Raw genomic sequence first — 57671 nt, 5'->3', positions numbered from 1 at the left:
GACCGGGCGGCGACCGTCACCGTCGTCGAACGCGACCGTCTCCCGGACACCGCTTCGCCCCGGCGGGGCCTCCCCCAGGCACGCCACGCCCATCTGCTGTACTCCGGCGGCGCCCGCGCCGTCGAGAGCCTGCTGCCCGGAACCCACGACCGGTGGCTCAGGGCGGGGGCGCGCCGTGTCCCCCTCCCCACCGGGCTGGTCACCTTCACCGCGCAGGGCTGGCTGAGGCGCTGGCCCGAGATGCAGTACATGATCGTCTGCTCCCGTGACCTCCTCGACCACGTCGTGCGCCGGCAGACCCTCGCCCTCCCCGCGGTCTCCCTCGTCGACGGCGCGGAGGCGGTCCGGCTCACGGGCGACGCCCGGCGGGTCACCGGCGCGGTCGTCCGTGACGCGCACGGCACCGAGACCCGTCTCGAAGCCGACCTTGTCGTCGACGCCACCGGCCGCGGGTCCTCCGCCCCGCGGTGGCTGGCCGGTCTCGGGCTGCCGGCGGTTCCCGAGCACGCGGTCGACTCCGGTCTCGCCTATGCCACCCGGATCTTCGAAGCGCCCGCGGGTACCGGGGGATTCCCCGTCATAGGAATCCAGCCCGACCCGCGCCGGCCCGTCCCGGGGCAGTCCGCCACGCTCCTGCCGGTCGAGGACGGCCGCTGGCTGGTCACGCTCTCCGGCACGCGCGGGGGCCAACCACCCAACTCCGCGGACGAGTTCGTGCCCTTCGCCCGGCAGGTGCGCCATCCCCTCGTCGGCGACCTCATCGCCCGCGCACGGCCGCTGACCGACGTCCACGTCACCCACAGCACCGTCAACCGGCGCCGCCTCTACGAGAAGGCGACGGCCTGGCCCGCCGGTTTCGTCGTCCTGGGTGATGCCGTCGCCGCGTACAACCCCCTCTACGGCCAGGGCATGTCCGTCGCCGCACAAGGTGCCGCCCTGCTCCGCGAGACGGTTCGCGCCCGGGGGCTCGCCCCGGACGTCGCCCGCGACGTGCAGCGCGCCATCGGCCGGCTCGTCCAGGGGCCCTGGGACCTGGCCGTCGCGCAGGACATCCTCTACCCCGGCACCACGGGTCGGCGGCCCCCTGCGGCGACCACGCTCCTGCGCGGGTACATGGACCGGCTGATGCTCACCGCGACGGGGCGGGCCGCCACGTGCCGGGCCCTCTTCGACGTCCTGACTCTTTCCGCCCCGGTGACCGGGCTCGTCTCACCGACCGTGGCCATCGGGGTGTTGCGCGGCCCCGGGAGGCCACTGCTGACGGAGCCGCCGCTCGGCGGCTCCGGGCATGCCGCCGGGTAGCCGAACGGGCAGGGCCGCTGCCACCGTCGTCGACGGTGGCAGCGGCCCTGCCCGGACAGAACACCGGCCGTGGCGGCCGGGGCCACTCAGTGGCTGGTGGTGTTGATAAAGCCGATGACCACGGCGCCCCACCAGCAGACCTGGGAGATCATCGCGGTGGCCCCGCCCCAGGCCAGCACGCGCGGCGACGGCTCACCGGCGGACTGCCGGGCCATGTGCTTGTTGAGCATGCCCGCCTGGAGACCGTTGAGGCTCAGGACGAGGACGAACGCCAGCTTGATCGCGGTGAGCGTGGCCGAGGGGTTGGGGTGGAGCAGGGTGCCGCTCAGGACCAGGCCGGCGAGACCGGCCCAGATGGGCAGGTGGAGCTTGCCCGCGCTGCCGAGGGCCTCGCGCAGGGTGGTGCGGCCGGTGATCCACAGCAGTCCGTAGTAGTCGGCGACGAGCACGGCGCCGAAGCCGAGGACGAGGCTGGCGAGGTGCACGAAGAGCGCGACCGTGTGCAGGGACGCGTCCGCCTGGAGGTGGATCGAGACCCACACGGTGGCGGCCCAGCCCGCGCACAGGGCGACGGCGGCGGCGCCGACCGTCCACCAGGTGTCGTAGAGGCCCAGCGGACGGGCGTGGCGGGCGCCGCCGGTGCGGGCCGCCGCCATCGCGATGGGCGGCCGGGACGTTCGGATGACGGACAGAGGCGGCTGTGATGACAGAGCGGACACGTGAATCTCCCAACGCGGACCCTTGGCGAAAGGCACTGCTGGCCTGTCGCCGATCCTGGGCCGTACTGTGACCGGCCCTGTACGGCCGGTACTGAAATCGGTCGCTTCCTCGGCAGTGAGGACCGACACCAAGTGCCAGAGGTCTTCCCGGCCTGGTCTTCGGCCTCGGCGCGGCCGGTCGATCCGGCGCGGCGCTCCACACGGCCGGTCGATCCGGCACGGCGTGTCCACACCAGAACATCCCTTCGATGAATGTGCAAGCCCGTGGGTCACAGTCAATGCCGTCCATTCCGCCCCTCGTGTCCTAGCCTGAGCCCGCAGGACACGGCCTGGGCCACCGGAACGAGGCGGGTGGGGGCATGCGCGTCGCTGTCGTCCTTTTCACAGCCGATCTGCGGTTGCACGACAATCCCGTGCTGGGCGCGGCGCTGCGCGCGGCCGAGCGTGTGGTGCCCCTGTTCGTGATCGATTCCGGTATCGCCGGTGCGGGCTTCGTCACACCGGCGCGCGCGGCCTTCCTCGCGGACTGCCTCGCCGATCTCGACGAGGGGCTGCGCGCGCGGGGCGGCCGGCTGGTCGTCCGGGCCGGGGACGTGGTGCGCGAGACGTGCCGCGTGGCCGCCGAGACCGGTGCGACGGAGGTGCACCTCGCGAGCGGGGCCAGCGGCTATGCCCAGCGGCGCGAGGAGAGGCTGGGCCGGGCGCTGGCGGCGGACGGCCGGGAGCTGCGGGTGCACGACGCGGTGACCACGGCCGTGGCCCCGGGGACACTGGTGCCGTCGGGCAAGGACCACTACGCGGTGTTCACCCCGTACCACCGCCGCTGGTCGGCCGAGCGGCTGCGGCCCGTCTCCCCCGCTCCCCGGCGCGTGGAGCTGCCCCGGGTGCGCTCGCTCCCGCTCCCCGGGGCCGCCGGCCTGGCCCGTGGCACGGCCCCGGCGGGGCTGCCGAAGGGCGGCGAGACCGAGGGCCGGCGCCGGCTGGCGGCCTGGCTGCGCTCGGGCCTCGCGGGCTACGCGCAGGCGCACGACGATCTGGCGGCGGACGCCACGTCCCGGCTCTCCCCTTATCTGCGCTTCGGCTGTCTGTCACCGGTCGAAGTGATCTCCCGGGCCCGCGGGTCCGCCTCGACGGGCGAGCGGCAGGCGGGTACGGGTGCGGGTGCGGGCGCGGAGGCGTTCGTCCGCCAGCTGGCGTGGCGCGACTTCCACCACCAGGTCCTGGCCGCCGTCCCGGCGGCGGCGCACCGCGACTACCGCGACCGGCACGACCGCTGGCGTACGGACCCCGACGAGCTGGCCGCGTGGCGGGCGGGCATGACGGGCTACCCGGTCGTGGACGCGGCCATGCGCCAGCTCGCCCACGAGGGGTGGATGCACAATCGCGCCCGGATGCTGGTGGCCTCCTTCCTGGCCAAGACGCTGTACCACGACTGGCGGGAGGGTGCCGGGCACTTCGAGGGCCTCCTCGTCGACGCGGACGTGGCGGACAACCGGCTGAACTGGCAGTGGGTGGCGGGCACGGGCAACGACACCCGCCCCCACCGCGTCCTCAACCCCCTCGTGCAGGCCAGGCGCTTCGATCCCCGGGGCGAGTACGTGCGCCGCTGGGTCCCGGAGCTGGCCGCGCTGCCGGGGGCCGCCGTCCACACCCCGTGGCGGCTCGACGGCCCCGAGCGGGCGGCGTTGCGCTACCCCGCGCCGGTCGTCGATCTCGCCGCGGGCCTGGCCCGCTTCCGGCGGGCGAGGGGGCTGGACTGACCGGCACCGGGCGCGTCAGCGCAGGTCGAAGGCGTTCGGCCGGCCCGCGCGGTAGCGGGCCTCGTCCTGCCGTTGGAAGGGTTCCAGCTCGGGCGGCCGGTACAGGGTCCACACCCGGCAGCGCGGGGCCGGGGAGCCGTCCGCGTCCAGCAGGGCGTTGACCGCGCGGCGGGCGGACTCGTTGGCGCCCTCCATGGTCGCGAGGTCCATGTCGGTGGCGACGTAGTCGCCGGCGAGGAAGAAGTTGGGGACGGCGGTGCGGCTCGGGGGGCGGTCGTACCAGGTGCCCGTGGGGTGGATGAGGAGCTGTTCGCGGTTGGCCGGGGACGGGCCGCCCAGCCCCGTGACCGCCGGGTCCATGAACCAGGAGTGGACGTCGCCGTCGGACAGCACCTGCCGTCCGGTGTCGTTCAGCCCGGCCTTCAGCTGGGCCCACACCTCGCGGATCACCTCCTGCCGGGTGCACGCGATCGCGGGCTTGCCGTAGAGGATGCCGGGCTTGTCCCATTGCGAGACGCACACGGACAGACAGTCGGCCACCTGGCCGTCGCCGTAGTCCGCGCGGAAGTCGCGGCCGGGCCAGAACTGGGCCTGGCTGATGGTGGTGAGCGCCCACGGGGAGTCCACGTGGTCGACGTGCCCGTGGACGATGGGGGTGCGGGTGCGGAGGTAGAACTGCACGCCGACCATCCAGTCGGTGCGCAGCCGGTCGCAGCGGGCCAGCCGGGGGTCGGCGGCCCGCAGGGCGCTCCCCCAGGTGGCGCGGGCGTGCTCGACGGGCATCGCGCTGAGGTAGTGGTCGGCGCTCGTGGCGCGGGGTACGCCGATCTCGCGGGACCGCAGCCGGAGGTGGCCGACCCGGCCGTCGCGGTACACGACCTCCTCGACCTCGGTGCCGAGTTCGAAGCGGACGCCGAGGCGGCGCAGATGGGCGGCCCAGGGGTTGATCCACGCCTCGTTGGTGGGGGCGTTGAGCACCCGGTCCGGCTCCCCGTCGTTGCCCCGGCCGAGGCCGTTGCAGAGGAAGGCCTGGAGGACTCGGGCGACGGTCCGGGTGCTGGCGATCTCGGCCTTGGTGGCGATGACGTTCCGGGTGATGCCGGTGCCGAGGAGGCGCTGGTAGTCCCGTGACATGCGGGACGCGTCGATGAAGTCCCACCAGGGCACCCGCTCCCACTGCCCGTAGCGGCGCCGGTCGCAGCTGGTGAGGTGGACGAGCACACGGTGGGCGAAGTGGAGGGCCTCGCCGGCCGGCAGCCGCAGGGCCGTGTCCAGCGCGCCCGCGAGGGTGCCGGGCAGGGCGTCGGGGAGCAGTGCGGCGAGGTCGGCCGGGGCGAGGAGGGTACGGAAGGGGATGCGGAGGTCCGGGCGGCCGCCGTCGCGGGCGAAGAGTTCCTCGGTGGCGTTCACGAGGTTGTCGTGGACGCTGTGCCGGCCGTCCGGCAGCGGGATCCTGCGCAGGGTGTCGGGGAGGTTGCGGTAGAAGCCGGGGAAGAAGCGGAAGCCGTGCTCTCCGGGGAGCGGGCGCCGTCCGTCCCGGGCGGTGCCGGGGACGTCCATGCTGCGGGCCTTGCCGCCGAGCGCGGTGTTGCGTTCGTACACGGTGACGCGGTAGCCGCGTTCGGCGAGCTCCTGCGCGGCGCTGAGCCCGGCGACGCCACCGCCGAGCACCGCCACGGTACGGCCCGTTCCGTCGCGGCCCGTTCCGCCGTGCCGGGCGGCGGCCCCGGCGCGTCCGGCGGCCGCCAGGGCGGCCGCGCCGCCGGCGCCGCCCGTCGTCGCCAGGAACTCCCGCCGGGTGCGTCCGCTCCCCTGCCGTCTCCCCATGCCCGGGTCAACGACCGGGCGGCGCCCGGGGCACCGGGCGGGCGGGGGGCGCGTGCCCCCCGCGTGAAGGAGCGAAGGGCGGCGCGAGGGATCAGACGGACAAGCGGAAATGCAGGCTGCCGAAGGCGACCTGGTCGCCGGGGTGGACGCGTACGGTGCCGGCTATGCGCAGCCCGTTGACGTACGTTCCGTTGCGCGAGCCCAGGTCGGACAGGCGCCAGTGGTTGTCCACGTAGCGCAGCTCGGCGTGCCGGCGGGAGACCGTGTCGTGGTCGAAGCGCAGGTCGGACAGGGGTGAGCGGCCGATGCCGAGCGCGGCCCCGCCCGGCTCCGGGAGCCGGAGTCCGGGCAGCCGGGCGCCGCGCCAGGCGCCGCGCAGCCGGCCCGTGAACCCCGCCAGGCGGGTGACCGTGCGGACGAGGAAGTCCGAGAAGCGGCCGTGGGTGCGCAGGTCGGCCATGGCGAGGTCGATCTCGGCGCGGTGGCGGGCGGTCAGGACGATGTTCATCCGGCGCATGAAGGTGTCGTGGGAGAGCCTGCCGTCGCCGGCACCGTCCCTCAGCAGGACCAGGGCCTGGTTCCGTTCGGCCTCGGAGGGCCGGGTGAGGCGCGTACGGAAGTCAGGTGAGGTCATAAGGGTGATTCTCGGTCCGGCAGGCGCTCCCTGTCCATATCTCACGCCCCCGGGAGGCGGCGGGCGCCCCACCGGGCCCATCGGGGTGTCATCGGTCAGGCCGTGGCCGTGAGTTCCCCGATGCGTTCGGGGAAGTCGGGCTGGGGCAGGGGCAGATCGACCTCCTCGACGAATCCGAGGGCGTCGGGGACGTAGGCGATGACGGCGCTCGCGGCGGGCGAGAAGCACTCCCCGTCGCGGAGGCTGTCGAGCATCTGGAGGGCGGCGTTGAGGTCGCCCCGGTCGATGTCCTCCGGGGTCTGCGGGATGAGCGCCTCCAGCCCGGCCTGACGGCGCCACAGCTCCGCTTCCCTGCGTTCGCCGAAGGCCATGTGGTGGAGGTAGAGGCAGCAGGCGGCGCCGGCGGCGTCCGCGCCGGCGGCGAACTGCCACCAGAACCGCGCGCTGTCCTCCCGGTCGGCGAGCTGGAGCACACAGCCGAGGACCAGGGCGCCGTCGGGCTCCAGCATCCGGTGGGCGAGGAAGGCCCCGAGCTTGTGGAGGTCCTGGGCGACGACCGTCTCGCACAGGCTCCGCAGCCGCCGCCGGAAGGCCCGGTGCGGCAGCGAGTTGCGCTCGGCGGCCCGTACGGCGGCCGTGCGGGCGGGCTCCATCTGGTCGTCGAAGTAGAGCGCTCCGTGCCACATCCGCTCCGCCAGGCGGGCCCGCAGCCGGGCCTCGGCCTGATCGGTGTCGGCGATCGTGTAGGGCCGGGGTTCGAGGCGGGCTTTGGCCAGGGCGTGGTCGAGGGACCCGATCACCGGTGCTCCTCTTCTCTCTCCAGTCCGAGGGCGTCGTGGAGACGGTGTCTCGCGAAACGGGCGGTGGACCGTACCCCGCCCTGGGTGATGCCCATGATGTCGGCGGTCTCGCGGATGCTGTAACCGAGGCAGTAGTGCAGGACGATGACGTCGTGCTGACGCTCGGGCAGGGCGCAGATGGCCTTGTAGACCGACAGGCTCTCCTCCAGCTCGCCGATCGGGTCGACGGCGTGCCGCAGCGCGGAGGTCTCGAAGGCGGCGGTGTCGATGACGGTGGGGCGCCGGCCCCGGGCGCGGGCGCAGTCGATCGTGCGGTGCCGGACGACGGACCAGGCGTAGGCGTTGGGCGACTCGGTCCTCAGGACCTCGCTCCAGGTGAAGCAGAGGTCCTCGAAGGCCTGGTCCACCGCCTCCTCGGCGTCGTGGCGATTGCCGAGGTAGAGCTCGGCCCACTGCATGTAGCGGGGGCGGTAGAGCTGGTGGAACGCACGATAATCGGCAGGCAGTTCGGTCATGGGAAACGTACCCGCATGGCGGGAGAGCGTCACCGTTTCCCTCCCCGCCGCCGGCCCGTCGCCCCGTCGCCTGCATCGTGTGGGATCACGGAAGTACTGGTCCCTCCGGTTGTGGATGGTCATGGGCCGGGCGGGGCCTGTCCGGACCCCCGTGTCACCGCACCCCGGAGGGACCTCGTCGCTTCGCCCCTCCGCAAGTAATGGCGTTCACGGACGGGCGTTTGTGCATCGAGCGATCGTAAAGTCTTATGGAAGGCGATCTTCCGGTTGCGCTCCACCACTCCCGGTCTCGTTCCACCACTCCGCGCGCCACCCCGCGCCCCCCTCTGCCGTCCTCTGCCGCCCTCTGTCGGCCGGCGGTGCGCCACTGCACGATGGGACGCGTGGTGCACACCGGGCACCACGCGTTGCCGGGCCGAGGACCTGAGGGGGTCTCATGCGGCGGATCGCCATCGTAGGAGCGGGACAAGCGGGATTACAGCTGGCGTTGGGGCTCCAGGCGCACGCGTACGACGTCACGCTCGTGTCCGCCCGCACGGCCGGGGAGATCCGGGACGGACATGTGCTGTCCACCCAGGCGATGTTCGGTCCCGCACAGACGATCGAGCGGGAGGCCGGGCTGAACCTGTGGGACGCCCAGGTCCCCGCCGTCCGAGCGATGCGGGCCACCTTGATCGACCCGCCGGGAACCGCCTCGGTCGCCATCACCGGCAGGCTGCGGCATCCCCAGCGGTCGGTGGACCAGCGGGTCAAACTCTCCGGCTGGCTGGAGCTGTTCGAGCAGCGGGGCGGCCGCGTCGAATACCGCTCGGTGGACCGGGCCGGGCTCGGTGGGCTGGCCCGCCGGCACGAGCTGACGATCGTCGCGGCCGGGCGCGCCGAGCTCTCCGGCATCTTCCCGCGCGACCCCGCCCGCTCCCCCTTCGACCGCCCCCAGCGCACCCTGGCCTGCCTCTATCTGCGCGGCGTGGCGTCTCCCCCGGACCCGGCGGAGACACATGTGCGCATCCCGATGGTCCCCGGCGTCGGCGAGGTCCTCCTCCAGCCGGCTCTGACGACGAGCGGTCCCTGCACCATCCTGCTGTGGGAGGCCGTGCCCGGCGGCCCGTTCGACTGCTGGCAGGACCGCCCCTCGCCGCACGACAACCTCGAGCGCTCCCTGGCCCTGCTGCGCGAATTCGCCCCCTGGGAGCACGATTTGTGCGAGAAGGCCGAGCCGACGGACGCGAACGCCACCCTCTACGGCGCGGTCGACCCCGTCGTCCGCCGGCCCGTCGCCCGGCTCGACGACGGCGTGTCCGTCCTGGGCATGGGCGACACCGTCGTCGTCAACGACCCGGTCACCGGGCAGGGCGCCAACAGCGCCGCCCGCTGCGCCGACGTCTACCGGCGCGCGATCCTCGCGCGCGGCGAACGGCCCTTCGACGACTCCTGGATGCACGAGACCTTCGAGGAGTTCTGGGCCTACGCCCGCCACGCGACGGCCTTCACGACCGCGATGCTCGGCCCGCTGCCCCCGCACATGGCACGGGTGCTGGGGACGGCGGCCGTGCGCGAGGAGGTCGCCGACCGCTTCGCCGAGGTGTACGCGGACCCGTCCGGGGCGCGGTGGTTCCTCGACCCGGCGGAGGCCGACGCCTATCTGGAGGCGATCGGCGCACGGCCCTGAGACCGGTCGCGGAACGGCCGTGCGCCCCCGCCCACCGGCCCGTGAGGACCGGTGGGCGGGGGGCGCCGGCCGCCGCCGTACGGGAAGTACGGGACGGACGGGAATCAGCTCCCGGCCGCCGCCGGGGCCGGGAGGCGGTGGTTGCGGCTGATGTTCTTCTCCAGCAGGGCCAGGCACTCGGCGACGCCCACGCTCGACGGCGTGGTCTCGGGCAGCCGTCCGTCGTCCTCCTTGAGCCGCCGCAGCGCCTCGTCCATCGCGGTCTGGGCGGCGAACAGGCACGGCGTGCTGTAGATCGCCACGTCCACGCCCAGCTCGGTCAGTTCGGACCGGCTCAGGCGCGGGGACTTGCCGCCCGCGATCTGGTTGAACAGCAGGGGCTTGGTGCCGATGACACCGCGCACCTTGCGGATCCACTCGACGCTGCGCACTCCGTCGACCAGGATCACATCGGCGTCGCTGGCGGCCAGTGCCTCGGCGCGGCGCAGGATCTCGTCCTCCTCCGTGGCGTCGGTCCGGGCGACGACGACGAGGTCGCGCCGGGCGGACAGGACGAGTTCGAGCTTCTCCAGGTACTCGGCCAGGGGCAGGATCTGCTTGCCGTCGACGTGGCCGCAGCGGCGCGGGCGCTTCTGGTCCTCCAGGATCACGCCCGAGGCGCCGATGGCCTCCAGGTGCTGCACGGTGTGGCAGGCGGTCTCGGGGTCGACGTAGCCGTCGTCGATGTCGACGAGCAGATGGTGGGCGGGGAACGCCAGGCGCATCCGCTGGACGAAGGCGACGATGTCCGGCCAGGCGATGAAACCTATGTCCGGCAGGCCGTAGTGCGAGGCGGCGAAGCCGAACCCGGAGACGAACATGCCGTCGTAGTGCTGTGCGGCGACGGAGGCGGAGAACATGTCGAAGACACCGATGAGCGGTGTGGTGCCGTTCTCGGCGATGGCGGCACGTAGCCGGTTCGGGTGATTCACGGTACCCTCCGGGGAAAAGGACGCGCCGACGCGTGCTCGTGACCGCTGCCCGCTACAGCTCGCGGTCGCGGCGTCGGCGTCACGGAACGAAGAGTGAAGAGTGGGGAAGCCCCGGGAGTGACGCGCGGTCAGGCGCGGTACGCCCCCGGGGTTTTCTGCGTCTGCGGAACTGGTGCGTCGGCGCTGCGCCGCGCTGCCACGACAGGACGTTAGTCAAGGTTTGGTCATGGCACAATATTGCCGAGGTAAAACAGACCGCGATGCGGCGCTTTCGCGCCGCCCCGTCCCTCCCGCCACCTCGGCCGCCATGGGCCGCCTTCACCCCTCGTAGGCGTCCTTCAGCCCCTGGATATCGATTTTCTTCATGCCCAGCATCGCCCCCATGACCCGCTGGGACTTGACCGGATCGGGATCGCCCAGCAGTTCGGGAAGGGCCCTCGGTACGATCTGCCACGACACGCCGTACTTGTCCTTGAGCCAGCCGCAGGGGCCCTCCTCCCCACCGCCGTCGGTGAGCTCGGCCCACAGCTCGTCCACCTCCTCCTGCGACGCGCAGTCCACGCTCAGCGAGATCGCCTCGTTGAACGTGAACTGCGGCCCGCCGTTGAGCGCGAGGAACCGCTGCCCCGCGAGCTCGAACTCGACGGTCATCACCATCCCGGCCGGCCGCGGACCGGCCTCCCCGTAGCGCCTGATCTCCACGATCCGGGAGCCGGGGACGACGGACGTGTAGAACGTGGCCGCCTCCTCCGCCCGGTCGTCGAACCACAGACACGGGGTGATCTTCTGCATGGTGCTCTCCCTCTCCACAAGATCCGGACGAACGTGGCGTCCACGCCACCCGGATCCATACCCGCGGCGGTAGTTTCTCTCCGGGCCTCTCCACGGAGGGGTGAGCCGCAGACGCTGGGGGGCAGCCTTGGTCCACCTCGATCTCACCGCCACGCCCGGAGCCCGGTCCAAACTCTCACGGGGTCTCGCGCTGCTGGCCTGTTTCCGCGCGGACGAGACGGAGCTGACCCTCTCCGAACTGGCCCGCCGTACGCACCTGCCGAAGCCGACCGTCCACCGGCTGATCAAGGAGCTGGTCGACTGGGGACTACTCGAGCGCGGCCGGGGCGGCGTCCGGCTGGGACACGACCTGTTCCTGCTCGGCTCGCGCGCGCCCTGGCAGCGAAGACTGCGGGAAGTGGCATCCCCCTTCCTCGAACGGCTGCACGACGTGACACGTCACAGCACCTACCTGTCCGTCCTCGACGGCACGAACGTCGTCCATCTGGAGGGCATCCGCTCGCCCGCGCCGCCGGCCGACGGCCCGTGGCGCGCCGAGCAGGGCGAGATCTGCGCCGGGGCCGCGGGCAGGGCGATGCTGGCCCACACCCCTGCCCTGCGGGAGGAGCTGTCGGAGGTCGCCCGGCAGGGGTACGCCGTGGCCAGGGGGAGGCTGCGGTCGGTGGCCGTGGCGGTGCCGGTGCTGCACCCCACGGGCCACGCCCTGGCGGGCATCACCGTGGTCGGCCCGCTGGACCGGGTGCGCCTGATGACCACGGTGCGCCACGCCCAGGGTGCCGCGGCCGCGACCGTGGCTCAGCTGGGGGCCGTCGAGGCCCGCTGACGGGCGGCTCCCGCTCGTCCTCCCGCTGGAGCAGGAACTGCCGTACGGCCGTGGTGGCGTAGCAGCCGGAGGGCAGGAAGAACGACAGCCGGCAGCGCCACCGGCCCGGGTGGAGCTCGTCGGGGGCGACACCGTCGATCCTGAGCTGGGTCTGTACGACGGTCGGCCGTGGGGCCCGGTCGTGCCGGATGGTCCCGGCGGCCCAGCGGTAGCGGTCGTACTCCAGGACGGGGCACCGGGCGAGGACGGCGACGGCGGCCTCGGCGGTGGTAGGGAAGGTGTACGGGATGCCGTCGTCCTCCTCGTCGACGGTCCGCCCGTTCGCCGCCCGCTCCACCACCTCGCGCAGCCGGCCGTTCCACTGGTACGAGGCGTACGAGCAGCGGTAGAAGACGGGGACGCTGGGGTCGAGGCCGGCCAGGAAACGGGCGGGGCTGCCGCGGTGACCTTGCGCCAGGCGCCCTTCGGGGGAGCCGGAGCGGCGCAGCAGGGCGAAGGCCCTGGCGTCGTCGCCGCGCAGCAGCGCCTCGCCCAGCAGGTGGGTCTCCTTGGGGCCGCCGGGCACGCCGAAGCGCTGGGTGTCGTAGTAGTTGACGAAGAAGAGGGTGTGCCGGGCGGGGCCCTCCCGCAGGGTCCCGGCGGCCTCGGGGGTGAGCGCGCGGGCCACGACGCGGAAGCAGTTGCCGTCGAGGTCCCCGGTGCGCAGGGGCTCGGGGCCGTATCCGTGGGCGGTCAGGCGCAGCCAGCGGTGGTCGTCGCCGACGCTCGCGCTGAAGGCGCGCAGCCGGCCGTCGGAGACCGGGCCGCGCAGCGACAGGTACTGCTCGGTGACGCCGTCGTCGTCCTTGAGGCCGGCGGCCGCGACGGCGTCCGGGGGGACGCCCAGGTGGGCGGCGAGGGCGCTCATGGCCTCGTGGGTGGTGAAGCCGCGTTTGCGCAGCAGCAGGTACTGGTAGTCGCGCTCGGCGGCCCTGCCGGTGGGCAGCCCCAGGCACTCGGTGACGGTGAAGTCCTCCGGGACCGCCTTCAGTACGCAGCATCGCATCCGGGCTCCCCTCCCTGGCTCCGTGGTCCGGGCTTCCGTCGCGGGCCTCTCGGCCGTGCGGTTGTCCGTGACCCTAGGCACCCGGGCGGCGGGACCGGGGAAGTGTTCCGCTCGCTGGAACGCCGGGGTGGCACCGGGGAGGTGGAACAGGAAGGTGGACCGGGCCGGGCGGCGCCGACGGAGCCGCCCGGCCCCGGGGATCAGTGTCCCGCGGGCTCGTCGAGCGAGCTCAGGTCGTGGGTGTAGATGCCGACCGCGTGCGCGATGACGCCGATGTTGAGGTCGAAGGCCTTGCGGTCGATGTTGGCGAGGGTGTCGCCGGCGCCGTGGTAGTTGGGGTCGTAGGCGGCGCCCGCCGTGCCGCCGAACCGGGCGGCCTGCTCCTTGGTCTTGAGGCCCTCGGCGCCAGTGAAGGTGCCGCCCGCCGGGATGCCCTTGTCGATGAACGGGCCGTAGTCGGAGCGGCCGTCGAAGTCGGTGCCCTCGTGCGGGGCGCCCTTGCGGTCGAGGTAGCCGTTGATCAGCTTCTCGATCTGCGCCGAGCCCTTGGGACCGGGGCCCGAGCCCGTGTGGTCGGAGTCGTCGCCGTCGTAGACGAACTCCACCGGGTTCGGCGAGGCGATCATGTCGAAGTTGAGGTAGAGCGCGATCTGCTTGCGCTGCTTCTCGCTCAGCGAGGCGACGTAGTGGTCGGAGCCGAGGAGGCCGAGCTCCTCACCGGACCACCAGGCGAACCGCACCTTGTTGGTGGGCTGCTGGCCGTGGCCGCGGGTCTGCTGGGCGAGCTTGAGGGCGACCTCGAGCAGGCCGGCGGAGCCGGAGCCGTTGTCGTTGATGCCGGGCCCGGCGGGCACGGAGTCGAGGTGGCTGCCGAGCGTCACCACGTGGTCGGCGCTGCCGCCCTTGGTCTCGGCGATCACATTGCGGGTGGGGCGCTTGATCGCCTCGGTGGCGACGTCGAGGCGGACCTTGGTCTCACCCTTGGCGATCTGCGCGGCCAGCGCCTCGCCGTCGGCGAGGGAGACGCCCGCGGCCGGGATGTGGGCCTTGTCCGGGGTCTCGACGGTGCCCCGGACCGGCTCGGTGCCGGAGTGGTTGTAGAGGATCAGGCCGGCGGCGCCCGCCTTGGCGGCGATCTCCTCCTTCTGCTGGAGGGCGCAGCTGCCGCGCTTGACCAGCGCGATCTTCCCCTTGAAGTCCTGGCCGGCGTAGTCGTCCAGGTCGCAGCCCGGGGTCGCGTCGACGCGGACGGCGGCGAGCGGGGCGACGAGGCCGCCGTCGGGCGTGGCCTTGCTGAACTTGTAGGCGAAGGTGCGGATCTCGCGCGGTTCGGGCGAGACGACGCTCAGCTTCTCGCGCAGCGCCTTGGACTCGTAGAAGTCGAAGTCCTGGTACGAGACGTCGTAACCGGCCTTCTTGAGCAGGCGGTAGACGTACTCGGTGGACGCCACATGGCCGGGCGTGCCGGCGGCGCGGTTGCCCCCGTTGGCGTCGGCGATCTTCTGGAGGGCCTGGAGGTGGCGGTAGGCGCTCTTCCCCGAGGAGTTCTTGACGAGCTTGCGGGCGAGCCGTTCGGCCTTCTCGTGCTGCCCGGCGGGCCGCGCCTCGGCGGGCGCCGCCACGGCGAGCAGGGCGGGGGTGGCGACGACGGTGGTGACGAGAGCGGATATCGCTCTTCGGCGGAGCTGTGCGCGCACGGAGGTCCTTTCGGTGCGGGCGGTCCCGATGGCGGGCGCCCGGTCTTGGGTCGGTCGCGATCGACGACTGATCACAACCGACCGGACGGTATCGAGTCAACGCCGGCCAGGGGAAGGGTCCCGGGTGGTTGACACAAGATCGCCACATGCCGGTCATGCCCGACCCGGGCGGTGCCGGTACGTCCCCGTATGTGCGAGGCTGGGAGGGCAGCACGGCGCATCGCAGAGGGATGAGGGACCGGTACATGCTCCAGCACAGAACCGTGGGCGATCTGATGACCCGCTCGGTCGTCCGGGTCCAGCGCGGCACGCTGTTCACCGAGATCGTGCACGTGCTGCAGGAGCACGACATCACCGCCGTCCCGGTGGTGGACGCCGAGGACCGGCCGGTGGGGGTGGTCTCCGAGGCGGATCTCCTCGCGAAGGCCTCGCGGCGGCCGGATCCCCATGACGGGCCCGGCGCCCGGGCGAACGCGCCGGGCACCGGCAACGGGACGGGCAGCGGCAACGGGACGGGCGCGAAGCACGAGGCGACCACCGCGGAGGGGCTGATGACCAGTCCGGCCGTGTGCGCCCGGCCGGACTGGAGCGTGGTGGAGGCCGCCCGCACCATGGAGGAGCACCGCGTCAAGCGGCTGCCGGTGGTGGACGACACGGGCCGGCTGGTGGGCCTGGTCAGCCGGGGCGATCTGCTGCGGGTCTTCCTCCGCACCGACCGGGCCATCCGCGAGGAGATCATCGAGGACGTCCTCGTCCGTACGCTGCGTCAGCCGCCGTCAGCCGTGGGCGTCGAGGTGAACCACGGTCAGGTGCGGCTCAGCGGCTCGGTGCGGCGCAGCAGTCTGGTGCCGGTCCTCGTCCAGCTCTGCCAGAGCGTCGACGGCGTGGTGAGCGTGGATCACCAGCTGGCGGCGGAGACCGACGACACGGGGGACGAGCCCAGCGGGTCGTGATGGATCCGCGCGGCCGGCACCCCGAGCCCGCGCAGCGCGCGCACGGCGGCCTCGACCATCCCGGGCGGTCCGCTGACGTAGGCGAGGCGGTCCGCCCATTCGCCGTGGCGCGCCACGGCCTCGGCGACCACGGACCGGCCGCCGGGCGAGGGCGCGTCGCCGAGGGCGAGCAGCACGGTCAGCCAGGGGCGGCGGCGTTCGAGGTCGGCGAGCCACTCGGCGTCGTAGAGGTCGCCGCGGTCCCGGGCGGCGAGGAGGAGGTGGACCCGCCGGTTGCCGGTGCGGCGGCCGGCCAGCTCGTCGAGCAGGGCCTTGACGGGGGCGAGGCCGCTGCCGCCGGCCACCAGCAGCAGATCGCGGGAGAGTTCCTCGCCGAGGGTCATCGTGCCGGTGGCGGGGCCGAGCCGCAGGGTGTCGCCGACGCGCGTCCGGTCCACCAGGGCCTCGCTCACCCCGTCCGGGCCGGTGCGCCGCACATGGAACTCGACGATGTTGTCGCCGCGCGGGGCGCAGGCCATCGAGTACTGCCGCCAGGCGTGCGGCAGTAAGGGCGACTCCAGCGCGCCGTACTGGCCCGCGCGGTAGGGGTAGGGCTCGTGGGTGCGCACCCGCAGCACCGCCAGGTCCGGGCGGCGCAGGTCGTGGCGGACCACCGTGGCGTGCCAGTAGGGCGGTTCGGTGAGCGCGGCGTCCGCCCCGGCGACCATGGCGTCGACGGCGGAGCGCAGCATGCGCAGCCAGGCCCGCTCCAGCTCCACGCTCCAGCGCCGGCCCGCGCGCAGCCGCAGCGCCTCGCGCAGGGCGTCCTCGAACGTCGCGTAGTGGGCGCGGCGGACGCCGAGTTTGCGGTGGTCGCGGCCCAGCCGGGTGAAGGTGGCGACGACCTCCTCGGGCCGGTCCAGATGGTCCGTCAAGTACTGGAAGGCCTGGGCGAGATGGGCGCGCTGGAACGCCATCGACTCGGGGAACATCGAGCGCAGATAGGGGTGGCGGCGGAACATCACCTCGTACAGGGGCGTGATGAGCTCCTCGAACGGGGTGACCAGGTCCAGGTGACCGAGGATCAGCCGCCGGTCGGCCTCGTCGCAGTACGGCGTGGCCGGCGCGGGTCCGGGACTGTCGGCCCGGGCGGGTGTCCCGCCGGGCGCGAGCAGTTGCCGCCGCAACCGCATCGCGTCGTGCCGGGCCAGCAGCGCGTAATAGTCGTTGCCCTTGGGGGTGTTCACGGGCTGGGTCTCCTGTACTCCGTCGTTCCGAGCGCAAAGCAGTATGGCAGTGCGGGAACGCACCCGATCGGCCCGGGATGACAGGGCCGTTCGGCCCTTCCGGGGGCCCCGAGGGCGGGGTAGGGGCTAGGGCCGGCCTTCGCCGAGGGCGGCTCTGTGCTCGCGCCAGCGGGCCAGGACCTGCTGGAACTCCTTCTGCAGGAATTCGATGAACTCGGCGGTCTCCGCCACCCGTGACCCGGCCGGGCTGCCGGGCCCCAGGGTCTTCGCGCCGTCGCGCAGGACGCCCTCCCAGCGGATCAGCAGCTGGTCGCGGCGGGTGAGGGCCTGGAACCAGACGTCGGCGTTGAGCCGGTAGCGGTCGCGCCGGGTGCCCGGCTCCCGCTCGCGGGCGATCATGTCGACCTGGGTGAGATAGCGGACGGCGCCCGAGACCGCCGCCGGGCTGATCCGCAGGGAGTCGGCGAGCTCCGCCGAGGTCAGCACCCCCGAGTCGGAGGCCAGGAGCGCCGCGAAGACCCGGGAGGCCATGCGCGGCATGCCCGCGTCGGTGAGCTCGGCGGCGAAGCGCTCGACGAAGCGGGAGACCGCTTCCTCGTCGCGCTCCCGGTCGTGGCCGCCCGCTCCGGTCGTCTCGGTCATCGTCCCGCCCTCTCTCCGGTGATCCCACAGGTCAATTTACACTCTTTCCAACCTTCACAATTTTCTGAAAGAAGCGTACGTTCGGAGGTATGACGAAGGCGATCCACGTGTCCGGCCTGACGAAGTCCTTCGGCCGGACCCGTGCGCTGAACGGCCTCGATCTCACCGTCGAGACCGGCGAGACGCACGGATTCCTCGGCCCCAACGGCGCGGGGAAGTCCACCACCATCCGCGTCCTCCTCGGACTGCTGCGCGCCGACGGCGGCTCCGCGCGCATGCTCGGCAAGGACCCCTGGCACGACGCCGTGGAGCTCCACCGCCGCGTGGCGTACGTCCCCGGTGACGTCACCCTCTGGCGCAACCTCTCCGGCGGCGAGGTCATCGACCTGCTCGTCCGGCTGCGCGGCGGCGCCGACCGGGCCCGCCGCGACGGGCTGCTGGAGCGCTTCGACCTCGACCCGACGAAGAAGGGACGCGCCTACTCCAAGGGCAACCGCCAGAAGGTCGCACTGGTGGCCGCCTTCGCCTCCGACGTCGACCTGCTCGTCCTCGACGAGCCGACCTCCGGCCTCGACCCGCTGATGGAAGAGGTCTTCCGCGCCTGCGTGGCCGAGGAGCGCGAGCGCGGCCGCACCGTCCTGCTCTCCAGCCACGTCCTCAGCGAGGTCGAGGCCCTGTGCGACCGGGTCAGCATCATCCGCGAGGGGACGACCGTGGAGACCGGCTCCCTCGCCGACCTGCGCCACCTCACCCGGACCTCCGTGACCGCCGAGCTCACGGGCGCGCCCGACGGGCTGGCACGCCTGCCCGGCGTCCACGACCTCACCGTCCGCGAGCTCCACGGCGGCCGGGGGCAGCAGGTGCGGCTCCAGGTGGACACCGGCAAACTCGGGCCAGTACTACGGCAGTTGGGCGAGTCCGGCGTCCGCAGCCTGACCAGCACCCCGCCCACCCTGGAGGAGCTCTTCCTGCGCCACTACCAGCAGGACGCCGCCGCCGGACCCGCCCGGACGGTGACCTCGTGAGCGCCCCCGCGGCCGCGCCCCGGCCGAGCTCACCCCGGTCGGCCTCGCCCCGGTCGGCCTCGCCCCGGTCGGCCTCGCCCCGGCTGGCCGGCACGGGCACGCTGGTCCGTCTCGCGCTGCGCCGCGACCGGGTGCTGCTGCCGGTGTGGGCCGTGGCCCTGGCCCTGGCCGTCGTCGGCGTCGCGAGCGCCTTCCAGTCGCTGTACACCACGGCCGCCGACCGGGCCGGCGTGGCCCGCTCCACCAACGCCAATGCCTCGGTCCGCGCGCTGTACGGGCCGGTGTTCGGCGACTCCACCGGCTCTCTGGTCGCCTGGCGGATGGCCGTTCTCGGTGGCGTCCTCGCCGGGATCATGAGCCTGGTGATCGTGGTCCGGCACACCCGCGAGGAGGAGGAGACCGGCCGTCAGGAACTGCTGTCCGCCGCGGTCGTCGGCCGCCGGGCCCCGCTGACCGCCGCGCTGCTGACGGCCCTGGCCGCCAACGGTCTGGTCGCCGTCCTCGTCGCCGCAGGGCTGGCCCGCGCCGGGCTGCCGGCCGGCGGCTCGGCCGCCCTGGGCCTGGCCGTCGCCGGTACGGGGCTGTGCTTCGCGGGCGTCGCCGCCGTCACGGCCCAGCTCACCGACACCGCCCGGGCGGCGCGGAGCCTCGCGGGCGCGACCGTGGGCCTCGCCTTCCTGCTGCGCGCGGCCGGTGACGCGGCGAGCGCCGACGCCTCCTCGCCGCTGGTCTGGGTCTCCCCCGTCGGCTGGGCCGAGCAGACCCGGGCCTTCGCGGGCGAGCGCTGGTGGGTCCTCCTCCTGCCGTACGCGGCGGCGGCCCTCGCCACCGCTGCCGCCCACGCCCTGGCCGGGCGCCGCGACATCGGCGCGGGCCTGCTGGCCGGACGCCCGGGCGCCGCGACGGCACCGCGGTACCTCACGGGCGCCGCCGGCCTGGCGTGGCGCCTCCAGCGCGGCACGCTGCTGGCCTGGACGGCGGGCTACGCCGTCGCGGGCGCCGTCTTCGGCTCCCTGGTCGACGGCGTCTCCGACCTCGTCGCCGACAACGAGAGCACCCGCGAGATCGTCGAGCGGATGGGCGGCCACCAGGGCCTCGCCGACTCCTTCCTGGCCGCCCTGACCGGGCTGCTCGGCATGGTCGCCGCGCTCTACGCGGTGGGCTGTGTGCTGCGGCTGCGCGCGGAGGAGACGAGCGGTCGCGCCGAGCCCGTGCTGGCCGGGGCGACCGGGCGGCTCCGGTGGGCGGCCGGGCACCTGGCCTTCGCCGGCCTGGGCACGGCGGTCGTCCTGCTCGCCGGCGGCCTGGGCATGGGCCTCGCGTACGGCGTCACGGCCGGGGACGTCGGGGGCCGGCTTCCGGCGGTGCTCGGCGCGGCGCTCGCGCAGCTTCCGGCGGCGTGGGTACTGGCCTCGGTGGCCGTGCTGCTCTTCGGGGTGCTGCCCCGGGGGGCGGTGGCGGCGTGGGGGATCGCCGGGGGGTGTCTGGCCATCGGGTGGCTGGGGCCGACGCTGCGGCTGCCGGGGTGGGTGATGGATCTTTCGCCGTTCGGGCACTTGCCGAAGTTGCCGGGGGCGGGGGTTTCGGCGGGGCCGTTTGTCTGGCTGGTGGGGCTTGCCGCGGTGCTCACGGGGGTGGGGGTGGCGGGGATCCGGCGGCGGGACGTGGGGTGAGGGTGCCCCGGTCCCGCCCTTTCACCGTTTCCGAGGGGGCTGCGCCCCCTCGCACCCCCTTGTCCTCAAGCGCCGGACGGGCTGCTGTGCTGTGTCCTCAAGCGCCGGACGGGCTGAATTCAGCCCCTTACTGCTCCGGCGTCAGCTGCGGTTCCAGCGGTGACTGCGGGTCCGGGCCGAAGAGGACCGCCTTCGCGACCGGCGGGGCGAAGAGGGACGTCACCGGGGCGGTCAGTGAGAGCACCCGGCGGAAGGCCTCGCCCACGACGAGGTCGCCGGTGGCCCGCCGCTGGACGCGCGCGAGGTACCAGTCCCCGGGGCGGTCGACCGCCCGGCCCCGCGGGAGGTTGCCGGTCGCGCCGGGCACGTTCTTGTCCGCGCCGGAGGAGATGTCCCACGCCTGCCGGGCCGCCTCGACGAGGGCCCGCTGCACACGGCCGGTCGTGGGGGTGCGGCGCGGGTCGGTGAGGGCGTCGCGGAGGGCGACGGCGCAGAGCGCGGCGACGGACATGCCCTGGCCGTAGACGGGGTTGAAGGCGCACAGGGCCTCGCCCGTCGCGAGGAAGCCGGCCGGGCGGCGGCCCGGGCCGTCGTAGCGGCGGCGGACGTTGGCGGTCTTGCGGAAGCCGTGGATCGGGGTGATGGGCTCCGCCTTGAGCAGCCAGTCGTGGAGGACGGGGTGCGGGAGCTCGGCCGCGAAGGCGAGGAAGCCGTCGTCGTCGGTGGGCGGTTCGTTGCCCCGCAGGCCGGAGAGGATGACGGACCAGCGGCCGCCGTCCAGGGGCATCAGGATCCCGCCGTAGCGCTGACCGGGGTTGGGGATGATGTAGACGCCCCGGAAACCGGGGTCCTCCTGGCCCGCGGGGGTGCGGTAGAAGCGGGTGGCGTAGGCGAGGCCGGTCTCCAGGACCTCCTCGTGGGGCGGCTCCGCGCCCAGGGCGGCCAGCCAGGAGGGGGCGCGGGAGGAGCGGCCGGAGGCGTCGACGACGATGTCGGCCTCCAGGGCGGTGCCCGCCGTGGCGGCGGGCAGGCCCCGCTCGCGCAGGCGGACGCCGCGTACCCGCGTGGCGTCACCGAGCAGGCCGGTGACCTCGGCGCCCTCGACGGTCTCGATACGGGAGCCCTCCCCGAGGACGCGGCGGCGCACGACCCAGTCGGTCAGGGGCCGGGAGCCGGTGAGGACATGGGTGGTGGGGCGGGTCCGGCGGTACCAGTAGCCGGCCTGCCACTGCACGATGTCGGTGGGCAGCGCCAATCGCGGCGAGCCCTCGTCGAGGAGCTCGCCCACGATGCCGGGCAGCAGCTTCTCCAGGGCGTTCTGGCCGCTCTCCAGCATGACGTGGGTGTGCTTGTCCTGGGGGACTCCGGAGCGGTTGTCCGGGCCCTCCGGGAAGCGGTCGCGCTCGACGAGCGTCACCTTGTCGGCGTGGGCGGTGAGCACGTGCGCCGCGAGGAGGCCCGCGAGCCCGCCGCCGATGACGACGGCGTGCCGCCGGGCCCGGTCCTCGTCCTCACTCGCGCGTGGTCCGCCCTCGACGCCCTCTGCTGTCACGTCGCCACCCCATTCGTTCCGTCGTCCGAACCGGAAAATGCTGCGATCACCGTACCGGCAGGGCCCGTTGGGTGTGACCCGGAGCGATCCACCGCGCCTCAGTGACTTGAGGGGCTTTGGTTCGTTTTCGTGGTGTACGTCGTTCCGGTATCGAGAGAGGCTCTCATGCGTCTGCGCCACACCGTCACCCCGCTGCTGGCCGCCCTGTCGTTCGCCGTGGTCGCACCGGCGGAGGCGTCGGCGGCGCCCCCGAGCGCCGAGCAGCTGCCCGAGACGCTGTCGTTCCAGGCGGCGGCCGACCTCCCCAATCCGGGGGCGCTCGTCAAGAAGGAGCAGGCCGCCGCCATGGACCAGGTCCGGGAGGGCGGCCCGCGGTCCGAGCCGCAGGCGGCGCCCCAGGCCGCGCCGCAGGCCGCGCCGCAGGCGCAGCCCCAGGCAGCTCCGGCCGAGGGCGCGCCGGGTGGCAACGCGGGCAACGCGCTCGCGGGCCCGCTTCAGCCGCTCGTGGGGCCGCTGCAGCAGCAGTTGACGCATCTTCCGGTGGTGGGGCAGCTCCTCGCCGGGCCCGGCGGAGGGCACTGAGCCGCCCGCCGGAGGGCCTTGCGCCGCTCAGCCCGGCCAGGCATCCCCGAAGGCGTGCCGGGCCGCGCGGCGCCAGCGGTTGGCCGGAAGGCCGGGCCGTAGCGCCGCGTACGCCCCGCAGTACTTGGTGAAGACCGCTGGGCGTACGCCGCTGTCGTGCAACAGCCGGTCCGCCTCCGTCAGATGACCGGCCGTCTTGGTCTCCACCAGGACGAGGCCGGGTGCGCAGCGCACGCTCCGTCCCGCCCGCAGGTCGTCGCAGACCAGTCCGACGTCGCAGGTGATGCGCTCTCCGTCGGCCACGAAGGTGGTGCGGACGTAGTCCGTGCTGAGGGACGGTCGCAGCTCCGGGGGCGAGTCGATGCCGTAGGCGTCGCGGAGGGTGTCCGCGAGGAAGGCCCGGTAGGGCGCGTCCAGCGGGGTGTCCTCGCCGGTGAGGGGCCGGCGGTGCTTGACGGTGTCGCCCCGCCCGCCCTTGAGCTTGATCTCGAACTGCCGCTCGCCGCTGTCCTGGTAGACGCGTTCGCGGATCTTGAAGCGGAGGCGGCGGCCCTGCCGGTGGTCGTGGAAGGAGCGGAGCTCCGGGGTGTCGTAGTACACCGAGTGGTACCGGAAGGCGCGGCGTCCGTCGATGGTGAGGGCCCGGAAGGGGCCGCCGGGGCGCCGGGGGTCGGTGAGCCTTCGGGCCATCGCCAGGAAGGCGTCGGCGGGCACGAGGTAGCTGCGGTCGAAGCGGGCCATCAGCTCGGCGCGCGCGTTGACCTCGGCCAGGGAGATCGGCCCGGCGGCGCCGGCCGCCTCGCCGACGGCCCGGACGGCCGCGGGGACCGGTGGTGCGGGCGTGGTGGTCACACGGTCTCCCACGCGGGCGCGGCGCGGTGCGCGGTCCGGGGCCGTTCGGCCTGGTGGGCGCCGCCCGGGGCGGGTTCGCGGTAGCGGACGTCGACGACCATCAGGTCGCGGACGTAGTCCACTTCCATGACCGTCCAGTGGAAGGGTTCGCCGAGTCTGCGGGCGAGGTCGGCACGGAGGGCGGCGGGGTCGGCGTGCACGGCGTCGAGGGTGACGACCGTGCGGCGGGAGCGGGCGAACAGCCGGGGGTGGTCGGCGGCGTAGACGACGAGGAGCAGGACGGCGCTGAGGCCGGCGGCCGCGGTGAACGGGAGGTGCGGCAGTCCGCACAGCAGGCCGAGGACCAGCGTGGTGAAGTAGTAGGCGACTTCCTCGTGCTGGACGGCGTCGGAGCGGAGCCTGATGATCGAGAGCACTCCGAAGAGCCCGAAGCCGAGCGCCGCCCCGCCGTTGCCGCCCACCTGGGCGAGGGCGGCGACGACGGTGAACAGGGCGACGTTCAGGGCGAGATAGGCCGGCACGAGGTCGCGGCGGCGGTGCCGGGGGTAGTAGATCGCGAACGTCAGCAGGCATATGGCGGCGAGGTCGAGCCCGAGGTGGGCGACGAGGTGCCGTGACGAGTCCATGGGTCGGCTCTCCTGGGATGTCGGGAGGAGGAGCTCAGACCCTAGGGAAACGGAGAGTGAACACGCAGCGGCTTTCCGGTGAACCATGCGCTTCCTTGACGGAAACGGACGATGAGTGTCCGGAACGCCATCGCTCCTGTCGCGTTACGCACCCTTGCCGCCGCACCCGGCTCACTTGACGAAGTCCTCCACCACCTTGGGGGGCCAGGTGCCGACCTTGAGCACGCCCATGGAGTAGGCGCGCGAGACCAGCGCGGCCCGGTTGGGCACCTTCAACTTCCGCAGCAGGCAGGTCACGTGGTACTCGACGCCCTGCCGGCTGAGGTAGAGACGGGACGCCAGCGGGATGGTGGACACCCCGGCGGCTATGCCCTCCAGGATGCGCGCGTCCATCTCGGACAGGATCTTCTTGCGGCCGGCCACCACCCGGGCGCCCTCGGCGCTCCGGGTCGCGGGCATCATCACCAGGATCGCGGTGGTGTCGGGGAGCCCGCCGCGCACCGAGACCGCCGTCAGGGGCACGGTGAAGGCGGATTCGTCGGCGCCCACGGCGATGACCGGGGTGACGAAGCGCTGGTGCTTGCCCTCGATCAGGTGCGAGAACTGGCGCATCAGCGGCTGCCGGACGCTGGGGTGGACCACGTCGCGGAAGCTTCTGCCGCACAGCTCCTCCGAGGAGCCGTCGAACTGCCGGAAGAACTCCTGGTTCGCCTGCTGGATGGTCAGGGACGTGTCGAGGCTCGCCATGCAGAGCCCCGACTGGTCGGACTGCGTACGGGCATCCGGGTACCCCGCCGGGGTCTCCGGGCCGTCCTGGGAGGTGACCCGAGCCGATTCGACCGAAGCGAGAACAGAATTCAACAAGAGATGGAACCCTTTCATGGCACTTCACACATGCGGAATCGCTATGCAATCGCGTGGTAACGCGGAATCCAGACCCTCGTCCCGAGGCCCGGCAGCCGAACTGGGCGAACTGATTGAAAGACTAGATACCCGCCGGTCGGCGGTCAACGACAGCCCTGCCGCTCGCCCTAAACCTGCGGTCGGCCGCGGGAAAGGTACGGTCCGCCCTTCGGTCTTCGGTGGGGCGAATTCCCCACCGCCGGACCACCGCCCCACCACCACATGTGACCTGGGCTTTCCTTGGTGGTTGACATCCCGTCACCCAGCTGCTCCACCATGCGCGTACGGCGCGCCCGGACATCCGGGCACGCCGTACCGACGGTTTATTGGAAGCCGCGCACAACAAGCGCGGACAAACGATTCAGCCGGTCATCCCCAATGCCGGTCCCCATTGCCCGGACGCCAACTCGGCGCGTCCCGTGATCCCCAATTTTCGATAGGAATTCGTAAGGTGTTTCTCGACGGCCCGGGAACTCACCCCCAGCTCCCGTGCGATGTGCTGGTTGGTGAGGCCGCGGCCGACGAGCGCGGCCACCCGGCGCTCGGCGGGGGTGAGCACCGCCGCCGGCACCCCCGGGGCTCCGAGCTCCTCGCGCCCGGCCTGTTTCACCAGCCGGGGTACGCCACAGGCCACGGCGAGCTCCCCGGCCTCGCGCAGCGCCGCCTCCGCCAGGGGCCCACCGCCGGGCCGTCTGCCCAGATCCTGCAGCGCGCGGGCGAGTTCCAGCCGGTTGGCCGAACCACGGAGCACCGCGACCGCCTCGGTCAACAGTGCCTCGCCCCGACCGCCCCCGTACAGCTTGCCCTTCAGCCGCAGGGCGCGGCCGAGCACGGCGGGCGCACCCCACTTCTCGGCCCGCGCGTGCTCCTCGTCGGCGAGGACGCGCGCCGCGCCGGAGTCGCCGAGCCGTTGGTGGAGGCTGACGGCCCAGGGCCGCCACGGGAACAGCGCCGAGCTGTCCCAGCCCGACGCCGCCAGCCGCCGGCCGCAGGACAGGACGGTCTCCAGGGCGTCCGCCCAGTCGCCGCGCCCCGCCTGCAGCGAAGCCTCCAGCAGCCTGAGCATGGACGTGGTGACCAGCCCAGGCGCCCGGCACCGGCCGCCCAGGGCCAGTACCCGCTCGCTGAACGCCGGGTCGCGTACCTCCAGCGCGACGGCGGCGAGCACCACGACGAAGGCCGTGCTCCCCTCGTCGTTCCCCTCGCCCGCCGGCTCCCCCGGCCGGTCGACGACGCGCTCGGCGTACTCGCGCGCCTGCGTCAGCCGCCCCTGGGCCAGGAGGGTCAGGGCCCGTTCCGCGTGGTCGACGGCGCCCGCCGCCAGGCTGTCGGGATTGCGCAGCCGGTGCCCGGCGGACAGCCAGGAGGCGACGGCGTCCACCGAGTCGGCCCCGCAGAGCGCGAGCACCACGAGGGGCAGCGCCGAGTGCGTACGGTCGGGGGCGGCCGGCTCGTGCTCCAGGATCCGGTGGCCCAGGCGGGCCACCTCGGCCGCCGTCAGGGCGCCGGAGACGGACGCCGCGTGGAGCAGGACGGCCGCGAGCTCCCGTTCGCCCGCCGAGCGCAGCGCGGGCTCCTCCCCCATCCCCCGCAGCCGCAGCACCGCCGCGCCCAGCTCCGCCGGGTCCTCCCGGCCCGCGTGGCGCAGCCGCGCCTCCAGGCGCAGGGCCGCCTCGCGGGCCGTGCCCTTCAGCAGCGCGGCGGGGCCCAGCTCCCCGGCCGTACGGCGGAGCAGGGCGATGGCGGGGGCGGGCAGCGCGCCCAGGAAGGCCGGCGGTATCCGCAGGGCGGCCAGGGCCCGTTCGGTCGGATCGGACAGCAGGGAGACGGCCTGGGTGACGTGGCGCTCGCAGGCGGCGGCGTCGGTGTCACGGACGGCCGCGGCGAGGTCGGCCAGCAACCGGGCGCGGTCCGGGCCGGGTTCGGGGCGGTCCTGGAGCGCCCTGCGCAGGGCGCGGGCGGCCGTCTCCGTATCGCCGGTGCGCAGCGCGGTCTCGGCGGCCTCGCGGAGGATCGCGGCCGCCCAGGGCCGGGGGGCGGTGGCGGACTCCATGAGGCGCTCGGCGATCAGGGCGGCGGGGGCGCCGTGCCGGAGGAGCAGGTCCACCGCGGCCTCGTGCCGTGCGCGGCGCTCGTCCGGGGTGGAGGAGGCCGCCACCGCGTCCTGGACCGCGCGGTGGACGAAGCGCGGCTCGCCGGGCCCGGTCAGCAGGCCCAGCCGGTGGAGGTCGTCCAGCGCGCCGTCGGCCTCCCAGGGGTCCAGGCCGGCCAGTTCGGCGGCGAGGCGGGGCCCGGCGTCGCCGCCGAGGGCGGCGAGGGCCCCGGCCAGGTGCCGTACGGGGCGGGACTGCGCGCGCAGGCAGTCGGCGAGCCGTTCGGTCAGCCGCGGCGGCCGCAGCGCGTAGGCCCGGCCGGCGCGGGCGGCGGTCGGCTCGTCGCCGTCGGCCGCCATCCGGTCGAGCAGGGCGGTCAGGAGGAGCGGGTTGCCGCCGGTGGCGTCGTGGCAGGCGGCCGTGAACTCCTCGTCGCCCGGGGTGCCGAAGCGCTCGTGGACCAGCGTCCGGGTGGCGCCGGGCGTCAGGGCGGCGGGGCGCAGTACGCGCGGGGCCGCGTCCAGCAGGTCGAGGACGGCGGGGCGGCGGCCGCCCGGGTCGCCGTCGCGCAGCGTGCCCACGACGGCCGCGCGGAGCCCGTGCGGGCGGGCGGCCAGGTGGGCGAGCCAGCGCAGCGAGGGGGCGTCGGCCCACTGGAGGTCGTCCACGAGGATCAGCAGCGGGGCCCGCTCGCCGACGTCGGCGAGCAGCGAGCGCAGCCCTTCGAGGACCGCCCACTCCTCCGCCGTGTCGCCGGCTGCCTCCATGGCGTGGTCCGTCGCGGTGAGCCGGGGGTCGGCCTGCCGTCGCTCGCTCTCCTCGGGGGGCTCCTGGGTCCGTAGGCTGTCGAACAGCTGGTGTGCCACTCCGAAGGCGAAGTCCTGTTCCATGGGGGCGGCGTGGGCGCGCAGGACGCGTGCGCCCTCCCCGGTGGCCGGGCCGGGCAGCGCCCGCAGCAGCGCGGACCGGCCGATGCCCACCGGGCCGGTCAGCAGCAGACACGACGCCTTTCCTCCGGTGGCGGCGCGCAGGGCGGCCTGGACCGCGGTGAACTCGGTGCCTCGTTCGAGCAGCATGTGTTCAGTTACTCTCCATTCCCCGGACGAGGGCGCGCAGTTCGCCGCGCCCGTTGACGCCGAGCTTCTTGTAGACGCTGCTGAGCCGCAGTTCCACGGTGCGCCGGGAGACCGAGAGCAGCTCGGCGATGGCCCGGTTGGCGTGGCCCTGGCCGGCGAGCGTCGCGGTGTGCGTCTCGGCCTGGGAGAGGGTGGCCCACTCCCGGAGCCGGCGGACGTCGGTCGGGGACGGTGCGGGCCCGTTGTCCCCGGCGAGCCGGCGCACGGTGTCCGCCAGTCTGCTGCTCGGGTGGGCGGTGATGAGCGCGGAGAGGTCGCTCGCCCAGGAGGCGGCGGCGGGTGGCTCGTTGCCCGTGCGCAGTTCGAGGGCTGCGAGGTCGGCGAGCGCCCAGGCGTGGGCCAGGCCGGCGGGTGTGCCGCGCAGGACGTCCACGGCGCGGCACACCTTGGCGGGCCGTTGCTCGCCAATGGGCAGGGCGGCGTTCAGCTCGGCCCAGCCGATGGTGCCGGCGGCTCCCCAGCGGCGGGCCAGCGCCAGCTCCTGTGCGCTCAGGCGCCGGGCCTCGGCGTGCTCGCCCAGCGCCAGGGCGGTGCGGGCCGCGAGGGAACGCCAGGGCAGCAGCGCGGGGTTGACGTACTGCCGGCGCAGCAGGATCCGGCCGGTCTCGCGGAAGAGTGCCATGGCCTCGGGCAGGTCGTCGTCGGCGACGGCGACCAGGGCCCGGGCGAAGAGCAGATACGCCCAGGGGGCGCTGTCCTCGGCGCCGGCGGGGGCCGGTACGAAGGCGCAGGCGCGGGCCCCGTCCCGGTCGCCGTTCTCCAGGGCGACGGCGGTGCGGACGGCCGTCAGGTAGGGCGCGGTGGCGGGGTGCCAGCCGTCGGTCGGCAGGGAGCGCTCGGCGTCGGCCACGTACCGCTCGGCGTCGGAGAGCAGGCCCCGGCGCAGGCTCATCTCGGCGCGGACGGTGAGCACGCGGGCGACGCCGGCCCGCAGCCCGTCGCGGCGGACGTCGGCGAGCAGGGCGACGATGCCGGCGTCGGCACTCTCGTAGTCGTCGGCGAGGTAGAGGGCGCGGCAGGCGGCGAGGCGGGGCAGCAGGGGGGTGTCCCGGCCGGCCGGGGGGACGAGCGCCGCGCGGGCCAGCCGGAGCGTGCCGGCCAGGTCCTCGCCGTCGCGGGCCAGTTGCCAGGCCCGGACGGCGGCCTGGGCCGGGGTGCGGGGGACGCGGGGCAGGGCGGGGACCCGGGGGGTGCCGGGGTCCGTCTCCTCGCGCCAGCCGTGGTGGGCGGCCCAGTACAGGGCGACGAGGTCGTCGTGCTCGGCGCCTTCGGCGTCCGCCAGGGCGTCGGCCAGCGCGTGGCCCACTCCATGGGTGTAGCCGCGCAGGAGACCGTGGTCGACGGCGCGCACGCGCCGGCCGGCGAGGGCGGGGGCCGGGGTGCGGGCGATCGCGCCGAGCCGGCGGTCGGCGGCCTCGGGGGCGGTCAGGGCCTCGGTGGCGGCCAGTTCCAGCTCCAGCCGGGCGCGTTCGGCGGGGTCCAGGGGTTCGGCGAGGGCGCGGCGGAGGCAGGTGGCCGCGTGGGCGTGGTCGTCCCGGCGCACGGCCGCCGTGTGGGCGTGGCGCAGGGCGGGCACGACCCAGTCGCGGCCGGTCGGCGGGGTGTCCAGGAGGAGACCGGCGAGGACCTCGCCGGTGACTCCGGCGCAGTGGGCCAGTTCGGCGGCGCGCTCGTGCAGGGCGGCCCGTTCGCCGACGGGCATCTCCGCGAGGACGCGGGTCCTGGTGGCCGGGTCGACGCCGGGCAGCGGCAGGCCGGGGGTGACGAGCCCGGTCGCCTCCAGGGCGGCCCACAGGGCGGGTTCGTCCTCGGGCCGGGTGCCGGAGAGGCGGCGGAGGGCGGGGAGGTCCAGGACGCCGTCGGCGGCGGCGAGGGCACGCAGGGCGGTGCGTTCGGCGGGGCGGAGGGTGCGCAGGACGCGTGCGACGTGGTCGGCGGCGGCCGCGGCGGCCAGCTCCCGCATCCGGGGGATGTGGGCGGCGACGGGCGGGTGTCCGCGCTGGGCGAGGCGGCGCAGCGCGTCTTCGAGTACCGCGGGGTTGCCCCCGGTGGCCTCGGCGGCGGCCCGCGCGAACCGGTCGTCGACGGGCGTGCCGCCGCCGCAGACGGCGGCCGCCATGGCGGCGGCGCCGTGTTCGTCCACCGGCGGGAGGACGAGCTCGGTGGCACCGCCACCGCCGACCGTCCGGGCGAGGGCGTCGGGGAGCCGGACGCCCATCCGGGCGAGGGCGTCGGGAAGCCGGGGCGGGGTGCCGTGGGTGCTCATGAGCAGCACCAGGGGGGTGGCCTCCTCGGGCCGCTCGGCGAGGGCGGCCAGCAGTCGCGCGGACTCCGGGTCGGCCCGGAGTACGTCCTCGACGACGAGAAGGGTGGGGCGCGCGTAGAGAGCCGCGAGCAGGGCGGCCGGTTCCGCGCCGGGGGGCGACGGCGGCACGTAGTGGCCGTCGCCGGGCGTAGGCGACTGCTCGTACTGGCCGTCGCCAGGAGCCGACGACAACGCGTCCGCGCCAACGCCGGGAACCGGCATCGACTCGTACCGGCCGTCGCCGGGGACCGGCAGCAGCTCATCCTGGCCCTCGCCGAGAGCCGACAACCGCCCGTACCGGCCGTCGCCGGGATCCGACGGCAACACGTCCGCGCCAACGCCGGGAACCGGCATCGACTCGTACCGGCCCCCGCCGGGAGCGGGCGACAGTCGGCCCGCGCCACCGCCAGAAGCCGGCGGCAACCCATCCGGGCCATCGCCAGGGGCCGGCATCAGGTCGTACTGGCCGTCGCCGGGAACCGGCACCCGCTCGTCGCGCCCCTCGGGCGCGGTCCGGCTCGCCAGGAGCGCGGTGGTGAGGGCGTGCGGCACGGTCGCGGCGGCCGCGGTGGCGCGGGCGCTGAGCACTTGGAGGCCGCGCGCCTCGGCGGCGGACGCGGCCCAGCGCAGCAGGGCGTGCTGGCCGTGGCCCGGGGGGCCGGTCACAACGACGACGGCGGAGCTGCCCCGTTCCAGGCGGGTCAGCGCCGCGGTCAGCCGTCCCCGGGCCCGGCCGCAGTGTGCCAGGAGGGGATCAACGTGCGGCACGGGCGGGCCTCCCGTACGCCACCGTGGGCATTCCGGCGGGGGGTTCCGGCGGGCCGTCGGGGGGCAGCGCCGAGGCGAGGGCGGCCCGGTCGCCGACCCCGAGCTTGCGGTACACGCCGGTGAGGTGCATCTCCACGGTCCGCACGGTGACGAACAGCGCCTCGGCTATCTCGCGGTTGCTCGCCCCGGCGCGGGCGAGGGCCGCGACCTTGCGCTCGGTGCGGGTGAGCAGGTCGGTGCGGCACCCGGTGGCCTTGCGCATGCGGCCGCCGGCGGTCACCAGGCCGCCGCGGGCGGCCTCGGCGAGCGCGAGGGCCCCGCACTGCCGGGCCAGGCCGACGGCGGTGCGCAGGTGCTCGCGTGCGGCGGGCTGGTCGCCGGCCGTGAGCAGGGCCCGGCCCAGGTAGTACTCGGCGCGGGCGTGTTCGGCGCGGGCGGGGGAGCCGGCCAGCCACTCCACGGCCTCGGTGTGGAGGACGACGCCTTCGGGCCCGGGGGTGGTCACGGCCCGGGCGTGGGCGGCGAGCCCGAGGGCGCGCGGGGTGCCCCAGGCCCGGGCGGGGCCGGTCCAGCGCTCGGCGAGCTCGCGGGCCTCGCCGGTCCGGCCCAGGGCGGACAGCTGGCGGACGGCGTGCACCCACCAGGGGTGGAAGACGGCGTTGGCGACGCCCGCCGCCGCCAGGGCCTCCCCGCAGGCGAAGAGGAGCGCTACGGCGCCCTCCTGGTCGCCGAGCCCCCGCCGGGCGCGGGCCCGGGCCATCAGGTAGGCGGGCTGCTCCAGCACATGGCCGTCCAGCTGCCGCGGCTCGATCCGGGCGAGGGCCTCCTCGGCCCGCCGGGGCTCGGCGTGGTCGACCAGGGCGGTGGCCAGCACGATATGAGGCATCGTCAGCTCGGCGCACTGGGGCTCCTCCGCCGTCAGGCCCATGGCGGTGCGGGCGTCGGCGAGCGCGTCGGGGATCGCGCCGATACCGTGGAGCACGAGCGAGCGGGCGGTCAGGGCGAGGGTGTACACGCGGGCCTCGCCGTATTCCTGACCCTGGGTCAGGATCTGGTCCAGGGCGGTGAGCGCGTCGTCGACCTCGTCGGCGAGGGCGAGCGGGAAGGCCGCGGCGAAGGCGGCCCAGCCGCCGGGCTCGGCGCCCGGGGAGCGCAGGGCCAGGCGGGCCTGGACCACGGTCCGCTCGGCCGAGCGGCCGTCGAGGGCGGTCAGGATGCTCATCATGGCCGCCTTCTGCCGCTGGGCGGGGGTGTCCCCGTGGGGCAGCGTCATCCGCGCGGCGCGGTCGCGGACGGCGGCGATCGTCTCCCGCCGGACGATCCCGGCGAGCAGCAGGACCGACTCCAGGAGCGCGGCCAGCTCGTGGTCGGCGGGGCCGGTGCGGGGCCCGGACCCGGCGGCGAAGGCGGTCAGGGCCTCGTCGATGACGCGGACGGCGTCGGTGAACCGGCGCAGGGCCACGCAGGTCAGCCCGTACTGGGCGGCGACGGCCGCCTTCGTGCGCGGGTCGGTGGGCAGCGCGAGCGCCTCCTCCAGCAGCGGGACGGCCTCCTCGGGGTTGATCTCGGCGAGCGCCCGGGCCAGTTCGGTGCGGGCGGACAGGTCGTCCGGTTCCGCCCGGAGCACGGCGTGGAGGTAGCGGGCCGCCGTCTTGTGGCCGCCCCGGGCGGCGGCGCGCGCGGCGGCGTCCCGCAGGGCGGAGGCCATCCAGGGCGGTACGGGGCCGGGCAGCCGCAGCACGTGTTCGGCGATCTCCTCGGCGGGGCGGCCGGCGTCGCTCAGCAGCAGGACGGCCCGGGTGCGCAGCGCGGTCAGCTCCGGTTCGGTGAGCGGGGCGAGAACGGCGGCGCGGGTGGCGGCGTCCACGAGGCCGGCGTGGCCGGGGGCGACGAGGCCGGCGCGGCGCAGCGCGGTCAGGGCGTCCTCGACGAGGCCGGTGGGCACGCCGGCGAGGGCGGCGACGCGCTGCGGTTCGTCCTCGCCGAGCACGGCGACGGCCGTGGCGACGTCGCGGACCCAGCCGGGCTGGTGGTCGAGGCGCCGGCGGGTGGTCGTGGCGGTCATGGCGGCGCAGAGTTCGGCGGCGCGGCGCGCGCCGCGCCCGTCGGGCGCGGTGCCCTCGGCGCGCAGGGTGCGCAGGGCGTGGGTGAGGGTGCGGGGGTTGCCACCGGAGGCCGCGGTGAGGTGCCCGGCGAAGGCGGGGCCGACGGGGGTGCCGAGGATCTTCCGGGCGAGCTCGGCGGATTCCGTTTCGGTCAGCGGTCCGAGCGGCAGGACGGTGGTCCGGTGGGGTGCGCCGACGGCGGCCAGGGCGTCCCCGGCGAGGGGTTCCGCTTCGGGGCGGTGGGCGAGGACGACCAGGAGCGGCAGGTGGTGCTCGGCGCGGCGCAGCAGGAAGTCGAGCCAGCGCAGGGAGTGTTCGTCGGCGTGGTGGGCGTCGTCCAGGACGAGGGTGAGCGGACGGTCCGTCATCAGATTGCCGGCGAGGCGGTACAGGCCGTGGAGGACCTGGTGCGCGGGCGGGGCGGTCGTGGCCGCGCGGGGTGTCAGGGCGGGCAGGGCGTGGTGGGCGCCGCCCCGCAGGAGGGGGGAGTGGCCGGCGCCGGTGAGCCCCAGGGGGCCGAACAGGGCGCGTACCGCGCTGTAGGGGGCCGTGGCGGCACCCTCGGGTATGTCGTCGGATATGCCCTCGGGCAGGCCGTCGTAGGCGGCCGGGGCCCGGTGCGCTGCGGGTTCCCGGCCGCAGGCGGCGTAGAGCGTCCGGATGCCGCGTGCGGCCTGGGCGTCGAGGAAGGCGCGCAGCAGGCGGGTCTTGCCGATGCCGGAGGGGCCGCTGAGGAGGACCGCCTGGGCGTGGCCGGTGTGGGCGGAGGCGGCGCGGGCAGCGAGCGCCGCCAGCTCCCCGCCGCGGCCGGTCGGCGACTCGGGTAAGCCGCCGGCGTGCGGGCGGTGCAGCACGGTAGTTCTCCTCACGCCCCTGAGGGGATTCAGCGCTCAGACATCGCATTCCGCTCAAGTCCCGCCAAGGTGGATCTTGCATCACCTCGTCAGGTCTCTTGTCACTCTAGAGCGTTTTGTATGACTAGGGGTTCCACTTGCTCGAACTCCTGGACATTAGAACCTCTTACTGTCTTGACGTGGTAAGGGGTGAAGCCCGGCGCGTCGCGTCCGGGAGGAGTCTAAGGATTTCCCGGCACGTGGCATGAGATCACAGTGCGGGGAGGCCGTCCGGCCAGCCCGGGGCGTCCCGCGCCCCGCCCCTGCGGCCACCACTGAAAGGGATGCCATGGACTCCGCGCGACGGCCGATCCTGTTCGTCAGCCTTCCGGAGAGCGGGCTGCTCAATCCGCTGCTCGTGCTGGCGGGCGAACTCTCCCGGCAGGGCGTGGAGGACCTGTGGTTCGCCACCGACGAACCGCGCCGCGAGGACGTGGCGCGGATCGCCGAGCGCTCCCCGGTGGAGTTCGCCTCGCTCGGCGAGGTGATCCCGGAGCTGTCCGCCGTGACCTGGGACGACGAGGTCTACCGGGAGGTGACCCAGTCCTCCCGCTTCCGGGCGCACCGGGCCGTCATCCGGCAGTCCTACAAGCCGGCCCTCCAGGCGGAGAAGTTCCGCAAGCTGGAGGCCGTGGTCGAGAAGGTGCGGCCGGCGCTGATGGTCGTCGACTGCATGGCGGGCTTCGCCGTCGACCTGGCCATCGCCCGGGACATCCCGTTCGTCCTGAGCGTCCCGTTCCTTCCGAGCAATGTCCTTACCTCGCTCAACCCCTTCGCCAAGGGCCACACCCCCCGGGACTTCCCGGTCCCCCACTCCGGGCTGCCGCGGAAGATGACCCCGGCGCAGCGCCTGAGCAACGAGCTGTTCAAGTACCGGACCCTGGCGATGTTCTTCAACCCGGCCATGGGCAAGGTGCTGCAGGAGGACACGCGGATCCGCAAGGAGCTGCGCATCCCGCCGCCCAACCCGATGACCAGGATCGACAAGGCCGAGCTGGTCCTGTGCAACTCCATCGCCGAGCTGGACTACCCCTTCCCGGTACCGGAGAAGATGCGGCTGGTGGGCGCGATGATGCCGCCCCTGCCGGAGACCCCGGACGACAAGGACGTCCGCGGCTGGCTCGACGAGCAGTCCTCGGTCGTCTACATGGGCTTCGGCACCATCACCCGGCTGACGAAGGACCAGGTCGGCGCGCTGGTGGAGGTGGCCCGCCGGCTGGAGGGCGAGCACCAGGTGCTGTGGAAGCTGCCCAAGGAGCAGCAGCACCTGCTGCCTTCGAAGGAATCGCTTCCGGCCAACCTCCGCATCGAGAGCTGGGTCCCCTCCCAGCTCGACGTCCTCGCCCACCCCAACGTCAAGGTGTTCTTCACCCACGGCGGCGGCAACGGCTTCCACGAGGGCATCTACTTCGGCAAGCCCCTGGTGGTGCGCCCCCTGTGGGTGGACTGCTTCGACCAGGCCGTACGCGGCCAGGACTTCGGCATCAGCCTGACCCTCGACCGGCCCCAGACCGTCGCGGTCGACGACGTCGTCGACAAGCTCACCCGGGTGCTCGGCGACCCCTCGTTCCGCGAGAAGGCGGAGCGGCTGGGCGCCCTCCAGCGCGCGGCGGGCGGTCGTGAGACGGCCGCCGGGCTGGTCCTCGGCCTTCCCGCGCTGGCCTGATCCCGGCCTGACCAGAGAGGAACCCATGTCGTTCAAGTACCCCGTGTCGCGTCCCGCCCTCGACGGCAAGGAGCTCGAGTACGTCACCGCCACCATCGGCGACGGCTGGATATCGTCCCAGAGTCCCGTCATCCAGCGGTTCGAGCAGGCCTTCGCGGACTGGAACGGAATCGCCCACGGCGTGGCCTGCTCCTCCGGGACGGCCGCCCTCACCCTCGCCCTGCGGGCCCTGGGCGTCGGCCCCGGCGACGAGGTGATCGTCCCCGAGTTCACCATGATCGCCTCGGCGTGGGCGGTCACCTACACCGGCGCCACCCCCGTCTTCGTCGACTGCGGGGACGACCTCAACATCGACGTCACCCGCATCGAGGAGAAGATCACCCCCCGGACCAAGGCGATCATGCCGGTGCACATCTACGGCCGGCGCTGCGACATGGACGCGATCATGGACATCGCGTTCCAGTACAACCTGCGGGTCGTCGAGGACTCCGCCGAGGCCCACGGCATCCGCCCGGTGGGCGACATCGCCTGCTACTCCCTCTTCGCCAACAAGATCATCACGGCGGGCGAGGGCGGCGTCTGCCTCACCGACGACCCCAGGCTCGCCGGCCAGCTGGCCCATCTGCGCGCCATGGCCTTCACCCGGGACCACAGCTTCCTCCACAAGAAGCTCGCCTACAACTTCCGGATGACCGGGATGCAGGCCGCCGTCGCCCTCGCCCAGGTCGAGCGGCTGGACGAGATCCTCGCGACCCGCCGGGAGATAGAGAAGCGCTACGACGAGGGCCTCGCCGGCATCCCCGGCATCACCCTGATGCCCTCGCGCGACGTGCTGTGGATGTACGACCTCCGCGCCGAGCGCCGCGAGGAGCTGCGCGCCTTCCTCGCCGAGTCGGGCATCGAGACGCGGCTGTTCTTCAAGCCCATGAGCCGTCAGCCCGGCTACCTCCACCCCGACTGGCCCTCGCTGAAGGCCAACCGGTTCGCGGAGGACGGCTTCTACCTGCCCACCCACACCGGGCTGACCGCCGCCGACCAGGACTTCATCACGGCCCGGGTCCGCGAGTTCCACACCGCCGGGTGACCGGCCCCGCAGGCCCGCCACGAGGGAATGAGTTTCCGACATGACGCACGACGGCCCGATGGTGGTCGACTTCCCGCTGCGCAAGCCCGGTGAGGCCTTCCCGCCTCCCCGGTACACGACCTACCGCGAACAGGAGGGGCTGGTCCTCTCCTACCTGCCCAACGGCAACAAGGTCTGGCTGGTCACCCGGCACGAGGACGTCCGCGCCGTCTTCACCAACCCCAAGATCAGCTCCAACCCGGACCACAAGGGCTTCCCCAACATCAGCGAGACCATGGGCGTGCCCAAGCAGGAGCAGATCCCCGGCTGGTTCGTGGGGATGGACTCCCCCGAGCACGACCGCTTCCGCAAGGCGCTCATCCCCGAGTTCACCGTGCGACGGGTCCGGGCCATGCGCCCCGCGATCGAGGAGACCGTCGACAAGCTCATCGACGAGCTGCTCGCCTCCGGGAACTCCGCGGACCTCGTCGCCGACTTCGCGCTGCCCGTGCCCTCCCTGGTGATCTCCGCCCTCCTCGGCGTGCCCCCGGTGGACCGCGACTTCTTCGAGTCCCGCACCCGCACCCTGGTCGCCATCCGCTCCTCCACCGACCAGCAGCGCGACACCGCCACCAAGGAACTCCTGCGCTACATCAACCGGCTCATCGACATCAAGTCGAAGTGGCCCCAGGACGACCTGGTCAGCAGACTGCTCGCCACCGGCGCCATCGCCCCCCACGAGCTGTCGGGAGTGCTGCTGCTCCTGCTGATCGCCGGCCACGAGACCACGGCCAACAACATCGCGCTGGGCGTGATGACCCTCCTGCAGAACCCCCAGTGGATCGGCGACGACCGGGTGGTCGAGGAGACGCTGCGCTTCCACTCGGTCGCCGACATCGTCTCCCTGCGGGTGGCCGTCGAGGACGTCGAGATCGCCGGGCAGCTCGTCCGGGCCGGCGAGGGCATCATCCCGCTGGTGGCCGCCGCCAACCACGACGAGCAGGCCTTCGCCTGCCCCCACGCCTTCGACCCCTCCCGCACCGACCGCCACCACGTGGCCTTCGGCTACGGCATGCACCAGTGCCTCGGGCAGAACCTGGTGCGCCTGGAGATGGAGATCGCCTACCGCAGGCTCTTCGAGCGCATCCCCACCCTGCGGCTGGCCGTCCCCGTGGAGGAACTGGCCTTCAAACACGACGTCGTACTCTTCGGGCTGCACGAGATGCCCGTCCAGTGGGAGAGCTCCTGATGCGTATCACCGCCGACAACGAGCGCTGCATCGGCGCGGGCCAGTGCGTGCTGACCGCCCCGGCCGTCTTCGACCAGGACGACGACGGCCTGGTCACCGTCCTGGCCGCCGACGGCGCCGGACTGACCGACGCCGTGCGGCGGGCGGGCGACCTCTGCCCGTCACGGGCCATCACCGTGCACGAGGACTGAACGCACCGACGCCCGGCCGCCGTGTGCCCTCCCCACCCCCACCGAGAAAGGACCCGAGCCCTTGAACAGCGCGGACAACGACCTGGCCCTGTGGGCCCGGCGCTACCACCCGGCCACGACCGCCGCCACCCGGCTGGTCTGCTTCCCCCACGCGGGCGGCTCGGCCAGCTTCTTCCACCCCGTCTCGGCCCGGTTCGCCCCCGGCGTCGACGTCGTCGCCCTCCAGTACCCCGGCCGCCAGGACCGCCGCCACGAACCCTGTGTCACCGACATCGCCACCCTCGCCGACCGGATCACCGACCGGCTCCTGGACCTGGACGACAAGCCCACCGTCTACTTCGGCCACAGCATGGGCGCCGTCCTCGCCTTCGAGGTGGCCTGGCGGCTGGAGCAGAAGGGCGCGGCCTCCGCCCCCAAGGCCGTCATCGCCTCCGGCCGCCGGGCCCCCTCCACCTCCCGCCCCGAGACCGTGCACCAGCGCGACGACGACGGCGTCATCGCCGAGCTCAAGCTCCTCAACGGCACGGAGGCCGGGGTCCTCGGCGACGAGGAGATCCTGCGGATGGCCCTGCCCGCGATCCGCGGCGACTACACCGCGATCGAGACCTACCGCTGCCCCGAGGACCGCGTCGTCCGCTGCCCCGTGACCGTCCTCACCGGTGATGCCGACCCTCGCACCTCCCTGGACGAGGCCAAGGCCTGGGAGCGGCACACCGAAGGGGACTTCCGGCTCCAGGTGTTCCCCGGCGGCCATTTCTTCCTCACCGGCAATCACGTGGCCGTGAACGCCGAGATAGCCCGCGAACTCGGGAAACTCTGATGCGCACGCTCCTCGTCGACAACTACGACTCCTTCACCTACAACCTCTTCCACTACCTGTCCGAGGTCAACGGCGAAGAGCCCGAGGTCATCCACAACGACGACCCGGCGTGGCACCCGGCGCGGCTCGGCGACTTCGACAACGTCGTCCTGTCCCCCGGCCCCGGCACCCCCCACCGGCCCGCCGACTTCGGGTTCTGCGCGGAGATCGCCGCCGAGGGCCGGATACCCGTCCTCGGCGTCTGCCTGGGCCACCAGGGCATGGCCCTGGCCCACGGCGCCCGCGTCGGCCGGGCCCCCGAGCCCCGCCACGGCCGGGTCTCCCCCGTCCGGCACGACGGCACCGGCCTCTTCGAGGGGCTCCCCTCCCCACTCGAGGTCGTCCGCTACCACTCGCTCGCCGTCACCGACCTCTCCCCCGACCTCGAACCCACCGCCTGGTCCCCGGACGGCGTGGTCATGGCCCTGCGCCACCGCACCCTCCCGCTGTGGGGCGTGCAGTTCCACCCCGAGTCCATCAGCACCCAGGGCGGCCACCGCCTCCTGGAGAACTTCCGGAAGCTGACGGAAGAGCACCAGCGCGCCACGAACACCCCCCGCGCCGCCACGAGAACCGCGCCGAGAACCACCCCCGCCCCGGCCGGCCACGCCCCCGCCCGGCGGCTGCGCGTGCTCACCGAGAGCCTCCCCACCCGCTGGGACCCCGAGGTCGCCTTCGACCGGCTCTTCCGCACCGGGAACCACCCCTTCTGGCTCGACAGCAGCCGCACCGGCGGCCCCCTCGGCGAACTCTCCGTCATGGGCGACGCCTCCGGCCCCCTCGCCCGCGTCGCCACCGCCGACGTCGCCCGCGGCACCGTCACCGTGACCGCCACGGCGGAACCCGCCCGGATCGTGCCCGGCGACTTCCTGACCTGGCTGGAGGAGGACCTGCGCGCGGCCCACGTCGAAACCCCCGCCCTGCCCTTCGACTTCGCCCTCGGCTGGGTCGGCTACCTCGGCTACGAGCTCAAGGCCGACTGCGACGGGGACGCGGCGCACCGGCCCGCCGAACCCGACGCCGTGATGGTCTTCGCCGACCGCGCCGTCGTCCTCGACCACCGCACGGACACCACCCACCTGCTGGCCCTCGCCGAGGACACCGACGAGGCCCCCGCCCGCGCCTGGCTGCGGACCACCGCCGACCTCCTCGCCCAGGCCGCCGGCCACACCCCCGGCCCCTGCGAGCCGCCCGTGACGCCCGGCACCACCGGGATCCGGCTGCGGCACGACCGCGACACCTACCTCAAGCTCATCGCCGCCTGCCAGGAGGAGATCAAGGCCGGCGAGACCTACGAGGTCTGCCTCACCAACATGATCGAGGCGGAGGCCGACCTCGACCCCTGGCAGGCCTACCGCTTCCTGCGCCGCACCAGCCCCGCCCCCTTCGCCGCCTTCCTGGACTTCGCGGACCTGTCCGTCCTCAGCACCTCCCCTGAGCGCTTCCTGCGCATCGACCGGAACGGGCTGATGGAGTCCAAGCCCATCAAGGGCACCCGGCCGCGCGGCGGCTGCGCCGAGGAGGACGCGGCCCTCGTCGCGGAGCTGGCGTCCTGCGAGAAGGACCGCGCCGAGAACCTGATGATCGTCGACCTGGTCCGGCACGACCTGGGCCGCTGCGCCGAGATCGGCTCCGTCACCGCGGCCCCCGTCTTCCAGGTGGAGTCCTACGCCACCGTCCACCAGTTGGTGAGCACGGTCCGGGCCAGGCTCCGGGAGGACGGCTGCGCGGTCACGGGTGTCCGGTCCGCGTTCCCCGGCGGCTCGATGACGGGCGCGCCGAAGATCCGCACCATGCAGATCATCGACCGGCTGGAGGACGGCCCCCGCGGCGTCTACTCCGGGGCCATCGGCTACTTCTCGCTGACCGGCGCGGCCGACCTGAGCATCGTCATCCGCACCGTGGTGCTCAGCGGCGGCAACCTCCGCTACGGCGTGGGCGGCGCGATCATCGCGCTGTCGGACCCGGAGGCGGAGTTCGAGGAGACCGCGGTGAAGGCCACGCCGCTGCTCGAACTGCTCGGCGCCGAATTCCCCGGGCGCGCGCCCGTGACCCCCATGACCGGCGTGCCGGCCCCGGCCGGTGACCCCGGCGCCCTCATCTGAACCTCCGGGAGTGACGATGCCCGTCCGCACCACCGACTACACCATCGACCCGCCGGCCGGTTCCCCCGGTGCCCTGGGCGGCTTCACCCTCCCGGACGTCTTCCAGGCCGCCGTGAACGCCGCCCCCGACGCGGTGGCCCTCGTCGACGGGGACCGCTCCTGGACCTGGCGGCAGTGGCGCGCCGACGTCGACGCCCTGGCGAGGGGTCTCCAGGAGCTCGGCGTCGCCCCCGGCGACGTGGTCGCGGCGCACCTGCCCAACAGCTGGGAGTTCCCGACCCTCCACCTGGCCGTCGCCGCCGTCGGCGCCGTGCTGCTGCCCGTCCACCAGGGCAACGGCCCCAAGGACGTCCACGCCCTGCTCGGCCGGGTGGAGCCCGCGCTCGCCGTCCTCCCCGCCGCCACCCAGGACGGCGGCGAACACGAACTGACCGTCCGCCACCTCCTGCGGACCGTGCCCTCGCTCGGGACCGTCCTGCTCACCGGGGCGGCCGGCGAAGGGGAGGACGAGCCCGGCACCGCCCGGCTGGACACCCTGCTGGCCACCTGGTCGGGCAGCGCCCCCCACCCCGTGACCGTCACCCCGGACATGCCGTTCGTGCTCGTGCCGTCCTCCGGCACCACCTCCGCCCGGCCCAAGATCTGCCTCCACAGCCACGACGGACTGCTGTCGAACACCGCGGCCGTCACCGCCGAGGCCCCGGAGGCGTTCGCCCGCGCGGTCGTCACGGCCTGCCCGCTCACCCACCTCTTCGGCCTCCAGTCCCTCCACTCGGCGCTGTTCGCCGCCTGCCGGCAGGTGCTGCTGCGCTCCTGGGACCCCGAGCGCTTCCTCGCCCTGGCGCGGGAGGCCGGCCCCAGCGTCGTCTTCGCCGTCCCCGCCCAGCTCCACGACGTCGTCGCCCGGCTCACGGAGACCGGCGAACCGGCCGGCTTCCGGCCCCACGAGGTGCGCACCGCGGGCGCGGCCGTGCCGGGCGCGCTCGTCACGGGCGTACGGGCCGCGCTCGACTGCGCGCTCGTCGTCGTCTGGGGAATGTCCGAACTGGGCACCGGCACCCGCACCGGCGCCGACGACCCCGCCGACGTCGCCACCCGCAGCGTGGGCCGGCCGACGAGCGGCGCCGAGGTCCGCGTCGTCGACGAGGACGGCCGCGACTGCCCCCCGGGCACGGTCGGCGAACTGCGCTACCGCAGCCCCGGGATGTTCCGCGGCTACTACCGCGAGCCGGAGCTCACCCGCGCCGCCGTCACCGACGACGGCTGGCTGCGCACCGGCGACCTGGCCGTCCTCGGCGGCGACGGGCGGGTCGCGTTCCACGGCCGGTCGGCCGAGATCGTCAACGTGGGCGGCCGGAAGTTCAACGCCACGGAGATCCAGGGCCTGCTCGCGGACCTCCCCGGCGTGGGCCCCCTCGCCGTCCTGGCCGTACCGGACGCCCGCCTCGGCGAATACCCCTGCCTGGTCGTCACCGAGAAGGCCGACCCCGTGCCCGGCCTCGCGGAGGTGACGGACTTCCTGCGGCGGCGCGGCGTGGCCGACTACAAGATCCCGCTGGAACTGGTCACGGTGCCGGAGCTCCCGCTCACCCCCGCCGGCAAGCTCCACCGCCGGGCGCTGGAGAAGGCGCTCGCCTCGGGCGAGATCGCCCGCGGCCCGGCCTGTGACGGCACGGGCTGCCGGCCGTGCACCGTCGAGGAGGCCCTGGACCTCGTCCGTACGTGCGTGGCCGGTGTGCTCGCGCACACCCCGGCGGACACCGTCCCGGCCGAGGCGACCTTCCGCGACCTGGGCCTCGACTCGGTCCTCGCCATCCGGCTGCGCAATCTGCTCCAGGAGGCGACGGGGCTGCCCCTGCCCACCACCCTGGCCTTCGACTTCCCCACGCCGCTCGCCGTGGCACGGGCCCTGACCGGCCGCCCCGACGAGGAGGCGGCACGGGAGGCCGTGCCCGCGCGGGTCGCGGGCTCCGGGGAACCCGTCGCCGTCATCGGCATGGCCTGCCGGCTGCCGGGCGGGGCGCACTCCCCCGAGGAGCTGTGGGCCCTCCTCGCCGACGGCACCGACGCGGTCTCCGGCTTCCCCACCGGCCGCGGCTGGGACCTCGACCGGCTCTTCGACGGCGACCCCGAGCACCCGGGCACCTCCTACGCGCGCGAAGGCGGCTTCCTCCACGACGCGGGCCGCTTCGACGCGGGCTTCTTCGGCCTCTCCGACCGGGAGGCCCTGGCCACCGACCCCCAGCAGCGGCTGCTGCTGGAGGTCTCCTGGGAGGCCCTGGAACGGGCGGGCATCGACCCGACGACCCTCAAGGGCACCCGCACGGGCGTCTTCACCGGCGCCATGTACCACGACTACGCCACCGACCGGACGGGCGCGGCGGCCGGGCTGGAAGGGCTGCTGGGCATCGGTACGGCCGCGAGCGCGCTGTCCGGGCGCATCGCGTACACCTATGGCTTCGAGGGCCCGGCCCTGACGGTCGACACGGCCTGCTCGTCCTCGCTCGTCGCCCTCCACCTGGCGTGCCAGTCCCTGCGGTCCGGGGAGTCCTCCCTGGCCCTGGCGGGCGGTGTGGCCGTCATGGCGACACCTGCGTCCTTCGTGGAGTTCTCCCGGCTGCGCGGGCTGTCCCCCGACGGGCGCTGCAAGCCCTTCGCGGACGGCGCCGACGGCACGGCCTGGTCCGAGGGCGCGGGGCTGCTCCTGCTGGAGCGGCTGAGCGACGCGCGCCGCAACGGTCACCCGGTGCTGGCGGTCGTCCGGGGCTCCGCCGTCAACCAGGACGGCGCCTCCAACGGCATCACCGCCCCCAACGGCCCCTCCCAGCAGCGCGTCATCCGCCAGGCGCTCGCCAACGCCGGGCTCTCGGCCCGGGACGTCGACACCGTGGAGGGCCACGGCACCGGCACGGCCCTCGGCGACCCCATCGAGGCGCAGGCGCTGCTGGCGACGTACGGCCGGGACCGGGACGCGGACCGGCCGCTGTGGCTCGGGTCCGTCAAGTCGAACCTCGGGCACGGGCAGGCGGCCGCCGGCGTCACCGGCGTCATCAAGACGGTGCTGGCACTGCGCCACGGCGTCCTGCCGAAGACCCTCCACCTCGACGAGCCGTCCTCCCATGTGGACTGGGCGGCGGGCGCGGTGGAACCGCTGACGGAGGCGCGGGCCTGGCCCCGCGAGGAGGGGCGGACGCGCCGGGCGGGAATCTCCTCGTTCGGGATCAGCGGCACCAACGCCCACGTGATCCTGGAGGAACCGCCGGCGGACGCCGTGGCATCCGCGGAACCCTCCGGTGCGGAACCTTCCGGTGCGGACGGGGCGGCCGTCCCCTGGGTGCTGTCCGCCCGCAGCGACGCGGCCCTGCGCGCCCAGGCGCTGCGGCTGGCCGAGTACGCGCGGGCGAACCCCGCCCTGCCGGCCCGGGACATCGGCTACTCCCTGGCCACCACACGGGCCCTGCACGGCCGGCGGGCCGTCGTCACCGGCGCCTCGCGCGAGGAACTGCTCGCCGCCACCGCCGCGTTCGCGAGCGGCGAGCGCGCCCCCGGCGCCGTGCGCGACGAGAGCGCGCCCGGCGATCTGGCGTTCGTCTTCACCGGTCAGGGCAGCCAGCGCCTCGGCATGGGCCGCCGGGCCGCCGCGGCCTTCCCCGTCTTCGACGCGGCGCTGCGCGAGGTCTGCGCCGCCCTCGACCCGCTGCTGGAGCGGCCGCTCACCTCGGTGATGTGGGCCGGCCCCGACTCCGAGGAGGCCGGGCTCCTCGACGACACCGCGTACGCCCAGCCGGCGCTGTTCGCCGTCGAGGTCGCGCTCCACCGGCTGTTCGCCTCGTGGGGGGTGGTCCCGGATCACGTGGTGGGCCACTCGGTCGGCGAGATCACCGCCGCCCATGTGGCGGGGGTCCTCGGTCTGCGGGACGCCTGCGCCCTGGTCGCGGCCCGGGGCAGGCTGATGGGGGCGCTGCCCCCGGGCGGCACGATGGTGGCGGTCCGCGTCGCCGAGGACGAGCTGACGCCGTGGCTGGCCGGGCTCGACGGCACCGTGTCCGTCGCCGCGGTCAACGGACCGCGCTCGGTGGTGCTGTCGGGAGCGGAGGGCCCGCTCACCGGGCTCGCCGACCGGCTCGCCGCCGCCGGGCACAAGACCCGGCAGCTCGTGGTGAGCCACGGCTTCCACTCGCCGCTGATGGAGCCGATGCTCGCGGAGTTCCGGGAGGTCGTCGAGGGCCTGTCCTTCGCCGCGCCGTCCGTCCCGGTCGTCTCCGCCCTCACCGGCCGGCTCCTGACCGCCGAGGAGGCCCGCGACCCCGGTCACTGGGTGCGGCACGTACGGGAACCCGTGCGGTTCAAGGACGCCGTCGACCGGCTGCGGAGCGGGCCGGCCGCGACGACGTGCTTCCTGGAGCTGGGCCCGGACCCGGCGCTCACGCCGATGATCGACGAGTGCGTCCAGGCCACGGCCGCCCGGCCGGGGGCCGTCACGATCGTCCCGACGCTGACGACCGGTCAGGACGAGGCGCGGGCCGCGCTCACCGCCGCGGCCCGGCTGCACGCCCACGGCGCGTCCGTCGACTGGCGGGCCGTGCTGCCGGCGGCCGTGCCGGTGGCCCTGCCGACGTACGCCTTCCAGCGCCGCGAGTACTGGGTGACGTCGGCGGCGACCACCGCTCCCCCGCCGGTGCCTGCCCTGGTGCCGCCGGTGTCCTGGGTATCCTCGCCGTCTTCGCCGTCTTCCGTGGACGACGACGGGGGCGTGTCGCCGCTGCGGGACCGGCTGGCCGGGCTCGACGGGCCCGAGCGGGACGAGCTGCTCCGGGACCTGGTCCTGGCCGAGGTGACCGCCGTGCTCGGCGGGCGCGGGCCGTGGGGCGAGGAGGCCGGCGCGCAGCCCTTCACGGAGATGGGCGTCACGTCCGTGAACGCGATCGAGCTGCGCGGGCGCGTCACCGAGGCGACCGGCGTGCGTCTGCCGGCGACGCTGGTCTTCGACCACCCCACCCCGGACGCCGTCGTCGCCCTGCTGCGGGAACGCCTGGAGCAGGCCGGGACCCGCTCCCCGCGCGGTGTGACCGGCCTGGTGGACGAGCTGGAGTATCTGCTCTCCACGGGCGTCACGGTCAACGCCGAGACGGCGGCCCGGCTGCGGGCCCTCGCGACCCGCTGGGGCCCGGAGGACGTGCCGGAGGCCGACGCGCCGGAGAGCGGGCTGGACCTGGACTCGGCCAGCGACGAGGAGCTGTTCCGGCTGATGGACGGGGGGTGAGGGGAGCCCCTCCCGGAGTCCGGGGCGGTGGGTGCCGTGGGCGGCTGCGAGGGCCGTGGGCTCCGGGGCCGTGCGCCGGCACCCGTTCCCGGGGCCGGCGCACCCTCGCTCACCCGGCTATGCGCCCGCCCGCCGGGCCATGGAGTACAGGGGCCAGCCGTCGTGGTCCGCGTGGCTGGACACGTCCGTGAACAGGCCGCTCGCGCGCAGCAGTTCCGGCACGGACTCGCCGTGGACGTGCCCGTGCTCCACGACGAACCCGCCGCCGGGCCGCAGCAGCCGTTCGGCCGCGGCCACCACGTGCCGGATGACCCGCAGCCCGTCCGGCCCGCCGAAGATCGCCTGCCGGGGCTGGTGCGTACCGAACTCCGGGGGCACGTCCGCCCCGTCCGGCATGAACGGCGGGTTCGCCACCACCAGGTCCACCCGTCCGGTCAGCTCCTCCAGGAGCCCGGGGCGGGTGACGTCCGCCTCGTGCAGGACGATCGGGGTGTCGCCCAGCCTGCTGCGGCGCTCGCGGTTGCGGCGGGCGAAGTCCAGCGCCAGCGGGTCGAAGTCGACGGCGTGCACGACGGCGTCGGGCCGCCGGTGGGCCAGGGCCAGGGCGATCGCGCCCGAGCCGGTGCACAGGTCGGCCACGAGCGGCGCGGAGACGTCCGCGACGGCCTCCAGCCCGCTCGCGAGCACCAGCTCGCTGTGCGGACGGGGTACGAACACCCCGGGGCCCACCGCCACCTCGATGCCGCCGAGCTCGGCGAGGCCGGTCAGATGCCCCATCGGCGCCCCCTCGGCCCGGCGCCCCACCAGCCTGCGGAACTTCGCGGCGACCCGGTCGTGCGGCTCGAAGTCCGCGGCCAGTTCGCCCACTTCTCTGCCGAGCACATGGGCGGCGATCTCCTCGACCTCGCCCCGCGGGGACGGATGCCCCGTGCGGTGCATGATCGCCACCGCCTCGTCCAACAACACCCCGAGGTTCTCTCGTGCCATGGCTCCTCCATCCGCCCGGCCAACACTCCCCCGTATGCCGAAGCAGTAACCATGCACCCGACAGCCCTAGGTGAGACCCGAGACTTTTCGTGTTACGGCCGGTGGCCGGTCAACTCCCGGGTCGCGCATGCTCGCTGTCGAAATCACGGCGTTTTCGCCACGGCGATTTCGCCACCTCATCCACCTGCGGGAGATCAGCCATGAGTGGGCTCACCGTACCTGTCGAAGCCCCGATGGCCGGGGACGACATCATGATCGAGACCGAGGGCGTCGGCAAGGTCTTCGGCTCCGTACGCGCACTGGACTCGGTGAACATCACCGCCCGGCGGGGCACCGTCCTCGCGCTGCTCGGACACAACGGCGCGGGCAAGACGACCCTCGTCAACATTCTCGCGGCCGCCCTGCCGCCCAGCTCGGGCCGGGCCAGGGTGGCCGGTTTCGACGTCACGCGCGAGCCCCGGGAGGTCCGCCGACGCGTCGGCCTCACCGGCCAGTTCGCCTCGGTCGACGCCCAGCTCAGCGGGCGGGAGAACCTCGTTCTCATCGCCCGGCTGCTCGGCGCCGACCGCAGGTCCGCCCGGGCCCGGGCGGACGAGCTGCTGGAGCTCTTCGGGCTCCAGGACTTCGCGACCCGCCGGCCGGGCACCTACTCCGGCGGCCTGCGCCGGCGCCTCGACCTCGCCGCGAGCCTCGTCGGCCACCCGGACGTCATCTTCCTCGACGAGCCCACCACCGGGCTCGACCCGTCCAGCCGGCTGAGGCTGTGGGAGATCGTGGAGGGGCTCGTCGCCCAGGGCACCACGGTCCTGCTCACCACCCAGTACCTCGACGAGGCGGACCGGCTGGCGGACTCCATCGCGGTGCTCTCCGCCGGCTCCGTCATCGCCGGCGGCACGGCCGCCGAGCTCAAGGCCACCGTCGGCCAGCGCACGGTCACCGTCACCCCCGACCCGGTCAGCGGCCCGGACGCCGCCGCCTCGGCCCTGCGCCGGGCCGGGCTGGAACCGGTGCCGGACCGGGAGAACGGCACGGTCGTCGTCGCCATCGAGGCGTCCAAGGACATCGCGGCCGTCATCAGGGCCCTCGACCAGGCGGGCATCGAGGCGACGGAACTGTCCTTCGGCGAGCCCAGCCTCGACGACGTGTACCTGGCCCTGGCCGACCAGCAGACCCGCCCCCGCCCGACGGCACAGACCGCCGCTTCGTAACGCCCCTCACCTGCCCCACATATCTCAATACCTCACGTACATGCTCATGTTCACCGTGGAGACTCCATGACCGCACCGCTCACCCGGACCCCGGAGGACGGCACGGTGGCGCCGGGCGCCACCGCCCCCGGACTGCCGGGCCCCACCGCCTGGTCCGGCAGTTCCATGCTCGGCCAGGTACGGGTGCTCACCGGCAGATCCCTCCGGGCAATGGCGACCGACCCCGGCACGGTCCTGTTCGGCCTGATCCAGCCCGTGATCATCCTCTTCGTCCTCACCCAGGTCTTCAGCAAGATGGGCCACCCGCCCCACTTCCCCAAGGGCGTCAGCTACCTCGACTTCGTCCTGCCCGCCGTCCTCGTGGACAACGCGGTCCAGTCCGCCATGCAGAGCGGCGTAGGCCTCGTCGACGATCTCAAGAACGGCATCGTCGCCCGGCTGCGCTCCCTCCCCATCCACCCCAGCTCGCTGCTCATCGCCCGCAGCATCTCCAGCCTCGTGCGCAGCGCGATCCAGGTCGTCATCATTCTGTTCCTGGGCATCACCGTGCTCGGCTACTCCCCCAAGGGCGGCGTGGGCGAGCTCGCGGCCTCCGCCGGGCTGACGCTCTTCATCAGCTGGACGCTGGGATGGGCGTTCATCGCGGCCGGCGCCTGGCTGCGGCGCGCCGAGCCCATGCAGAACCTCGCGATCATCGCCATCTTCCCCCTGATGTTCGCCTCCAGCGCCTACGTGCCCGTCGACGACCTGCCCGCCTGGCTCCGGGTGGTCGCCGAGATCAACCCGCTGACCTACGCCATCGACGCCACGCGCGCCCTGGCCCTCGACGTGCCGGGCGCCGATGCCGCGCTGCCCGCGGTGCTCATCAGCGGCTGCGTCGCCGTCGCGGGCGCCGTGGCCGCGGTGCTGGGCTTCCGACGCCCGCTCTGACGCGTTCTCCTTTTCCTCGTCAACCTTGTAAGCCTCGTAAACGCCGCTGCCCGTACCGGATTCCGGTACGGGCAGCGGCGTTTCGGATCAGGATCAGATCTCGTCGGAGAGGCCGAGCTCGTTGTCGAGGAGGTCGAAGACGTCCTCGTCGGAGGCGGACTCGAAGTCGAACTCCGCGTCCTCCCCGGCCCCGGCGCCGGTCACGGCCCCGGCGCCGGCCACCTTGCCGCTGTCGCGCAGGGCGCCCCACTTGGACCTGATCACTTCCAGACGGCCGGCGATCCGCTCGAACACCTCCTCGGTGACCTCCATACCGAGGAAGGCCTTCTCGAGCTTGTCGAGCTCACCCAGGACCGCCTCCGGGCCGGAGGGCGAGTCCGCCGGGGCCACCTTGGCGTACAGGTGGTCCACGAGCTCCCCGGCCGTCGGGTAGTCGAAGAGCAGCGTCGCCGGCAGCCGGACCCCCGTGAGCGCGCTGAGCCGGTTCCGCAGCTCGACCGCGGTGAGGGAGTCGAAGCCGAGGTCCCGGAACGCCTTGGCCGGGTCCACTTCCCCGCCACCGGCGTGCCCGAGCACCACCGCGATCTGCCCCCGGACGGCGTCCAGCAGGACCTCACGCCCCTCCACCACCGACAGCCCGGACAGCCGCTGGGCGAGTTCGGCGGCGGCAGCAGCGCCGCCACCGGCCCCCGCGGAGGCCGCCCGCCGGCCCGGCGTCCGGATCAGGCCGCGCAGCAACGGCGGCACCTCGCCCCGGGCGCGCAGCGCCGCGAGGTCCAGCCGCACCGGAAGCGTCACGGGCTCGTCCGTCAGGGACAACGCCCTGTCGAACAGCGCCACGCCTTCCTCGGCGGAGAGCTCCGGCATGCCCGTACGGGCGATCCGCTGGACGTTGGCCTCGGTCAGCGTGCCGGTCATGCCGCTGTCCTGGGCCCACGGGCCCCAGGCGAGCGACGCGCCGACGAGTCCCTCGGCCCGGCGGTGCCGGGCCAGGGCGTCGAGGAAGGCGTTGCCTGCCGCGTAGTTCGCCTGGCCGGGGGTACCGAAGGTGCCCGCGGCGGAGGAGAAGACGGCGAAGGCGTCGAGGTCGAGGTGCTGGGTGGCCTCGTGGAGGTTCCAGACAGCGTCGACCTTCGGCCGCAGGACGGTGGACATGCGATCCGGGGTGAGGGAAGCGACGATTCCGTCGTCGAGCACACCGGCGGTGTGCACCACGGCCGTGATCCGGTGCCGCGAGACGAGACCGGCCACGGCAGCCAGGTCGGTCACGTCGCAGGCTTCCACGAGCGCCTCGACACCGTGTGCGGTCAGCTCCTCCACCAGCTCCTGGGCGCCCTCGGCGGCGGGGCCGCTGCGGCTGACCAGGAGGAGGTTGCGTACGCCGTGCGCGCTCACCAGGTGCCGGGCGACGATCCGGCCCAGACCGCCCGTACCACCGGTGACCAGGACCGTACCGTCGGAGCGCCAGGGGGCTTCAGCCGCCGGCTCGGCCGTCACTCGGGCGAGCCGAGCGGCGAGGAACTCGCCGCCCCGGATCAGCAGCTGCGGCTCGTCCAAGGCGAGTGCCTGCGGCAGGACGGACGCGGCGGTGTCGTCACCGTCGAGGTCTACCAAGCCGAAGCGGCCCGGGTTCTCCGACTGCGCCGAGCGGACCATGCCCCACACCGCCGCACCCGCCAGGTCGCCACCTGTGGTGGCGCCGCGCGTGACGAACGTCAGACGCGACTCCTCGAACCGCTCCTCCACCAGCCACGACTGAAGCAGACCAAGGACACGAGCCGTGAGCTCATGCGTCGACCTCACAACGTCAGCCTCGCCACCGCCGACCTCGACCACAACCGCCGCAGGAACGACATCCGCCTCGGCCAGCGACTCGAGATCCACGTACGACACTGCTTCGGCGTCCGTGGCCTGGACCGGGGTCCAGTCGAGGGCGAAGAGCGAGTCGCGGTCGGCGGTGCGGAGCTGGTCGGCCGCGATCGGCCGGACCACCAACGAGTCGACGGAGGCCACGGGCGCACCCGTCGTATCGGCGACCGCGATCGACACCCCGCCGCCGTCGGCGGCCTTACGGATACGGACCCGGACGGCCGAAGCACCCGTGGCATGGAGCGAGACACCCGTCCACGAGAACGGCACACCGCCCTGGCCATCGCCCTCACCCTCGCCACCGCTGAACGCGGCAGCGTGCAGGCTCGCGTCGAACAGCGCCGGGTGAAGGCCGAACGCCCCACCATCGGTGCCTTCCGGCAGCGCCACCTCGGCGAACACGTCGTCGCCGAGCTTCCACGCCGCCCGCAGGCCCTGGAACACCGGACCGTACGCGAACCCGGCCTCCGCGAACCGCTCGTAGGCGCCCACGACGTCCACCACTTCCGCTCCGGCCGGCGGCCATGCCGAGGCAGCGAATTCCTGCGCCTGCGCGTCGCCCGTAGTGAGGTATCCGCTGGCATGCAGCGTCCACGGTTCCTCTCCCGTACGGGAGTGGATCGTCACCGCGCGACGGCCCGCCTCGTCGGGCTCACCGACCCAGACCTGCACCTGGACACTGCCCTGCTCGGGCAGGACCAGCGGCGCGGCGAGCGTCAGCTCCTCCAGCAGGCCGCAACCCGCCTCGTCACCGGCCCGCAGCGCCAGCTCCACCAACGCCGTACCCGGCACCAGCACCGAACCCAGCACCACGTGGTCGCCGAGCCAGGGGTGGGACTGGACGGACAGCCTGCCCGTGAAGAGGAAGCCATCGGTGTTGACCAGTTCCACCGCCGCGCCCAGCAGCGGGTGCTCGGCGGAGCCGAGGCCCGCGAACCGGACGTCCCCGGCGCGTACGGCCGTGCCCGTGGGCCAGAACCGCTGGTGCTGGAACGCGTACGTCGGCAGGTCCACGCGGCGCGCGCCCGTACCCGCGAAGAACGCTGTCCAGTCCACCTTCCCACCGTGGACGTGCAGTTCGGCGAGTGCGCCGACGATCGCCGTCTCCTCGCCCCTGTTCCTGCGGAGCGCGGGAACGAGGGTGGCCGGTTCGGTCAGCGACTCCTCGGCCATGGCGGTGAGGACGCCGTCGGGGCCGAGCTCCAGGAAGCGGGTCACGCCCTCGGTCTGAAGGGTGCCTATCCCGTCGGAGAAGCGAACCGCCTCGCGGACGTGCTGCACCCAGTAGTCGATGGAGGCCAGTTCCTCGGGCTTGGCGAGATCACCGGTGAGGTTGGAGACGACGGGGATGGCGGGAGTGCCGAAGGAGATGCCCTCCAGGGCCTCCCGGAACTCCGCCAGCATCGGCTCCATCAGCGGCGAGTGGAAGGCATGCGAGACGCGCAAGCGGCTGGTCTTCCGGCCCTCGGACTCGAAGTGATCGGCGATCCTTACGACCGCCTCCTCCACACCCGAGACCACGACCGATGAGGGGCCGTTGACGGCCGCGATCGAAACGCCGTCCGTCAGCAGCGGCAGGACCTCGTCCTCCGTCGCCCGGACCGCCACCATCGCACCACCCGAAGGCAGCTCCTGCATCAGCCGCCCGCGAGCGGCGACGAGCCGGCAGGCGTCGGCCAGCGAGAGGACCCCGGCGACGTGAGCCGCCGCGACCTCGCCGATCGAGTGCCCGGCCACGAAGTCCGGACGTACGCCCCACGACTCCACCAACCGGAACAGCGCCACCTCGACCGCGAACAGCCCGGCCTGGGTGTAGACGGTCTGGTTGATCAGCTCCTCGTCCTCACCCCAGACCACATCCCGCAGGGACCGGTCCAAGTGCTCGTCCAGCCCCGCGCACACCGCGTCGAACGCCACAGCGAACACCGGGAAGCGGGAGTACAGCTCCCGGCCCATACCCAGCCGCTGCGACCCCTGGCCCGAGAACAGCACCGCCGTCCTGCCCGAACCCCCGATCGAGCCCTCGACCACACCGGCAGCGGGCTCGCCCGACGCCAGTGCCGCGAGCGCCCCCGCCAGCGACTCCGCGTCGGCGGCCAGTACCACCGCACGATGCGCGAAGCTCGACCGGCTCGACACCAGCGAGTAGCCGATATCCGCCGGCCGGCGGCCGTCGATGTGCGTCAGCAGACGCGCGGCCTGTTCCCGCAGAGCGGTCTCGGTCTTGCCGGAGAGCACCCAGGGCACGACCGCGCCCGACTCCGGTGTCTCCACAAGTTCGGGCTCGGGCTCGGCCTGCTCCAGGATCACGTGGGCGTTCGTCCCGCTGATGCCGAACGACGACACACCCGCCCTGCGCGGCCCCTCGCCCTCCGGCCAGACCGTCCGGTCCGTCAGCAGCTCCACGGCGCCCGCAGACCAGTCCACGTGCGACGACGGCTGGTCAACGTGCAGGGTCTGCGGAAGAACGCCATGACGCATCGCCATGACCATCTTGATGATCCCGGCGACACCAGCGGCGGCCTGCGTGTGACCGAGGTTGGACTTGACCGAGCCGAGCAGCAGCGGCCGGTCCTCCGGCCGTCCCTGGCCGTAGGTCGCCAGCAGCGCCTGCGCCTCGATCGGGTCACCCAGAGTGGTGCCCGTGCCGTGCGCCTCGACCGCGTCGACGTCCGCCGGGGACAGCCCGCCGCTGGCGAGCGCCTGGCGGATCACCCGCTGCTGCGACGGACCGTTCGGCGCCGTCAGACCGTTCGACGCACCGTCCTGGTTGACCGCGCTGCCCCGGACCACGGCGAGTACGCGGTGACCGTTGCGACGGGCGTCCGACAGCCGCTCCAGGACCAGCATGCCCACGCCCTCGGACCAGCCGACGCCGTCGGCCGCGTCCGCGAACGCCTTGCAGCGGCCGTCCGGGGAGAGTCCGCGCTGACGCGAGAACTCGATGTACGTGGTCGGGGTCGACATCACCGTCACACCGCCGGCCAGCGCCAGCGAGCACTCGCCCGAACGCAGCGCCTGCGCCGCCAGATGCAGGGCGACGAGCGAGGACGAGCAGGCCGTGTCGACGGTCACCGCCGGGCCCTCGAAGCCGAAGGTGTACGACACCCGGCCCGACGCCACACTGCCCGCGCTGCCACTGCCCTGGTAGCCCTCGAACTCAGGCCCGGAGAGGAGGTTGGCGTAGTCGTTGTACATCACACCGGCGAAGACGCCCGTCTGGCTGCCGCGGAGCGACACCGGGTCGACGCCGGCCCTTTCGATCGCCTCCCACGTCGCCTCCAGCAGCAACCGCTGCTGCGAGTCCGTCGCCAGGGCCTCGCGCGGGCTCATCCCGAAGAACGCGGGATCGAACTCCGCCGCCTCCCGCAGGAAACCGCCCTCACGGGTGTAGACGGTCCCCGTGTGGTCGGGGTCGGGGTTGTAGAGGGCGTCGAGGTCCCAGCCGCGGTCGGCCGGGAAGCCGGAGACCGCGTCCACGCCGTCCGACACCAGCCGCCACAGGTCCTCGGGCGAGGAAACCCCGCCCGGGAAACGGCAGCTCATCCCGACGATCACCACCGGGTCGTCCGCGACCGGCGGCAGCACCCGCACCGGGACGAGCGCCTCGGCCTCGGTGTCCCCGCCGAACAGCTCGTCCAGCAGGAAGCGCACCAGGGCCTCCGCTGTCGGGTAGTCGAACACCACCGTCGCCGGCAACCGGAGGCCGGTCACCGTGCCCAGCCGGTTGCGGAGTTCGACGGCCGTGAGGGAGTCGAAGCCGAGGTCCTGGAAGGCCCGCGTCGGATCCACCTCGGCGGAGCCGGCGTGGCCCAGGACCGTGGCGATCTGCCCGCGCACGACGTCGAGCAGAGCCTCGTGCCGCTCCGGCGCGGACAGCCCGCCCAGGCGCTGGATCAGCCCGGAGGCCGCGGCCCCGCCCGCGCGGCGCGTGGCCCGCGTACGGATCAGCCCGCGCAGCAGCGGCGGCACTTCGCCCTGGTTCCGGAGCACCGGCAGGTCGAGGCGGACGGGCAGCACCGCTGCCTCACCGCCGGCGGCGGCGCCGGCCAGTGCCGCGTCGAACAGCGCCAGTCCCTGTTCGGGCGACAGCGGCGGCATGCCCGCGCGGGTCATCCGCTCGGCCTCGGCCTCGCTCAGCGCGCCGGTCATGCCGCTGTCCTGCGTCCACGGTCCCCAGGCGAGCGACAGGGCCGCTCCCCTGCCCTCGGCGCGCCGCATCAGAGCGAGGGCGTCGAGGAAGGCGTTGCCTGCCGCGTAGTTGGCCTGGCCGGGGCTGCCGAAGGTACCGGCGACGGAGGAGAAGACGGCGAAGGCGTCGAGGTCGAGGTGCTTGGTGGCCTCGTGGAGGTTCCAGACAGCGTCGACCTTCGGCCGCAGGACGGCGGATACGCGATCCGGGGTGAGGGAAGCGACGATTCCGTCGTCGAGCACACCGGCGGTGTGCACCACGGCCGTGATCCGGTGCCGGGATACGAGATCCGCCACCGCCGCGCGGTCCGCGACGTCGCACGCTTCCACGGTCACGTCGACACCCTCGGCGGCCAGCTCGGCGACCAGCTCCTGGGCGCCCTCGGCGGCGAGGCCGCTACGGCTGACCAGGAGGAGGTTGCGTACGCCGTGCGCGCTCACGAGGTGCCGGGCGACGATCCGGCCCAGACCGCCCGTACCACCCGTGACCAGGACCTTACCGTCGGAGCGCCAGGAGACCTCAGCGGTCGCCTGCTTCTCCACACGCGCCAGCCGGGGCGCCAGGAACTCACCGTCACGGACCAGCAACTGCGGCTCGTCCACGGCCAGCGCCCGGGACAGGACAGAGGTGTCGTCGTCGCTGCCGAGGTCTACCAGGCCGAAGCGGCCCGGGTTCTCCGACTGCGCCGAGCGGACCATGCCCCACACCGCTGCACCGGCCAGATCACGGCCCGTGGTGGCGCCGCGCGTGACGAACGTCAGACGCGACTCCTCGAACCGCTCCTCCACCAGCCACGACTGAAGCAGACCAAGGACACGAGCGGTGAGCTCATGCGTCGAAGCCACCACATCAGCCTCGCCACCGCCGACCTCGACCACAACCGCCGCAGGAACAACATCCGCCTCGGCCAGCGACTCGAGCTCCACGTACGACACTGCTTCAACATCCACGGCGGCCCGGACCGGGGTCCAGTCGAGCCGGAACAGCGAGTCCCGGTCCGTTGTGTTGAGCTGGTCGGCCGCGATCGGCCGGACCACCAGCGAGTCGACGGAGGCCACGGGCGCACCCGCCGTGTCAGCGATCGCGATCGACATCCCACCGCCGCCGTCGGCGGCCTTACGGATGCGGACCCGGACGGCCGAAGCACCCGTGGCATGGAGCGAGACACCCGTCCACGAGAACGGAACTCCACCCTGGCGTTCACCTTCGCCACCGCTGAACGCGGCAGCGTGCAGGCTCGCGTCGAACAGCGCCGGATGGAGGCCGAACGCCTCACCGTCGACGCCGTCGGGCAGTGCCACCTCGGCGAACACGTCGTCGCCGAGCTTCCACGCCGCCCGCAGGCCCTGGAACACCGGACCGTACGCGAACCCGGCCTCCGCGAACCGCTCGTAGCCGCCTGCCACATCGATGGGCCGGGCGCCCTCCGGCGGCCACACCGTCGCGTCGAACGCGGCGGCGGAGCCGACAGCGTCGGCCAGTGCGCCCTGCGCGTGCAGGGTCCACGGCTGGTCCTGACCGTCATCGGGTCGAGAGTGGACGGTCACGGTGCGGCGGCCCGACTCGTCGGGTTCACCGACGCGGACCTGTACCTGGACGCCGCCCTGCTCGGGCAGGACCAGCGGCGCGGCGAGCGTCAGCTCCTCCAGCAGGCCGCAACCCGCCTCGTCACCGGCCCGCAGCGCCAGCTCCACCAACGCCGTACCCGGCACCAGCACCGAACCCAGCACCGCGTGATCGGCCAGCCAAGCGTGGGTCTGGAGCGACAGACGCCCCGTGAAGAGGAAACCATCGGAGCCCGCCAGCTCCACCGCCGCACCCAGCAGCGGATGGTCGGCCTCGGACGAGATGCCGAGGGGCGTCATCACCGCCGGCCAGAAGCGCTGGTGCTGGAAGGCGTAGGTGGGAAGGTCGATGCGACGGGCACCGGTGCCGGCGAAGAACGCCGCCCAGTCCACCTGCTCACCGGAAGCGTGCAGCCGGGACAGCGCATCCACGACAGCGGTTTCCTCGGCCTGGTTCCTGCGGAGAGCGGGGATCAAGCTGGCTTCGCCGGTGAGTGAGGTCTCGGCCATGGCGGTCAGGACACCGTCGGGGCCGAGTTCGAGGAAGCGGGTCACACCCTCCGACTCCAGGGTGCGCATCCCGTCGGAGAAGCGGACCGCCTCGCGGACGTGCCGCACCCAATACTCGGCGGACCC

Annotated in this window: 37 protein-coding genes (1 of these 37 running past the window's edge); 17 read left to right on the top strand and 20 right to left on the bottom strand. The window is 73.9% G+C overall.

Annotated elements, in window-relative coordinates:
* Nucleotides 1–1302, top strand: partial view of an NAD(P)/FAD-dependent oxidoreductase gene (locus ACFYZR_RS23950; RefSeq protein ID WP_391913500.1) — the 3' portion only. The gene continues 84 nt to the left of window position 1, outside the view; the window shows 1302 of its 1386 coding nt (coding positions 85–1386); the start codon falls outside the window, past its left edge; the stop codon is at nt 1300–1302.
* An 86-nt stretch (nt 1303–1388) separates the two neighbouring features.
* Here ACFYZR_RS23950 and ACFYZR_RS23945 read toward each other — a convergent pair whose 3' ends face one another.
* On the bottom strand, nt 1389–2021 hold the full coding sequence (locus ACFYZR_RS23945; RefSeq protein ID WP_391913498.1) for a hypothetical protein: 633 nt from the start codon (nt 2019–2021) through the stop codon (nt 1389–1391).
* A gap of 359 nt (nt 2022–2380) precedes the next feature.
* Here ACFYZR_RS23945 and ACFYZR_RS23940 point away from each other — a divergent pair, with 359 nt between their 5' ends.
* Nucleotides 2381–3781: a cryptochrome/photolyase family protein gene (locus ACFYZR_RS23940; RefSeq protein ID WP_391913496.1), complete on the top strand. Its 1401-nt coding sequence runs from the start codon at nt 2381–2383 to the stop codon at nt 3779–3781.
* 15 nt (nt 3782–3796) lie between these two features.
* On the opposite strand, the gene ACFYZR_RS23935 is transcribed toward ACFYZR_RS23940, so the two are convergent.
* The 4 genes from ACFYZR_RS23935 to ACFYZR_RS23920 all read right to left on the bottom strand — a co-directional run bounded on the left by ACFYZR_RS23935 (nt 3797) and on the right by ACFYZR_RS23920 (nt 7557).
* A complete protein-coding gene (locus ACFYZR_RS23935) occupies nt 3797–5608 on the bottom strand; it encodes an FAD-dependent oxidoreductase (RefSeq protein ID WP_391913494.1) in 1812 nt (603 codons plus the stop codon).
* 91 nt (nt 5609–5699) lie between these two features.
* Nucleotides 5700–6242 carry an FHA domain-containing protein gene (locus ACFYZR_RS23930; protein ID WP_391913492.1) on the bottom strand — a complete coding sequence of 181 codons (543 nt, stop codon included), beginning with the start codon at nt 6240–6242 and terminating at the stop codon, nt 5700–5702.
* A gap of 95 nt (nt 6243–6337) precedes the next feature.
* Complete coding sequence (locus tag ACFYZR_RS23925; protein ID WP_229348156.1) at nt 6338–7042, bottom strand: hypothetical protein; 705 nt, start codon at nt 7040–7042, stop codon at nt 6338–6340.
* Nucleotides 7039–7557: an RNA polymerase sigma factor gene (locus ACFYZR_RS23920; protein ID WP_126912728.1), complete on the bottom strand. Its 519-nt coding sequence runs from the start codon at nt 7555–7557 to the stop codon at nt 7039–7041. Before ACFYZR_RS23920 ends, ACFYZR_RS23925 begins: the two co-directional genes overlap by 4 nt.
* Nucleotides 7558–8044: 487 nt before the next feature.
* Between ACFYZR_RS23920 and ACFYZR_RS23915 the strand changes: the two genes are divergently transcribed.
* A complete protein-coding gene (locus tag ACFYZR_RS23915) occupies nt 8045–9226 on the top strand; it encodes a styrene monooxygenase/indole monooxygenase family protein (protein WP_391913489.1) in 1182 nt (393 codons plus the stop codon).
* A gap of 104 nt (nt 9227–9330) precedes the next feature.
* Here ACFYZR_RS23915 and ACFYZR_RS23910 read toward each other — a convergent pair whose 3' ends face one another.
* Together ACFYZR_RS23910 and ACFYZR_RS23905 are read right to left on the bottom strand one after the other, a co-directional pair.
* A complete protein-coding gene (locus tag ACFYZR_RS23910; protein WP_391913487.1) occupies nt 9331–10197 on the bottom strand; it encodes an oxaloacetate decarboxylase in 867 nt (288 codons plus the stop codon).
* A 318-nt stretch (nt 10198–10515) separates the two neighbouring features.
* A complete protein-coding gene (locus tag ACFYZR_RS23905; protein WP_391913485.1) occupies nt 10516–10989 on the bottom strand; it encodes a VOC family protein in 474 nt (157 codons plus the stop codon).
* 127 nt (nt 10990–11116) lie between these two features.
* Here ACFYZR_RS23905 and ACFYZR_RS23900 point away from each other — a divergent pair, with 127 nt between their 5' ends.
* The gene (locus ACFYZR_RS23900; RefSeq protein WP_391913483.1) at nt 11117–11812 is read left to right on the top strand and encodes an IclR family transcriptional regulator; all 696 of its coding nucleotides are present in this window, start codon (nt 11117–11119) and stop codon (nt 11810–11812) included.
* On the opposite strand, the gene truD is transcribed toward ACFYZR_RS23900, so the two are convergent.
* Nucleotides 11703–12857 (bottom strand): tRNA pseudouridine(13) synthase TruD, encoded by a 1155-nt coding sequence (truD, locus tag ACFYZR_RS23895; RefSeq protein WP_391913481.1) that lies wholly within the window; start codon nt 12855–12857, stop codon nt 11703–11705. The two genes, ACFYZR_RS23900 and truD, sit on opposite strands and share 110 nt — an antisense overlap.
* A 200-nt stretch (nt 12858–13057) precedes the next feature.
* Nucleotides 13058–14554: a M28 family metallopeptidase gene (locus ACFYZR_RS23890; RefSeq protein ID WP_391913479.1), complete on the bottom strand. Its 1497-nt coding sequence runs from the start codon at nt 14552–14554 to the stop codon at nt 13058–13060.
* 245 nt (nt 14555–14799) lie between these two features.
* Between ACFYZR_RS23890 and ACFYZR_RS23885 the strand changes: the two genes are divergently transcribed.
* Nucleotides 14800–15507 (top strand): CBS domain-containing protein, encoded by a 708-nt coding sequence (locus ACFYZR_RS23885; RefSeq protein WP_391913477.1) that lies wholly within the window; start codon nt 14800–14802, stop codon nt 15505–15507.
* Here ACFYZR_RS23885 and ACFYZR_RS23880 read toward each other — a convergent pair.
* Nucleotides 15453–16679, bottom strand: coding sequence for a globin domain-containing protein (locus ACFYZR_RS23880; RefSeq protein WP_391913777.1), 1227 nt, complete (start codon nt 16677–16679; stop codon nt 15453–15455). The two genes, ACFYZR_RS23885 and ACFYZR_RS23880, sit on opposite strands and share 55 nt — an antisense overlap.
* A 180-nt stretch (nt 16680–16859) precedes the next feature.
* The gene (locus ACFYZR_RS23875; protein ID WP_391913475.1) at nt 16860–17375 is read right to left on the bottom strand and encodes a GbsR/MarR family transcriptional regulator; all 516 of its coding nucleotides are present in this window, start codon (nt 17373–17375) and stop codon (nt 16860–16862) included.
* An 89-nt stretch (nt 17376–17464) separates the two neighbouring features.
* On the opposite strand from ACFYZR_RS23875, the gene ACFYZR_RS23870 reads away from it, so the two are divergent.
* Complete coding sequence (locus ACFYZR_RS23870; protein ID WP_391913473.1) at nt 17465–18400, top strand: ATP-binding cassette domain-containing protein; 936 nt, start codon at nt 17465–17467, stop codon at nt 18398–18400.
* On the top strand, nt 18397–20073 hold the full coding sequence (locus ACFYZR_RS23865; protein ID WP_391913471.1) for an ABC transporter permease: 1677 nt from the start codon (nt 18397–18399) through the stop codon (nt 20071–20073). The genes ACFYZR_RS23870 and ACFYZR_RS23865 overlap by 4 nt, the downstream gene beginning before the upstream one ends.
* A gap of 127 nt (nt 20074–20200) precedes the next feature.
* On the opposite strand, the gene ACFYZR_RS23860 is transcribed toward ACFYZR_RS23865, so the two are convergent.
* Nucleotides 20201–21625, bottom strand: coding sequence for an NAD(P)/FAD-dependent oxidoreductase (locus ACFYZR_RS23860; RefSeq protein ID WP_391913469.1), 1425 nt, complete (start codon nt 21623–21625; stop codon nt 20201–20203).
* 165 nt (nt 21626–21790) lie between these two features.
* Between ACFYZR_RS23860 and ACFYZR_RS23855 the strand changes: the two genes are divergently transcribed.
* On the top strand, nt 21791–22207 hold the full coding sequence (locus ACFYZR_RS23855) for a hypothetical protein (protein ID WP_391913467.1): 417 nt from the start codon (nt 21791–21793) through the stop codon (nt 22205–22207).
* A gap of 27 nt (nt 22208–22234) precedes the next feature.
* Here ACFYZR_RS23855 and ACFYZR_RS23850 read toward each other — a convergent pair whose 3' ends face one another.
* The 6 genes from ACFYZR_RS23850 to ACFYZR_RS23825 all read right to left on the bottom strand — a co-directional run bounded on the left by ACFYZR_RS23850 (nt 22235) and on the right by ACFYZR_RS23825 (nt 33849).
* Nucleotides 22235–23059: a polyphosphate polymerase domain-containing protein gene (locus tag ACFYZR_RS23850; protein ID WP_391913466.1), complete on the bottom strand. Its 825-nt coding sequence runs from the start codon at nt 23057–23059 to the stop codon at nt 22235–22237.
* Nucleotides 23056–23685 carry a DUF4956 domain-containing protein gene (locus ACFYZR_RS23845; RefSeq protein ID WP_391913465.1) on the bottom strand — a complete coding sequence of 210 codons (630 nt, stop codon included), beginning with the start codon at nt 23683–23685 and terminating at the stop codon, nt 23056–23058. Before ACFYZR_RS23845 ends, ACFYZR_RS23850 begins: the two co-directional genes overlap by 4 nt.
* Nucleotides 23686–23856: 171 nt before the next feature.
* Nucleotides 23857–24546 (bottom strand): LuxR C-terminal-related transcriptional regulator, encoded by a 690-nt coding sequence (locus ACFYZR_RS23840; RefSeq protein ID WP_391913464.1) that lies wholly within the window; start codon nt 24544–24546, stop codon nt 23857–23859.
* A 403-nt stretch (nt 24547–24949) separates the two neighbouring features.
* The gene (locus tag ACFYZR_RS23835; protein ID WP_391913462.1) at nt 24950–27757 is read right to left on the bottom strand and encodes an AAA family ATPase; all 2808 of its coding nucleotides are present in this window, start codon (nt 27755–27757) and stop codon (nt 24950–24952) included.
* Between the two features lie 4 nt (nt 27758–27761).
* The gene (locus ACFYZR_RS23830) at nt 27762–30890 is read right to left on the bottom strand and encodes a LuxR C-terminal-related transcriptional regulator (RefSeq protein WP_391913460.1); all 3129 of its coding nucleotides are present in this window, start codon (nt 30888–30890) and stop codon (nt 27762–27764) included.
* A complete protein-coding gene (locus ACFYZR_RS23825; protein ID WP_391913458.1) occupies nt 30877–33849 on the bottom strand; it encodes an AAA family ATPase in 2973 nt (990 codons plus the stop codon). The genes ACFYZR_RS23830 and ACFYZR_RS23825 overlap by 14 nt, the downstream gene beginning before the upstream one ends.
* A gap of 328 nt (nt 33850–34177) precedes the next feature.
* Between ACFYZR_RS23825 and ACFYZR_RS23820 the strand changes: the two genes are divergently transcribed.
* The 7 genes from ACFYZR_RS23820 (at nt 34178) to ACFYZR_RS23790 (ending at nt 46284) form a co-directional block, all read left to right on the top strand.
* Nucleotides 34178–35554 (top strand): glycosyltransferase, encoded by a 1377-nt coding sequence (locus ACFYZR_RS23820; RefSeq protein WP_391913456.1) that lies wholly within the window; start codon nt 34178–34180, stop codon nt 35552–35554.
* Nucleotides 35555–35579: 25 nt separating this feature from the next.
* On the top strand, nt 35580–36638 hold the full coding sequence (locus ACFYZR_RS23815; RefSeq protein WP_391913454.1) for a DegT/DnrJ/EryC1/StrS family aminotransferase: 1059 nt from the start codon (nt 35580–35582) through the stop codon (nt 36636–36638).
* A gap of 40 nt (nt 36639–36678) precedes the next feature.
* A complete protein-coding gene (locus ACFYZR_RS23810) occupies nt 36679–37866 on the top strand; it encodes a cytochrome P450 (RefSeq protein WP_391913452.1) in 1188 nt (395 codons plus the stop codon).
* Nucleotides 37866–38057: a ferredoxin gene (locus ACFYZR_RS23805; RefSeq protein WP_391913450.1), complete on the top strand. Its 192-nt coding sequence runs from the start codon at nt 37866–37868 to the stop codon at nt 38055–38057. Before ACFYZR_RS23810 ends, ACFYZR_RS23805 begins: the two co-directional genes overlap by 1 nt.
* Nucleotides 38058–38118: 61 nt before the next feature.
* The gene (locus ACFYZR_RS23800; protein ID WP_391913448.1) at nt 38119–38877 is read left to right on the top strand and encodes a thioesterase II family protein; all 759 of its coding nucleotides are present in this window, start codon (nt 38119–38121) and stop codon (nt 38875–38877) included.
* Nucleotides 38877–41021, top strand: coding sequence for an aminodeoxychorismate synthase component I (gene pabB / locus ACFYZR_RS23795; protein WP_391913446.1), 2145 nt, complete (start codon nt 38877–38879; stop codon nt 41019–41021). Before ACFYZR_RS23800 ends, pabB begins: the two co-directional genes overlap by 1 nt.
* Before the next feature lie 16 nt (nt 41022–41037).
* Complete coding sequence (locus tag ACFYZR_RS23790; protein WP_391913775.1) at nt 41038–46284, top strand: beta-ketoacyl synthase N-terminal-like domain-containing protein; 5247 nt, start codon at nt 41038–41040, stop codon at nt 46282–46284.
* A 117-nt stretch (nt 46285–46401) separates the two neighbouring features.
* Here ACFYZR_RS23790 and ACFYZR_RS23785 read toward each other — a convergent pair whose 3' ends face one another.
* A complete protein-coding gene (locus ACFYZR_RS23785; protein WP_391913444.1) occupies nt 46402–47271 on the bottom strand; it encodes a N5-glutamine methyltransferase family protein in 870 nt (289 codons plus the stop codon).
* Nucleotides 47272–47471: 200 nt separating this feature from the next.
* On the opposite strand from ACFYZR_RS23785, the gene ACFYZR_RS23780 reads away from it, so the two are divergent.
* Nucleotides 47472–48479, top strand: coding sequence for an ATP-binding cassette domain-containing protein (locus ACFYZR_RS23780; protein ID WP_391913442.1), 1008 nt, complete (start codon nt 47472–47474; stop codon nt 48477–48479).
* Nucleotides 48480–48545: 66 nt separating this feature from the next.
* Nucleotides 48546–49409: an ABC transporter permease gene (locus ACFYZR_RS23775; RefSeq protein WP_391913440.1), complete on the top strand. Its 864-nt coding sequence runs from the start codon at nt 48546–48548 to the stop codon at nt 49407–49409.
* A gap of 93 nt (nt 49410–49502) precedes the next feature.
* On the opposite strand, the gene ACFYZR_RS23770 is transcribed toward ACFYZR_RS23775, so the two are convergent.
* Nucleotides 49503–57671, bottom strand: an 8169-nt coding sequence (locus tag ACFYZR_RS23770; RefSeq protein ID WP_391913438.1) for an SDR family NAD(P)-dependent oxidoreductase, incomplete at its 5' end; no start/stop codon positions are given.

The sequence above is a fragment of the Streptomyces sp. NPDC001678 genome, assembly GCF_042892945.1.
GTDB lineage: Bacteria > Actinomycetota > Actinomycetes > Streptomycetales > Streptomycetaceae > Streptomyces.
Note: the sequence above shows the minus strand (reverse complement) of the source record. Positions and strands in the feature narration are given on the sequence as shown.

Coding starts and splice junctions, on each gene's coding strand:
- ACFYZR_RS23810 (WP_391913452.1), top strand. CDS start 36,679: ATGACGCACGACGGCCCGATGGTGGTCGACTTCCCGCTGCGCAAGCCC.
- ACFYZR_RS23775 (WP_391913440.1), top strand. CDS start 48,546: ATGACCGCACCGCTCACCCGGACCCCGGAGGACGGCACGGTGGCGCCG.
- ACFYZR_RS23780 (WP_391913442.1), top strand. CDS start 47,472: ATGAGTGGGCTCACCGTACCTGTCGAAGCCCCGATGGCCGGGGACGAC.
- pabB (WP_391913446.1), top strand. CDS start 38,877: ATGCGCACGCTCCTCGTCGACAACTACGACTCCTTCACCTACAACCTC.
- ACFYZR_RS23845 (WP_391913465.1), bottom strand. CDS start 23,685: ATGGACTCGTCACGGCACCTCGTCGCCCACCTCGGGCTCGACCTCGCC.
- ACFYZR_RS23875 (WP_391913475.1), bottom strand. CDS start 17,375: ATGACCGAGACGACCGGAGCGGGCGGCCACGACCGGGAGCGCGACGAG.
- ACFYZR_RS23805 (WP_391913450.1), top strand. CDS start 37,866: ATGCGTATCACCGCCGACAACGAGCGCTGCATCGGCGCGGGCCAGTGC.
- ACFYZR_RS23820 (WP_391913456.1), top strand. CDS start 34,178: ATGGACTCCGCGCGACGGCCGATCCTGTTCGTCAGCCTTCCGGAGAGC.
- ACFYZR_RS23935 (WP_391913494.1), bottom strand. CDS start 5,608: ATGGGGAGACGGCAGGGGAGCGGACGCACCCGGCGGGAGTTCCTGGCG.
- ACFYZR_RS23930 (WP_391913492.1), bottom strand. CDS start 6,242: ATGACCTCACCTGACTTCCGTACGCGCCTCACCCGGCCCTCCGAGGCC.
- ACFYZR_RS23785 (WP_391913444.1), bottom strand. CDS start 47,271: ATGGCACGAGAGAACCTCGGGGTGTTGTTGGACGAGGCGGTGGCGATC.
- ACFYZR_RS23855 (WP_391913467.1), top strand. CDS start 21,791: ATGCGTCTGCGCCACACCGTCACCCCGCTGCTGGCCGCCCTGTCGTTC.
- ACFYZR_RS23815 (WP_391913454.1), top strand. CDS start 35,580: ATGTCGTTCAAGTACCCCGTGTCGCGTCCCGCCCTCGACGGCAAGGAG.
- ACFYZR_RS23885 (WP_391913477.1), top strand. CDS start 14,800: ATGCTCCAGCACAGAACCGTGGGCGATCTGATGACCCGCTCGGTCGTC.
- ACFYZR_RS23940 (WP_391913496.1), top strand. CDS start 2,381: ATGCGCGTCGCTGTCGTCCTTTTCACAGCCGATCTGCGGTTGCACGAC.
- ACFYZR_RS23870 (WP_391913473.1), top strand. CDS start 17,465: ATGACGAAGGCGATCCACGTGTCCGGCCTGACGAAGTCCTTCGGCCGG.
- ACFYZR_RS23790 (WP_391913775.1), top strand. CDS start 41,038: ATGCCCGTCCGCACCACCGACTACACCATCGACCCGCCGGCCGGTTCC.
- ACFYZR_RS23920 (WP_126912728.1), bottom strand. CDS start 7,557: ATGACCGAACTGCCTGCCGATTATCGTGCGTTCCACCAGCTCTACCGC.
- ACFYZR_RS23835 (WP_391913462.1), bottom strand. CDS start 27,757: ATGCTGCTCGAACGAGGCACCGAGTTCACCGCGGTCCAGGCCGCCCTG.
- ACFYZR_RS23905 (WP_391913485.1), bottom strand. CDS start 10,989: ATGCAGAAGATCACCCCGTGTCTGTGGTTCGACGACCGGGCGGAGGAG.
- ACFYZR_RS23880 (WP_391913777.1), bottom strand. CDS start 16,679: ATGCGGTTGCGGCGGCAACTGCTCGCGCCCGGCGGGACACCCGCCCGG.
- truD (WP_391913481.1), bottom strand. CDS start 12,857: ATGCGATGCTGCGTACTGAAGGCGGTCCCGGAGGACTTCACCGTCACC.